The sequence below is a fragment of the Clostridium sp. YIM B02551 genome, from assembly GCF_022324735.1.
Lineage (GTDB): Bacteria > Bacillota > Clostridia > Clostridiales > Clostridiaceae > Clostridium_T > Clostridium_T paridis.
This window is the reverse complement of record NZ_JAKGTF010000002.1, coordinates 288358-329176: the sequence shown is the minus strand read 5'-3', so window position 1 is coordinate 329176 and position 40819 is coordinate 288358. Positions and strand designations below refer to the sequence as shown.

The 40819-nt window shown below is 30.0% G+C and carries 36 protein-coding genes, 1 tRNA gene, 1 rRNA gene and 1 riboswitch (1 of these 39 cut by a window edge); of the genes, 34 read left to right on the top strand and 4 right to left on the bottom strand.

Features of this window, described 5'->3' with window-relative positions; genetic code table 11:
• Positions 1–287 precede the first annotated feature (287 nt).
• From rrf to L1S47_RS04165, 13 genes are all read left to right on the top strand, one after another.
• Positions 288–404 (top strand): 5S ribosomal RNA (rrf, locus tag L1S47_RS04225).
• A gap of 159 nt (positions 405–563) precedes the next feature.
• A tRNA-Glu gene (locus L1S47_RS04220) sits at positions 564–638 on the top strand.
• Positions 639–853: 215 nt separating this feature from the next.
• Positions 854–1549, top strand: coding sequence for a DNA/RNA nuclease SfsA (gene sfsA / locus L1S47_RS04215; RefSeq protein ID WP_238882245.1), 696 nt, complete (start codon positions 854–856; stop codon positions 1547–1549).
• A 21-nt stretch (positions 1550–1570) separates the two neighbouring features.
• Complete coding sequence (locus tag L1S47_RS04210) at positions 1571–2065, top strand: NAD(+) diphosphatase (RefSeq protein WP_202765584.1); 495 nt, start codon at positions 1571–1573, stop codon at positions 2063–2065.
• A 191-nt stretch (positions 2066–2256) separates the two neighbouring features.
• Entirely contained in the window at positions 2257–2931 is a 675-nt protein-coding gene (locus tag L1S47_RS04205) for a hydrolase (protein WP_238882244.1), read from the top strand.
• Positions 2932–2998: 67 nt separating this feature from the next.
• Positions 2999–3165: riboswitch (Lysine riboswitch) on the top strand.
• A gap of 317 nt (positions 3166–3482) precedes the next feature.
• Complete coding sequence (gene lysA / locus L1S47_RS04200; RefSeq protein WP_238882243.1) at positions 3483–4775, top strand: diaminopimelate decarboxylase; 1293 nt, start codon at positions 3483–3485, stop codon at positions 4773–4775.
• Positions 4776–5127: 352 nt separating this feature from the next.
• Positions 5128–5343, top strand: a complete 216-nt coding sequence (locus tag L1S47_RS04195) for a DUF3006 domain-containing protein (RefSeq protein ID WP_238882242.1) — start codon at positions 5128–5130, stop codon at positions 5341–5343.
• Positions 5343–5897 (top strand): signal peptidase I, encoded by a 555-nt coding sequence (gene lepB / locus L1S47_RS04190; RefSeq protein WP_202765588.1) that lies wholly within the window; start codon positions 5343–5345, stop codon positions 5895–5897. Before L1S47_RS04195 ends, lepB begins: the two co-directional genes overlap by 1 nt.
• A gap of 32 nt (positions 5898–5929) precedes the next feature.
• Complete coding sequence (ftsH, locus tag L1S47_RS04185) at positions 5930–7924, top strand: ATP-dependent zinc metalloprotease FtsH (RefSeq protein ID WP_202765589.1); 1995 nt, start codon at positions 5930–5932, stop codon at positions 7922–7924.
• 72 nt (positions 7925–7996) lie between these two features.
• Positions 7997–10105 (top strand): UvrD-helicase domain-containing protein, encoded by a 2109-nt coding sequence (locus L1S47_RS04180; protein WP_238882241.1) that lies wholly within the window; start codon positions 7997–7999, stop codon positions 10103–10105.
• Between the two features lie 205 nt (positions 10106–10310).
• Entirely contained in the window at positions 10311–11114 is an 804-nt protein-coding gene (locus tag L1S47_RS04175) for a transporter substrate-binding domain-containing protein (protein WP_238882240.1), read from the top strand.
• A 113-nt stretch (positions 11115–11227) separates the two neighbouring features.
• The gene (locus tag L1S47_RS04170) at positions 11228–11893 is read left to right on the top strand and encodes an amino acid ABC transporter permease (protein ID WP_202765592.1); all 666 of its coding nucleotides are present in this window, start codon (positions 11228–11230) and stop codon (positions 11891–11893) included.
• On the top strand, positions 11880–12602 hold the full coding sequence (locus tag L1S47_RS04165) for an amino acid ABC transporter ATP-binding protein (RefSeq protein WP_202765593.1): 723 nt from the start codon (positions 11880–11882) through the stop codon (positions 12600–12602). Before L1S47_RS04170 ends, L1S47_RS04165 begins: the two co-directional genes overlap by 14 nt.
• Before the next feature lie 49 nt (positions 12603–12651).
• Here the strand turns inward: L1S47_RS04165 and L1S47_RS04160 are convergent, their stop codons facing one another.
• A complete protein-coding gene (locus L1S47_RS04160) occupies positions 12652–13248 on the bottom strand; it encodes a DUF2628 domain-containing protein (protein WP_238882239.1) in 597 nt (198 codons plus the stop codon).
• Between the two features lie 197 nt (positions 13249–13445).
• Here L1S47_RS04160 and L1S47_RS04155 point away from each other — a divergent pair, with 197 nt between their 5' ends.
• Positions 13446–15263, top strand: coding sequence for an LTA synthase family protein (locus L1S47_RS04155; RefSeq protein WP_238882238.1), 1818 nt, complete (start codon positions 13446–13448; stop codon positions 15261–15263).
• Between the two features lie 84 nt (positions 15264–15347).
• On the opposite strand, the gene L1S47_RS04150 is transcribed toward L1S47_RS04155, so the two are convergent.
• Positions 15348–16523, bottom strand: coding sequence for a cation diffusion facilitator family transporter (locus L1S47_RS04150; RefSeq protein ID WP_238882249.1), 1176 nt, complete (start codon positions 16521–16523; stop codon positions 15348–15350).
• 186 nt (positions 16524–16709) lie between these two features.
• Between L1S47_RS04150 and L1S47_RS04145 the strand changes: the two genes are divergently transcribed.
• Complete coding sequence (locus L1S47_RS04145) at positions 16710–18011, top strand: M18 family aminopeptidase (RefSeq protein ID WP_373689025.1); 1302 nt, start codon at positions 16710–16712, stop codon at positions 18009–18011.
• Positions 18012–18246: 235 nt separating this feature from the next.
• Here the strand turns inward: L1S47_RS04145 and L1S47_RS04140 are convergent, their stop codons facing one another.
• Complete coding sequence (locus L1S47_RS04140) at positions 18247–18483, bottom strand: hypothetical protein (protein ID WP_238882236.1); 237 nt, start codon at positions 18481–18483, stop codon at positions 18247–18249.
• A 157-nt stretch (positions 18484–18640) separates the two neighbouring features.
• Here L1S47_RS04140 and L1S47_RS04135 point away from each other — a divergent pair, with 157 nt between their 5' ends.
• From L1S47_RS04135 to L1S47_RS04045, 19 genes are all read left to right on the top strand, one after another.
• On the top strand, positions 18641–19021 hold the full coding sequence (locus tag L1S47_RS04135) for a desulfoferrodoxin (RefSeq protein WP_238882235.1): 381 nt from the start codon (positions 18641–18643) through the stop codon (positions 19019–19021).
• 230 nt (positions 19022–19251) lie between these two features.
• The gene (locus L1S47_RS04130; protein WP_238882234.1) at positions 19252–20073 is read left to right on the top strand and encodes a Cof-type HAD-IIB family hydrolase; all 822 of its coding nucleotides are present in this window, start codon (positions 19252–19254) and stop codon (positions 20071–20073) included.
• A gap of 265 nt (positions 20074–20338) precedes the next feature.
• Complete coding sequence (locus L1S47_RS04125; RefSeq protein ID WP_238882233.1) at positions 20339–20977, top strand: accessory gene regulator B family protein; 639 nt, start codon at positions 20339–20341, stop codon at positions 20975–20977.
• The gene (locus L1S47_RS04120) at positions 20946–21092 is read left to right on the top strand and encodes an AgrD family cyclic lactone autoinducer peptide (RefSeq protein ID WP_202765601.1); all 147 of its coding nucleotides are present in this window, start codon (positions 20946–20948) and stop codon (positions 21090–21092) included. The genes L1S47_RS04125 and L1S47_RS04120 overlap by 32 nt, the downstream gene beginning before the upstream one ends.
• Before the next feature lie 120 nt (positions 21093–21212).
• On the top strand, positions 21213–22526 hold the full coding sequence (locus L1S47_RS04115) for a sensor histidine kinase (protein WP_238882232.1): 1314 nt from the start codon (positions 21213–21215) through the stop codon (positions 22524–22526).
• A 15-nt stretch (positions 22527–22541) separates the two neighbouring features.
• Entirely contained in the window at positions 22542–23270 is a 729-nt protein-coding gene (locus tag L1S47_RS04110) for a LytTR family DNA-binding domain-containing protein (protein WP_238882231.1), read from the top strand.
• A 143-nt stretch (positions 23271–23413) separates the two neighbouring features.
• Positions 23414–24199, top strand: a complete 786-nt coding sequence (locus L1S47_RS04105) for a hypothetical protein (RefSeq protein WP_238882230.1) — start codon at positions 23414–23416, stop codon at positions 24197–24199.
• Entirely contained in the window at positions 24189–24749 is a 561-nt protein-coding gene (locus L1S47_RS04100) for a sigma-70 family RNA polymerase sigma factor (protein WP_238882229.1), read from the top strand. Before L1S47_RS04105 ends, L1S47_RS04100 begins: the two co-directional genes overlap by 11 nt.
• Entirely contained in the window at positions 24737–25078 is a 342-nt protein-coding gene (locus L1S47_RS04095) for a hypothetical protein (protein WP_238882228.1), read from the top strand. Before L1S47_RS04100 ends, L1S47_RS04095 begins: the two co-directional genes overlap by 13 nt.
• Before the next feature lie 28 nt (positions 25079–25106).
• Positions 25107–25442 carry a DUF6054 family protein gene (locus L1S47_RS04090; protein ID WP_238882227.1) on the top strand — a complete coding sequence of 112 codons (336 nt, stop codon included), beginning with the start codon at positions 25107–25109 and terminating at the stop codon, positions 25440–25442.
• 186 nt (positions 25443–25628) lie between these two features.
• Positions 25629–26504, top strand: a complete 876-nt coding sequence (locus L1S47_RS04085) for a cohesin domain-containing protein (protein ID WP_238882226.1) — start codon at positions 25629–25631, stop codon at positions 26502–26504.
• Between the two features lie 5 nt (positions 26505–26509).
• The gene (locus L1S47_RS04080) at positions 26510–28300 is read left to right on the top strand and encodes a hypothetical protein (RefSeq protein ID WP_238882225.1); all 1791 of its coding nucleotides are present in this window, start codon (positions 26510–26512) and stop codon (positions 28298–28300) included.
• Positions 28301–28466: 166 nt separating this feature from the next.
• Entirely contained in the window at positions 28467–29381 is a 915-nt protein-coding gene (locus L1S47_RS04075; protein ID WP_238882224.1) for an Ig-like domain-containing protein, read from the top strand.
• A gap of 15 nt (positions 29382–29396) precedes the next feature.
• On the top strand, positions 29397–35216 hold the full coding sequence (locus L1S47_RS04070) for a glycoside hydrolase family 38 C-terminal domain-containing protein (protein WP_238882223.1): 5820 nt from the start codon (positions 29397–29399) through the stop codon (positions 35214–35216).
• A 97-nt stretch (positions 35217–35313) separates the two neighbouring features.
• Positions 35314–37287 (top strand): BglG family transcription antiterminator, encoded by a 1974-nt coding sequence (locus L1S47_RS04065; RefSeq protein WP_238882222.1) that lies wholly within the window; start codon positions 35314–35316, stop codon positions 37285–37287.
• A gap of 231 nt (positions 37288–37518) precedes the next feature.
• Complete coding sequence (locus L1S47_RS04060; protein WP_238882221.1) at positions 37519–37974, top strand: PTS sugar transporter subunit IIA; 456 nt, start codon at positions 37519–37521, stop codon at positions 37972–37974.
• 55 nt (positions 37975–38029) lie between these two features.
• Positions 38030–39076 (top strand): PTS fructose transporter subunit IIC, encoded by a 1047-nt coding sequence (locus L1S47_RS04055; RefSeq protein ID WP_238882220.1) that lies wholly within the window; start codon positions 38030–38032, stop codon positions 39074–39076.
• 49 nt (positions 39077–39125) lie between these two features.
• Positions 39126–39437 (top strand): PTS fructose transporter subunit IIB, encoded by a 312-nt coding sequence (locus L1S47_RS04050; RefSeq protein ID WP_238882219.1) that lies wholly within the window; start codon positions 39126–39128, stop codon positions 39435–39437.
• A 174-nt stretch (positions 39438–39611) separates the two neighbouring features.
• A complete protein-coding gene (locus L1S47_RS04045; protein WP_238882218.1) occupies positions 39612–40400 on the top strand; it encodes a site-2 protease family protein in 789 nt (262 codons plus the stop codon).
• A gap of 42 nt (positions 40401–40442) precedes the next feature.
• Here L1S47_RS04045 and L1S47_RS04040 read toward each other — a convergent pair whose 3' ends face one another.
• Positions 40443–40819, bottom strand: the 3' portion of a protein-coding gene (locus L1S47_RS04040; RefSeq protein ID WP_238882217.1) for an ABC transporter ATP-binding protein. The gene runs 1411 nt beyond the window's last position; the window shows 377 of its 1788 coding nt (coding positions 1412–1788); its start codon lies beyond the right edge, outside the window; the stop codon is at positions 40443–40445.

The following is a 40819-nucleotide window of genomic DNA, read 5'->3' as shown; positions in this document are numbered from 1 at the left end:
TTTAGCTGACTCATACTAATAGATCGAGGGCTTGACCAAATAAAAACAACTGGATATTGTGTGCAATTTTGAAAGAACATAAAGTTTTTTCAACAAATAATTAATTCCATAAGAGTTAATTCACGAAAGGATTTATTCACATAAGAGTAAATTCACAATAAATTTGATAGATTCGAGCAGTGCTAGGAGTCAAAGAGCGCGGAGCGGAACGTACTTCAAGTTACGTGAGCACCAAAGCGATGAAGACGACAACGCAATGCGAAGGATATAGCAAATTTAGAAGTAAAATTGGTGATGATGATACAAAGGTAACACCCCTTCCCATTTCGAACAGGACGGTTAAGCTTTGAGATGCCGATGGTACTGCACGGGAGACTGTGTGGGAGAGTAGGGAATCGCCAATAGAATCTTTTTTTGTTATTTAAAAGACTGTGTGGGAGAGGTTAAATGCATGTTATGCATTTAACGGATAATTTAGCAAAACTTGTTTTGCGTTAAAAATTATCCAGTGGCGAAGCGGAATCGCCAATTAAATCTTTTTCGTTATTATTAAAATAAAATATGGCCCCTTGGTCAAGCGGTCAAGACACCACCCTCTCACGGTGGTAACAGGGGTTCGATTCCCCTAGGGGTCACCAAAGACTTCATGTGCATATAGCATATGAAGTTTTTTTACTCTTTAGAAATTTTAAGCATGAGTATAATATTATAAACTTGTATAACAATTAAATAATCAACAAGGAAATACTAATAATCTGTTAATTAATTAAACATAACTGTGGATAAAAAAACAAGAAAGCTATAAAATAAGAACAGATGAAAGACATTCACAAAATGAAATCAAGGTGATAATATGAAATTCAACAATAATATTGAAGTGGGAGTATTTGTAGAAAGGCCGAATAGATTTAATGCTAAAGTAATACTAAATGGAGAAGAGATAGTAGTACATGTTCCTAATACTGGGAGATGCAGAGAAATATTAAAGCCTAATACTAAAATTATTTTACGTGAAGAACTAAACCCAAGTAGAAAGACAAAGTATGATTTAATTGCGGCTTATAAAGATGAAAGTAAATTAATAAATATAGATTCACAAATACCTAATAAGGTAGTGAAAGAGGCTTTACAAAAAAGAATGATTAAAGAGTTGAATGATTATGAGATTATAGAAAGCGAAAAGTTCTATGGAAGTAGTAGGTTTGACTTTAGATTGACAAATTCTTTAGGTGAAGTATATTATTTAGAAGTAAAGGGAGTTACTCTTGAATTCAATGAAAAAGCATCATTTCCAGATGCACCGACTGAGCGAGGAACTAAACATGTTTTAGAATTAATAGAAGCGAAAAAAAATGGTTACGGAGCAGGAATAATGTTTTTGATTCAAATGGAAGAGGTACTGAGCTTTACACCAAACTATATTATGGATCCTAAGTTTGGAGAAGCAGTAAAATTTGCAAAAAAAAATGGCGTTGATATTTATGCATATTCTTGTAAGGTGACAGAAAAATCAATTGAAATATTAAAGGAAATTGAAGTAAATTTATAGGTTGTTTGGGGAGTGGGTAGAATGAAGTTTAAGTATTGTCCATTATGTGGAAGAGAATTAGAACTAAAAGATAGTTGGGATGAAGGGGCAGTACCATTCTGCGAGCACGATGATACGTTGTTTTTTGATTTACCAAAGCCTTGTGCAGTAATAGCAGTTATTAAGGAAAAAGAGATTTTATTATTGAAGCAAAGTTATATATATAAAAATTCTAAAGTGCTTGTATCTGGATATGTTGGAGTAGATGAAACTGTAGAGCAAACAGTAGCAAGAGAAGTCATGGAAGAAACAGGGATACAGATAGAGAATATAGAATACTTAGGTAGTGATTTTGTATATGGCAAAGAACTATTAATGTTGACTTTTATGGCAAAATATAAGAGTGGAGATATAAATAAATCATCTGAGGTTGAAGCCTTAGAATGGATACCTTTAGAAAAGGCATTGGAACAGATGGAAGAAGATGCTATAGGAAAAAAAGTAGTAAAAAAAATACTAGAAAAATATAATTATTAATATTAATTTACATTTATATTAGTGTTTGTAGGTTGAAAAGAGTATCTTGAATAAGTTAGGAACTCTTTTTTTGTTTCATATTTCATATTAAGATAAATATTACAAATTATTTAAGATAATGTGAATATATTTTATACTGAAATTTTTAGTATTATAATATATTTAGAATAATTTTTCATGGAGGTAATTGTATGTCACAAAAAGAGTCTAAGTTTGTACCTGAGATTAAGGGAACCTTAAGGAATCATGTTATTGAGGTGCCTCAAGTTATTAGAAATTGTAGTGGAATTAAGATATTTGGCAAGAGAATAAAATCATTATTATTTACCACAGATGTAGCAATAATAAGAAATACAAATGCAGATGCTATTATTGCAGTGTACCCATTTACACCTCAACCTGTAATTACTGAGGCTCTAGTTATGGCAGCAGATGTACCTGTATTTTGTGGAGTTGGTGGAGGTATAACTCAAGGAAAAAGGGTTATTAACCTAGCATTAGATGCTGAATTTAAGGGAGCTATGGGAGTCGTATTAAATGCTCCAACATCAAATGAGATTATAAGTAAGATAAGAAAAACTATTGATATACCTATTATAGTAACTATTGTATCTGAGAATGAAAACATAGAAGAGAGAATAGAATCAGGTGCAACTATATTAAATGTTTCAGGTGGTAAGGATACTGCTGCAATTGTAAGAAAAATTAGAAGTCAGTTTCCTGAGTTCCCAGTAATTGCAACAGGAGGACCAACAGAAGAAAGTGTTGAAGAAACAATAAAAGCTGGGGCAAATGCAATAACATATACACCACCTCTTGGAGCAGATATAATGAGTAGTTTAATGGATAGATATAGGAATTCTTAATTTTTTATTGACAACTAAAAAGAGTATGTTATCATATTAACATCAAGTTGAATACAATATAATATATACCTAGGGTAGAGGAGCTATTTACTATTAGTACTTAAAAGGAACTGGCAAGTGATGATCTTTAAGGAAAGGAGAAATAGCCGAAGAGATAGCAACGGCAGAAGTTATCTCTGGTCATGAATAGAACATATTCATGATTGTCACTATAAGTGGAGAGCTACAAGGTAGGCTAATTGCAATTAATTATGATGTTTTTATTGTAATAATTGCAATATCCTATACAAAAGAACTCTACCCGTCACAGATTTTTCTGTGACTTTTATTTTTCTTTAGGAATCTATAATATTTTTAGGTTGTGGATAACATTATGAGTTTGAATTATAATCTAAGGATTTACCAGACTTCCCTAAAGAATAAAAATAGAATTAGTCGCCTGCCAAGTTTTCCTCACATGCGTTTGGAAAGGCAGATGCGAGAAAAAAATCGACGGCTCATAATCGCCTTGACGATTTTTTTATGGGGCAAATAAACAAGGGGGAATAAAGATGAAATTATTTGGTACAGCACAAATTGAGAACAATCAGCTTTATATTGGAGGAGTTGAAGCTAGTATTTTAGCTAAAGAATATGGAACACCTGTTTATGTAGTTGATGAGGAGCTAGTAAGAAATAATTGTAGAGATTACTATAAAAGCTTTCAGTGTTCAGAGGGCGGAAATAGGGTTGCTTATGCTGGGAAAGCCTTTTTAACACTAGAAATGTGTAGAATAATTAGAGATGAAGGCTTATATCTAGATGTAGTATCTGGAGGAGAATTATTTACTGCACTTAAGGCTGAATATCCTGCTGAAAAAATTTATTTTCATGGAAACAATAAAACTATAGATGAGATTAAAATGGGTATAAGTAATGGAGTTGGAAGATTTGTAGTAGATAATTTATATGAACTAGAGATATTAGATTCTATTGCTAAAGAATATGGAGTTGTTCAGAAGATATATCTAAGAATAACCCCAGGAATAGAAGCGCATACCCATGAATATATAAAAACTGGCCAAATAGACTCAAAATTTGGATTTGCTCCAGTTGGAGATCTGATTTTTGAAGCTATTAAAGCAGCATCATCTTACAAAAACATTGAATTAAGTGGGCTTCATTGTCATATTGGATCTCAAATATTTGAAATAGAACCATATGAAGATGCAACAGAAATAATGTTGAACTTATTATTTAAGGTTCAAAAAGAACTAGGAATTAAAATACCTGAATTAGATTTAGGTGGAGGATTCGGAGTTTATTATAATGAGGGAGATGAACCTAGAGAAACCAAGGAGTATTGTAAAGCAATACTTGATAAGGCAGAAGTTGTATGCAAGAAACTTGGAATGGAGATACCAACTTTATCTATTGAACCAGGACGATCAATAATAGCAAATGCTGGTACAACTTTATATACTATAGGTTCAATTAAAGATATTCCAGAAGTAAGAAAGTATGTTTCAGTAGATGGGGGTATGACTGACAATATAAGACCTGCATTATATAGAGCTGAATATAATTGTTTAGTTGTAAACAGATTAGGGGAAGAACAATATGAAGAGGTAACCATCGCAGGTAAGTGTTGTGAGTCAGGAGATATACTTATTAATGATATATCAATACCCAAAGTTGAAAGTGGAGATATATTGGCAGTATTTTCTACTGGAGCATATGGTTATTCTATGGCAAACAACTATAATAAGATTCCTAGACCTGCTGTTATTATGGTTAGTGAAGGTAAGGCTAGAGTTATTTGTAAAAGAGAAAGTTATGAAGATATATTAAGAAATGAAATATAATACAAATAGGATTCAGTTATTTTATAGCTGAATCTTATTTATTTTTTTACTCTTTAGGAATTTATAATATTTTTAATTTGTGGATAAAATTATATGCTTGAAGTACAATCTAAAGACTCACTAAAGAGTAAAAAATAGAATTAGTCGCCTGCCAAATTTTCCTCACATGCGTTTGGAAAGGCAGATGCGATAAAAAAATCGACGGCTCATAATCGCCTTGACGATTTTTTTATATTGACTAGTTAGGTTAAATTTTATAAATTCTTTATAGATTTTTTATTTTATTAAGGTTAAAATAAATAATACAAATATGATATACTATTTAATAATATCTTTATAGAAGGAGAATATTTTGAAATATATAATTGATAGAATTGAAGGAGACTTTGCTGTTTGCGAAAATGATGCAGGAGAACTTAAAGATATTGATATTTCTTTAATCCTTGGGGAAGTTGCAAGTGGAAAAGTTATAATTAGTAAGAATGAAACTTACGTTGTTGATGAGATATTAACAAAGCAGAGAGAAGAAGAAATAAATAAATTAGCAGACGGAATATGGGAGGAATAATGGAGGATAATACTAACAACTCAGAAGTTGAACAAAAAAGTATAAGTGGTTTTAAAAGATTTATATATGATTGGATATTTCCAATAGTATTGGCTATTATTGCAACAGTAATAATAAATAAGTTTTTACTATTTAAGATATATATACCTTCGGAGTCAATGAAACCAACATTGCAAGTAAATGATCAGTTATTTGTAACTAGAGTATATAAACCCGAAAATCTAAAACATGGTGATATAATTGTATTTTATTCTAGTGAACTAGGAGATACACTTATAAAAAGGCTAATCGGAATCCCTGGAGATAATGTAAAAATAAAGGGTGGAGAGGTATATATTAATGATGAAAAAATAAATGAGGACTATGTAAAATATCCATCTTCATACGACGGAGAGTTTCAAGTTCCTAAAGGAAAGTTCTTCTTTTTGGGAGATAATAGAGCAAATTCAGAAGATGCAAGATATTGGAACAATCCATTTATAGATGGCAAAGATATAAAAGGTAAAGCTCAATTAAGAGTTTATCCATTTAATAGATTCGGTTTTGTGAAATAACTAACTAGAGAAAAATGGGGTGAAGAACATTTATGTTTAAAGATAATAAGAAGTTAAAATATTTACTTATATATGGATTAATAGCAATATCTATATTAGTTACATTCAATTATTCTAAGTCACTTTTCATGACTAAACAGTTAAAATATAACGAATTCAAGACTATGCTAAAAGATAAGCAGATTGAAGAAGTCGTAATTGATACTAATGTAATAAACATATATCCTATTAAGGAAAATAAAGATTACGGAAAAAGTATATATACTGTAAATCTTAATGATCCATCATTAGTGAAGGAATTAGATGATGCAGGTGTAAAATATGGTGGAAAAAAACCAGATAGTTTCCCAGTTATGGAACTTCTTCTTTCTTGGATCTTACCAATGGTATTTGTGATCTTCGTAGGAAGATTGATGTTTGGTAAGATGGATAAGAAAATGGGTGGAGGAGTAATGTCCTTTGGTAAAAATACTGCCAAACTATATGCAGAGGATCAAACAGGAATAACCTTCGATAATGTGGCAGGACAAGAAGAAGCAAAAGAATCCTTAAAAGAAATTGTGGATTTCTTACATAAACCTGAAAGATATACTGAAATTGGGGCAAAACTACCTAAAGGAGCTCTATTAGTAGGGCCTCCTGGTACAGGTAAGACACTACTTGCAAAAGCTGTTGCTGGGGAAGCTAAAGTACCATTCTTTTCTTTATCAGGATCAGATTTTGTTGAAATGTTTGTGGGAATGGGAGCTTCAAGAGTTAGAGATCTTTTTAGACAAGCAGAAGAAAAAGCTCCTTGTATAGTGTTTATAGATGAAGTAGATGCAATTGGTAAGAGCAGAGAAGGAAATATAAGTGGAAATGATGAAAGAGAACAAACGCTAAATCAACTACTTGCAGAGATGGATGGATTTGATTCTTCAAAAGGGGTTGTTATTTTAGCAGCTACAAATAGACCGGAAATACTGGATAAAGCATTGCTTAGACCAGGAAGATTTGATAGAAGAGTAATTGTAGATAGGCCAGATTTAATTGGTAGACAAGAAATTTTAAAGGTACATGCTAAAGATGTAAAATTAGATTCAGAAGTTAACTTAGAGTCTATAGCAAAAGGAACTCCTGGAGCTGTAGGAGCAGACTTGGCAAACATAGTAAATGAGGCTGCTTTAAGGGCTGTTAAACATAAGAGAACTGAGGTTATTCAAGAAGATTTAGAAGAAGCAGTAGAAGTAATTATAGCAGGAAAAGAGAAGAAGGATAGAATCTTATCACCTCGTGAAAAGAAAATAGTTGCTTTCCACGAAGTTGGGCATGCATTAGTTGCAGCATTATTAAAGAATACTGATCCTGTGCATAAAATAACTATAGTGCCAAGAACTATGGGAGCTTTAGGATATACTATGCAACTTCCTGAGGAAGAAAAGTACTTGGTATCAAAGGATGAATTATTGGATCAAATTACAGTTATGCTTGGAGGAAGAGCAGCTGAAGAAGTAGAATTTAACTTAATTTCAACTGGTGCGTCAAATGATATTGAAAGAGCAACACAATCAGCAAGAAGTATGGTTGCGCTTTATGGAATGACTGAGACCTTTGATATGATGGCTTTAGAAACTGTAAGAAATAGATATTTAGATGGAAGAAACGCAGCCAACTGCTCAGAACAAACATTAACAAGAGTTGATGAAGAAACATTAAATATTATTAAAGATTGTCATAAGAAAGCTATAAAGCTTTTAGATGAAAATAGGGATCTTTTAACTAAGATATCAAATACACTATTGGACAAAGAAACCTTAATGGGGGATGAGTTCTTAGAAATGGTATTTGAAAAGTATCCAGAGCTTAAAGCCCTAAAAGAAGAAAAAGATAAAGAGAGAGAAAGTAGAGAAGAAGCAAGAAAAGCTATTTATGCTAAAAGCAAAGAAGAAGATTTAAGCATAAATAATGAAAAAGTTACAGAAGATACCACTGATGAAAATAATAATCAAAGAATAGAAGAGAAGATAGAAAATATATCACTAGAATAATAAAAGTTTATTTGAGTAAAATAGTTTCCCTAGGGAAACTTTTTTACATCATAGGGAGGATGACGCTTTTACATGGATAATAAAGACGTTGAATTTATAGTTGAGAAAAAAAAGTTAAGTGAAACTTTAGAAATATTGAATAATGAAATTTTAAAAGCACTAGCAAAAAGAAAAGCAATTACAGAATATATATTAGAATACAGAAAGAATTTTATAGATGAATATAAAGATGACGAGGATGCGGTAATTGAATTTTTTGATCATGAAAGATATGCGAAGGAAGAAGCTTTTAAAACAATAGATAGAAGATTAAAAGAAATGACCATATTAAAGGAATCACCTTATTTCGGAAGAGTGACGTTTGTTGAAGATAAAGAGCAGTATCCTGAAAGTCTTTATATAGGAAGATTCGGAGTAACTAATGAAGATAATCTAGAACCAGTTGTAATAGACTGGAGAGCTCCAATAGCTTCTTTGTTTTATCATGGAACTTTAGGAAAAGCAAAATATAAGGCTCCAATGGGAGAAATTGAAACAGAAATACTTGGGAGAAGACAAATAATTGTTAAAAAAGGAGCTTTGGAAGGAATATTCGATTCAGAAATAGATGTTAAGGATGATATACTTCAAAAGGTTTTAAGTGAAAATTCTTCTGAAAAATTAAGAGATATCATAATGACAATTCAACAAGAGCAAGATGATATCATTAGAATGAGTAGAGAAATAAATATGATTGTAGATGGTGTTGCTGGAAGTGGTAAGACCACGATAGCACTACATAGAGTTGCATATTTGTTGTATAACTATAGAAAAGCATTGGAAGGTAGAGTACTTATTTTAGGACCTAATTCTATATTTATGGAGTATATTTCTCAAGTGTTACCTAGTCTAGGTGAAGTTGGTGTTAAGCAAGATACTTTTGTTAATTTTGCACTAAATGAGCTTAAGGATATAGAAGTAATGGAGTTTCAAGAATATATTGAAAAAATATATTCTGGTGAAGAAGAGTTTTTAAATGAAGTAAGATATAAGAATTCCAATAAATTTACTAAGTTTATAGAGGATTTTATAGCTAACTGTGAACATGACTATTTTAAATTAGAAGATGTTTGCTACTATGGTGAAGTTGTTTACTCAAAAGAAGAAATAGAAAAACTATTTATTGAAGATTATAAGTATATGCCTTTATTTAAAAGAAATGAAAAAATTAAACGAGTAATTATTTCAAAAATTAAAAATAAAAGAGATGAAAGAGTTTGGAAATTAAATAAGGAAGTTGAAGAATATAAGAAGACTTTAACATCAGAACAGTTAGCTTTAGAGGAATTAAATTTAGAGTTTAGCAGAAGAATAAAAATAAGAGAAATTGTTAGGGAAGTTATTAATTCAAGAAAAGCATTAGATGAATTTATAAACTGTGAAAAGCCAATTGAATTATATAATAGAATAAATGAATATAGAAGACTAACTCACTTAGATTTAGCACCTATACTATATCTAATGGTAAAACTTTGGGGAGCTAAATATAAAGGAGATATAAAACATATAGTTATTGATGAAGCACAAGATTATTCTAAGATTCAATTTATGGCTATAAAAGAATATATAGGATGTAATAGCTTTACAATACTAGGAGATTCCAATCAACGACTAGTGAAGCTTGATGAAAAACCTGCTATGCTTAATTTAAGTGATATTTTTGATGAAAATATTCATGAATTTAAACTTAATAAGAGTTACCGTTCTACAAAGGAAATTATGGAGTATGCTAATAAATATCTTCAAGAAGAAAAGATAATCCCGTTAGTTAGATCAGGAGATGCAGTTAGGGAATATACTTGTAACAATGAAGATCTTCTAAATCTAATAATAAAAGTAATAAAAGAGATGCAACAAGAAGGCTTGGGAAGTATTGCAGTTATAAAAAAAGACATTAATGGATTAAAAGAATTGGGGAACTTAATTAAAGAAGAAGTAAGTAATGTTGTATTTGACAGAGAAGAAGTTATCTATAATGGGGGAATAGTTCTAATACCTTCATATTTTGCTAAAGGATTAGAATTTGATGGAGTAATAATATTAGACGAAGATGAAGATAATAATAAAGAGAACTTAATAAAGTATATTATGAGTACAAGAGCCCTCCATAGATTGAGTAGTATAAAAATTGAAAAAAGGTAAATTATGCATATTTTTATGCATAATTTACATTCGTCAAAAGAAAGTTTTAAGCTTAAAAAGGTGAAAGTAAGATAAATTTTAATTTTTATACGAAAATATTATAAAAGTATTGCATAAATATAAAATAGTGGTGTATAATTATTCCTATACTAAAAATGATATTATTTTTGATGGATATATAATTATACTAAGGGGGTTATTTATTATGAAAAAAGGAATGTTAAAAAAGGTAATGGCATTATCGTTAGTAAGTGTAATGGCATTAGGATTAATGGCATGTGGTAAGAAAGAAGAATCAAAAACAACTTTGCAAAAAATTAAAGATAGCGGGAAAATAGTTATGGGAACATCACCAGATTTTCCACCTTTTGAGTTTAAAGATACTCAAGGTAATGTAGTTGGTATGGATGTAAGTATTGCACAAGAAGTTGCAAAGGACTTAGGAGTAAAGCTTGAGATAAAAGAGATGGATTTTGATGGATTATTACCAGCTTTACAAGGTAAAAAATTCGATATGATATTATCAGGTATGACTCCAAAAGAAGAAAGAAAGCAAAATGCAGATTTTTCAAACCTATATTATAAAACTGATAATGTATTTGTAGTAAAGGCAGATAATAAGGATAAGTATACTAAACCAGAAGATTTCAATGGAAAGAAAATAGGAGTACAAAAAGGAACTGTTCAAGAAGATACAGTTAAAGAAAAGATAACTAATCCAGAATTAAATTCTTTAGGTAAGACTGGTGATGTAATCATGAACTTAAAGAGTGGTAAGATTGATGGTGTGTTATTAGAACAACCAGTTGCTGAAGCATATGTTGCTAAAAATCCTGATTTAGCTTTATCATCAGCTGTAATTAAGGATCAAGTTGGAGGATATGCAATTGCTATGGCTAAGGGAGATACTGATCTTCAAGCAGCTATAAACAAGACTCTAGATAGATTAGAAAAAGAAGGTAAGCTAAAGAAATTCTTTGATGATGCAAATGCATTAGCTGGAGAATAGAACTTTTAATAAAAATAGTGATCTATGGATTTTCAAAAAATGTTGGATAAATTGATGAATTTATTCAATATTTTTTTGAAAATCCTTAATTGATTTAATTGGAGGGAAGAGATTTGACATTACATTTTGATTTTCTGTCAAAATACAGTAATTATTTTGTAGTAGGAACTAAGAACACAATCATTTTGGCTTTATTTGCAGTTATTATAGGTACAATCCTTGGATTGTTCTTAAGTATGATGAAGCTTTCAAAAGTTAAGATACTAAAGGCATTTTCAATAGCTTATATTGAATTTGTTAGAGGAACTCCTCTTTTAATTCAAATTTGGATAATATACATAGGATTACCTCTACTTATTGGAAGAGATTTGCCAGATATGGCTACAGGTATTATTGCACTATCATTAAATTCTGCTGCATATGTAGCAGAGATAATCAGAGCAGGTATACAAGCTGTCGATAAAGGACAAATGGAAGCAGCAAGAAGTTTAGGAATGAAGCATGGTTTAGCTATGAAGGAAATCATAATCCCTCAAGCGTTTAAAAATATCCTTCCGGCATTAGGAAATGAATTTATTTCAATTATAAAAGAGTCATCTATGGTTTCTGTAATTGGTGTTGCAGAACTTATGTATAACTCTGGTACAGTAAGAGCAGCATCTTTCTTAGGATTAGAACCTTTGATAGTAGCAGCAGCTATTTACTTTGTAATAACCTTTATTCTAACTAGAATTATGGGTGTGGTTGAAAGGAGGTTAAAAGCAAGTGATTCACGTTAATGATCTTCATAAGTATTTTGGTAAAAATGAAGTGCTTAAAGGAATAAATGAGCATATAGAAAAACAAGAGGTTGTAGTTGTTATTGGACCTTCAGGTTCAGGCAAATCTACATTCTTAAGATGTCTTAACCTTCTAGAGGTACCTACTAAAGGGGAAATTATTTTTGAAGGACAAAATATCACAGATAAAAAAGCTGATATAAATAAGATAAGAGAAAAAATGGGTATGGTTTTTCAAAGCTTTAATCTCTTTCCTCATAAAACAGTATTAGATAATATAACATTATCTCCTATTAAGGTTAAAGGATGGAGCAAAGAAAAAGCAATTGCAAAAGCAATGGAATTACTTAAAAAAGTAGGCTTAGAAGACAAAGCAAGTGCATATCCAAGTAGTTTATCAGGCGGACAGAAGCAAAGAATAGCTATTGCAAGAGCATTAGCAATGGAACCAGATGTGATGCTATTTGATGAACCAACTTCAGCACTTGACCCTGAAATGGTTGGAGAGGTATTGGCTGTTATGAAGTCACTAGCTTCAGAAGGTATGACTATGATAGTAGTTACACATGAAATGGGATTTGCAAGAGAAGTAGGAGATAGGATTCTATTTATGGATGGAGGAAATGTAGTTGAACAAGGAACTCCAGAAGAGATATTTGGAAATCCTACACATCCAAGAACAAAGGACTTCTTATCAAAAGTATTATAAAAAATAAGAGATGGTTTGAACCATCTCTTATTTTTTGTATAAATATATTTTAGAAATTATAGGTTGATCTTGCTGAAAATGCTGCTACAGCTAAAAGCACAAGGAATATAATAACAAGGCCATAAAGCACTCCGAAAATTATTGGGACAGCGATATTTACGCCACCAGCCATGGAAATACGTCTTCTTGCAACTTCTTCATCGTTGGACAATCTCTTGATTTCCTTTATTTTCTTTTCAGCAGAGTACTTATAGATCCAATTACCTAATAAACCTCCAGCAACCATTTCTACAACACTTAAAATAAAACTAAATCCTGAGCTCTTAATAAACATTCTTGAAATGATATTAAAGCCTAAAACTGCAAAACCAAATGCATACATTTTTCTATAAAGTAGCCATACCCAGTTGATAAAAAATGCAGGCCAGTTCCAAGATATTTTTGATGCTGTTGCATCCATATCTGACCATTTTGTTAAGAAATAATCAGCTTTCTTTAATCCAACATAGTTTTCTAAATCTTCAGTTGTTACCTCAGATGAAGCGTAATAAGAATTATTAGAATAATTGCTAGTGTTCATTTCTGAAGCACAATAAGGACATTCAGTAGAATTTTCATACTCTCTACCACATTTAGGACAAATCATATATAGCCTCCTTAAAAATATGTTTTTATTATAATGCCTATTTATAATTAAGCATTGAATATATTACTAATTTAACGACCTTATACATAAATATATCAAAAATAAAGAATTATTACAAATTATTAATAATTATAACCATTATATTTTTATATTTATTAGTGTATAATAGCATTTGAATGCTTAGCTGGAGGTAGATTATGAATAATAGAAAATTTATTAAATATATAGATATAGTTGCCATTATAACCTATATACTTTTAGTTATAAAAAGTGATATATATCTAGCGATGATTAGAACTAATGGATCAGCATCTATTGATTTTAAGTTAATGTATTTTGGAAAACCAGATATATTAGCACATTTAGTTTTTCCACTCATAGTAGTTAGTTTTTCTTATTTATTTAAAGGTAAAGGGAAGATAGGATATAATCTGACCATAAATACCTTAATATCAATATTTTTTATTGCCGATATATGGTACTACAGAAGTAATGGAACATTTTTATCTATAAGCAATATATTATATACAAGTACATTTAATCCACTTCATAAAAACTTGTTTAATTTTAAACCAGTTGACTTAATATTTGTTATAGATATTTTTATTTCAATAATTCTTATTATTAAAACAAACGTATTTAAAAAGACATATGAAGTAAGTAGAAGTATAATAGCATTTATTATTATTTTCTTACTAGGAGTAGGATATACTAGTTATGCTCACTATGCAATTGATGTAGCAGATAAAACTAAGGGAGAAAAGATGTTATTTAGAACTTGCTGGGCACCTTTTCAGAGTATGTCTAATATGAGTCCTTTAGGATATCATGCTTATGATATATATGAATACTTAGTTTTGAATAGGACTGAAAAATTAAGTGATAGTGATAAAACTAAAATAGCTAATTGGTTTGAATATAATAATGAAAGTTTACCCGATAATAAATATAAAGGTATGCTTCAAGGAAAAAATCTTATTGCAATTCAAGTAGAATCTCTTGAGAACTTTGTAATAGGACAAAAAGCGTATGGACAAGAAATAACACCAAATTTAAATAGATTATTGTCTAATTCACTATATTTCTCAGGTGTACATGAACAAAATAATAGTGGTACAAGTTCAGATGCAGATTTTATGATAAATACTTCTGTATTCCCAATAAGAGAAGGGGCAACCTTCTTTAGATATCCTCAACGTGAATATACAACCTTAGCAGAGTTGTTAAAAGATAAAGGGTATAATTCCTTATCTACTCATCCAGAGGTAGCTGGTAATTGGAACTGGGCTCCAGTGCATCAAGGAAGCCTTAAGTTTGACAAAACATTGGATATCACAAGTTATAATGTAGATGAGGTTATTGGATTAGGATTATCAGACCAATCCTATTTAAATCAAGTAGCTGATAAGTTAACCGCATTAAAACAGCCATTTTATGGTTATATGGTAACATTAACTAGTCACGGACCTTTTGATATACCAGATAATAAAAAACTTTTAAAACTTCCAGAAGAATTTGATAAAACTATATTGGGTTCATATTTCCAAAGTGTTAGATATACTGATGAGGCTATAGGGAACTTTATTAAGAAACTTGATTCTGAAGGTGTGTTAAAGAATTCTGTTATTATGATATACGGCGACCATACTGGAGTTCATAAGTTCTATCCAGATCAACTTAAAGATGTGAAATTTGAAGGTAACTGGTGGCAACCAAATGATATGAAAATACCGTACATTATATATAATCCAAGTATTAATGGAGAAGAGTTTAAAGTAAATGGAGGAGGAGTTGATATTCTTCCTACTATATCATATCTTCTTGGAGTTGATAGAAAGGAATTTGGATCAACCTCAATGGGAAGAGTACTAGTGAATACAAATAGAGACGCAACTGTTTTAAACTCAGGTGAAATAATAGGAACTCCAAAGGATGCTAAGGAGGAAGAACATTTAAAAGAAACTTTAGATGTGGCTAATAAAGTTGTTTTAGGAAATTATTTTGCAAAGAAATAAAAAGAATTAAGTAGTAAAGTGCACTCCAAATGCTATGTATATAAAACATTTGAGGTGCACTTATTTTTGTTTATAAGAATATATTTAGCTGAAAACATAGTCGATAGTAATTACGCAATTATATTGGGGATGATATTCTTTAATAGATTTAGAAATACTTAATTTTAATTCTGATTCATTAATTGTTTTGTTTAATTCATTAGGATTTATAACTAAATCAAAAATTAAATTCTTAAATTCACCTTCTCCTACAATTCTAAAATCATGATAGGATTTTATTAAAGGATTATTTTTAACTATTCTTTCTAATTCATTTTTGGCAGATAGAACTTCTTCGGTTTCTATACATATAGGATCCATATGTATAACAAGATAAATATTCAACTTTTCAGACAATTCCTTTTCTGCCTTATCAATTACCTCATGAATTTTCATTATATTAATATCTGAAGGTATTTCAGCATGAATTGAGGCCATACATCTTCCAGGTCCATAGTTATGAATTATTAAATCATGTACTCCTGAAATTGGTTTATAGGATAGAATGCCTTCTTCTATTGATTTAACTAGATTAGGGTCAGGAGATTCTCCAAGTAAAGGACTAATAGTTTCTTTGATAAAGGTGAATCCAGCATAAATTATAGCTAAAGCAACGAGTATGCCTACATATCCATCTATATGAAAAGGTAAAAATCTAGATATCAAAAATGAAAATACAACTACTGAAGTTGTTAAAACATCTCCCATATTATCAGCTGCAATAGCTTTTAATGCAGTTGAGTTTATTTTATTGCCTACAGTTCTATTAAAAATAGAAAGAAGAATATTAAAGGATATAGATAGTAATAACAATAAGAAATGAGTTATCTTGAAAGTCACTGGTTCTGGATCAAATATTTTTCCTAAAGACGATTTTACAAATTCGAAACCAACAATTAGTATCATAAATGCTACGATAAGGGCAGAAATATATTCCATACGTCCATGTCCAAAAGGATGTTCTTCATCAGCTGGTTTCGAACCAATTTTAAATCCTATTATCGTAACAATAGAAGAGGCAGAATCAGATAGACTATGAAATGCATCAGCTGTAATGGCAATACTATTTGAAAATAATCCAACGAATATTTTAATTAAAAATAAAATAAAGTTTATAATAATGCCAATTATACCTGCAAAGAGTCCAATCTCATTTCTGGTTTTATCATCAAAGTTCTTTTGATTTTTATCGTAGAGAACTTGAATACTTTTTAAAATCATCATGTCAACACCCCAATCTAAATGTATTATAAATATTCTAACTAATATTTAAATTTATATCAAATACTAGATATATTAAAAACTATGATATAATTGTTTACATGGGATTTTTTATGAAAATAGGGGAGAATAGTTAAAGTAAATATTAATTAACATATAATTTAAAATAATATTATTGAAGAGGTGATTAATTTGGAAAAAAAGATAGCAAAAAATTTAATAGATTTTATATATGAAAGTCCTACTGCATTTCATGCTACTGAAAGAGTAAAGAAAGAGCTTAAAGCAAATGGATTTCAAGAATTAAGAGAAGAAGATAGATGGCAAATTACAAGTAAAGGTAAGTATTTTACTACAAAAAATCATTCTGCAATTATTGCATTTGCAGTTGGAAAAGAATCTCCAGCTAAAAGTGGATTTAAAATTATTGGAGCACATACAGATTCTCCTGGTTTTAGAATAAAACCAAACCCAGAGATGGTTGCAGAGAATGCATATATTAAATTAAATACTGAGGTTTATGGCGGACCTATACTACCGACATGGTTTGATAGACCTTTAGCTTTAGCAGGGAGGGTAACTTTAAGAGCTGAAAATCCTTTATGTCCTAAAGTGCAGTTTATTAATATAAATAAACCTATATTAATCATTCCCAATTTAGCTATACACATGAATAGAGACATAAATGATGGTGTTAAAATAAATAGACAAAAAGATACACTTCCGCTTATATCTATGATTAATGATGAATTAGAAAAAGGTAATTTAATATTAAAACTAATAGCAAAAGAGTTGAAAATAAATATAAGTGAAATTCTTGATTTTGATTTATTTCCGTATGAGTATGAGAAAGGAAGTATTATTGGATTAAATGAGGAATTTATAAGTTCTGCTAGGTTAGATGATTTATCAATGGTACATGCAGGATTGGAAGCTTTATTATCAAGTAAAACTACTGATGGAACCAATGTTTTAGTATGCTATGATAATGAAGAAGTTGGTAGCTTAACAAAACAAGGGGCTGATTCAGAATTCTTGGCTAGTACCTTAGAAAGAATAGTACTTTCACTTAAAGGAGATAGAGAAGATTATTTAAGAAGTTTAGCTAGGAGTTTTATGATTTCAGCTGATTTAGCTCATGCGATACATCCAAACTATAGCGAAAAATCAGATCCTGTAAATAAGCCTATAATAAATGGAGGTCCTGTTATCAAAATAGCAGCATCTCAAAGCTATACAACAGATGCAGATTCATCTGCGGTATATCAAGAAATATGCAAAAAAGCTGGAGTTCCATGCCAAAAATTTGTTAACCGATCAGATATGAGAGGTGGTTCAACTATAGGGCCTATTAGCTCATCACATTTAAATATAAAATCTGTAGATATGGGAAGTCCTATTTTGGGAATGCATTCAATTAGAGAGCTAGGAGGAGTAAAAGATCATTATTATACAATTAAGTCTTTTGAAGAATTCTATAAGCTTTAAATAATATTATAGAGTTTTTTATAGGAAGCTAAAGTTATTCTTGTTTGAATAAGTTATTAGTTGAACTTAGAATCCTATAATAAATTTGTTAGTTTAAAAACTTGGTGAACCCAAGTTTTTAAACTATATAATGCATTAAAGAATTTATATGTCACTTCAACGCTTAGACGTTTCAACTAAGGGTTACTCTATGAGATGTAATATGATTTTTTAATTATATAAATAGACAAAAAAGTTATTCTTTATATAAGCTCTGGTCAGTGTAATCAAATTCTTGATAGGAAATGTTATTACAAACAATAGGATCCTCAGTAGGATCAGGTAATTTTGTGTAATCACCATTTGGAGAATAGCTTCTAAGCTCATGTTCTTCAGGTTTATAAAAATCTCTGTTGTTTGGTAGGTAATCTTTATTTTTATCTACAATATTATGAGCTAGATTATTTTTACTTCTATGTTTATTCTTTTTCATATATAAACCTCCCTTCGTAAGTATATTTTTAACTAAAAATCAAAAAATACTATTGTAAAAGTTAGGAAGATATTATATAATGATATTAGGTAATAATAATTATTGTTTAATAGTGAACATAATTAGTTGAAAATTAAAAAAAGTGGAGGTAGAGTAAATGATAGAAAAAAAGCAAATATACAGATGTGAATTATGTGGTAATATAGTAGAGGTTTTAAATGCAGGTGGAGGGACTTTAGTTTGTTGTGGAAAACCAATGACGCTTTTAGAAGGAAATACAACAGAAGCAGCAACAGAAAAACATATTCCAGTTGTTACTAAAGTAGATGGTGGAGTACATGTAGTAGTTGGAGAAGTTGAGCATCCAATGACAGACGCTCATTCAATTCAATGGATTGAAGTAGTTACTGCAACTAAGGTATTAAGAAAAGATTTAACTCCAGCAGATAAACCGGAAGCTACTTTCCAAATAGATGAGGAAGTTATAGAAGTAAGAGAATACTGTAATCTTCATGGATTATGGAAAACAGTACTATAATTTATATATTTGAGCTTTCAAAGATAAGGATTAATATCCTTATCTTTTTGCATTTTAGTATAAAAATAGAATTATATAAGTGATTAGTTTTTTTATATATTTTAGAGTATAATAAGTAAGGATATTAATGAGTATTTTAAATTTATAAATAGAATAATGTAAATATTAATTAAGTTTCAATCTAGAGAAAATTTGAAGCTTATTTACTTAAGAAGATTAGGAGTGAGGAAATGAGTTATAAACTAGTATGTATCGATATGGATGGTACTTTGCTAAATAGTAAGCATCAAGTAACAGAATTAAATAAAAAAGCTATAAGAGAAGCTGTGGAAAAAGGAGTGAAGATCGCTATTACGACTGGAAGATTATATACTTCGGCTAGTCTTTATGCAGAACTTATAGGTGTAAAGGTAGCAGTAATATCATCAAATGGTACGTATATTAGAGAGAAGGATGAAGATAAAGTTATTTTTAAACATCCATTAAACAGAGATCAGTTTAATAAAATTTGTGATATTATTGATAAATATAATGTAAGAACAAATTTTAATACTTTTAATAGATTCATAACCAGAGAACTTCCAGCAGAAGATAATGCATATATGATTACAAATAAAACTGCACCTAAGCATTTACAAGTAGCATTTGGTGTTCATGAGAATATAAGAGAAGTATATGACATATATGAGGGAGAAGTTCTTAAAGCTATAATGTTTCCTGAAAGTCCTGAACTAATAGAGAAAATAAAAAAGGATTTAATTGAACTTGGAGGCCTTGAAGTAGTAAGTTCTGGTCCAGATAATATAGAGATTATGGCAGAAGGAACCTCAAAGGGAAGTGGCGTAAAAGCTTTTGCTGAAATATTAGGTATAAATAGAGATGAGATTATTTGCATAGGAGATCATGAAAATGATATATCTATGGTAAAATACGCTGGACTTGGAATAGCCATGGGCAATGCAACTGAAAGCCTAAAAGCAGTGGCTGATTATATTACAGATGATAATGAAAATTCCGGTGTTGGAAAGGCTATTAATAAGTTTATATTATAGGGTTTTTATAGGAAACTTAATTTATTCTTATTTGAAAAAGCTGGTTTCTAGACATTTTCAGGCATGAACAAATTATTAGTTGAACTAAAACTCTTTAAATAGGTAGCTTTAAAATCACAGAGTTATTCTGTGATTTTTATTATTTTTTTAAGGATGTTTAATTAAATTATATTTAAAGGTTACGTTTAGTATAAGATTTCATACGTTTAGGACAAATATATAAAATATATGTGATTTTTTGATACAATTTTATAGGGTGATATACATGGAGAGTGGAGCTAAAAGAAATATGAATGTAATGGAGAGATTAGCAGAAATAATTATTTTAAGAATAAATAAAGTAACTAATAAGGAAGGCTTGGAACTACAAAAAATGAAATTAGGTATGGAGATACTATTGATAAATATTTCAAAATTTCTAATAGTATTTTTTGTAGCTTTCGAAACTAATTTAATTATTGAAGCATTTATTATTATGATTGTATTTGCTGCCCTAAGAAGCAATGCCTTTGGAATTCATTCTAAAAGCAGCATTGTTTGCACTATAACAACACTGTTATTGTTTGTAGGGGGAGGATATTTAAGTCACATTTTTTTGCTTAGCAGATACATAGTATTTCTTATCTTTATGATAATTAATGTATTACTATATCAATATGCACCAGCAGATACCGAATATCATCCACTTTTAGGACAAGCATTTAGAAAAAGTCTAAGAAATAAAGCAGTAATAATTGGTGTAACTTTAATGGTAATAGCTTTAATTGTTCCAAGTGAACCCATTAGAAATTTAATTACCTTAGCATCATGTGCTGAAGTTGTTAGTATATTACCAATTACATATAAAGTATTAAATAGGAGGTATAGGAATTATGAAGGATATGAAAAAGCAACTATTAACTAAGATTGGTGAAGCTTCATCAAAAATAAGCGATAAAGCAATGGGTAAATGTATAATGATCGGTTTATATGAACCTAAGATACCAGCTGAAATGCTTAAAAAAAATGAAGATAAGTAAAGACTTTTAAAAGTAATAAGAGATACAATTTTAAATCAAATTGTATCTCTTATTATTTTTTATAGAATAATATTGTGATATAATGTAATAAAATGTAATGTAAGGAGAAAATCGTGCTTTATGCAGATATATATAAAGGTATTGGTAACTGTATTACTTATATACACAGCTATAATTAATATAGCACCATTTAAAATAAAAATAAAAGATATAATATCAATGATAGTCTTATCAGTATTCGTAGCAACAGTTGTTATTAATATTAATGAATTTATAATTATGTTACCAATTATAATGATTAGCATTATATTCTTATATAAAAATAGTAAAAACATGCTAATGGGTATAATAGTATCGCTACTATCTATTATTATTGCTGTGGTTATAGATTATAGTGCAAGTTATATTTTTATGTTTATATTTAAGATTGAACCAAGTAAGATTACTGATATTAGTTTGTTATATGCTGAATTTGCATTGACGGAGTTTATATTAATTTATGTAACTACTAAAATGATACGGTTTGTTATAAAAAAGAGAAATAATATTTTTAATATTGAACTAAAAAATAAGTTCTCAATATTAATAACCTTAAGTTTATTAATAACGCTTATAATATTTTACATAAATATTATATTGGGAAGTAAATTTGGATTTACAAATGAAGTTCTTAAGGTAAATGGATTATTATTTTTTATATACTTTATTCTTTTAGGAGTGGTGATGCTTATATTATTTAAGAGTATTACTAAAGAGATGGAACTAAAAAACAAACAGACTCACTTTGAGAGCTTACAAAAGTATACAGATAATTTAGAAAATCTATATGGTGATATGAGAGCTTTTAAACATGACTACGTGAATATAATTTCTTCAATGATTGGTTACATTGAAGATGATGATATGGAAGGACTAAAGAAGCATTTCAATGAAAATATTTTACCTTTAAGCAATGAAATGGGTAAAAATAATTCTAAAATAGCGCTGCTTAAAAATATAAAGATTCCAGAAATTAAGGGGTTATTATCTTCAAAGCTTATAAGAGCACAGGAAATAGGGATTGAATTATTTATAGATATAGTAGAGCCTATTGAAAATGTAGATATGGATATTATAGATATAAGTAGATCTTTGGGAATATTATTAGACAACGCTATAGAAGCAGGTGAAAAATGCGAAAATCCTACGGTGAAAATTGCATTTGTTAAGAGGGGACAAGCATTGATTATAGCAATATTAAACAAATGTCCAGAAGATACGCCTCCTATATATAAGATATATAAGAAGGGGTATTCTACAAAAGGAGAAAATAGAGGTGTTGGACTTAGTAATTTGAAAGAGATACTTGAAAAGTACAGTAATGTTTCTATAGACACAACTATAGAAAATGAGGAGTTCATACAAAAGATAACTATTGATAGTAATTTTGTATAAGATGGGGGAGTATAGATGCTTAAAGTATTTATATGTGAGGATAATGATGAACAAAGAAATGCCTATAAAAAGGCAGTTAATGATACAATAATCATTGAAAATTTCGATATGAGTATAGCCTTAGTTACTCCTAAGCCCCAAGATGTTATAGAGTATATTAAAAACAATGAGGGAACTGGTTTATATTTTTTAGATGTAGATTTAAAACAAGAGCTTAATGGGATAGCGCTTGCAGCAGAAATACGAAAATATGATCCTAGAGGATTTATTGTATTTATAACAACGCATGGAGAAATGAGTTATTTGACATTTACCTTTAAGGTGGAAGCATTAGATTATATAGTCAAGGATAATCCCAAAGAGGTAAAAGATAGAATAAGAGAATGTATTTTAAATGCTAATGAGAAATATTCTTCAAAAAATTCCGATATGGAAGTGTTTAATGTAAAGATAAATGAGAAGATAATTAATATAGAGTTTAATAAAATACTATTCTTCGAAACATCTACTAGAGCACACAAAGTTGTTGTGCATGCTACTGATAGACATATTGAATTTAATGGTAAGCTTAGTGATATAGAAGGGAAATTAGATGATAGATTTTATAGATGTCATAAATCTTATATAGTCAATAGGCGTAATATTAAGGAAATTGATACCAGAGATAGGATAGCATATATGATAAATGATGAAGAATGCATAATTTCTAACAGACATTTAAAAGGACTTACAAAAGCAAAATAGGTATTATGGAGAAATCATAAAGCGTGCTAAGGATAATTAGTACGCTTTGTTTTTATAATATTTTAATTACCAAGGAAAATTTGTCCAAAAAGTTATGGAGAATTACGAATATAGGATAAAGAATTAAAAGCAGGTGAATTAAAATGGATAAAAACATATTAAGATTACTAAATGAAAGCGCATATGAAGATAGTGAAGTTGAAGAATATATGAGCTTCGCTACAATCGATGATGAAAGCTTAAATAGAATAACAAATGATATTAAACTAAAAATAGCTAAAGATGCTTTAAGAGAGTCAGGAGTATATGTAGAAAGTATTTTATATGAAGGGGAGAAGATTGAGAAAGTAATTAAAGGAATAGATATAGATGTGCTTGAAAGTGGAACGATGGTGAATATGATGATGCCTATTCCATTTATGACAGGCGATGGATTTTCTTTTAATAAATTATTGTTTTGCACAAATGAAAGAATAATTGTTATTTCATCTAATTATTATAATAAACCATTAGCAATCAAGAGTTACATTAAAGAAGAAATAAAAAAGATAAGTATTGGAAAGAAGATAAAAAGAAGGGTCAGATTAAAGAACTTCTTGAAAGAAAATATATCAATAGCTAAGGTTTTTGTATTCCTTGTTTCATTAATGCCAATATTGTTTGGAATTGGTGTGACAGGATATGTTGTTAAAATGTTTATTGAGGAGTTTATTATAAACTCAGAATTTGTATCTATAATGTGTGCAAGGATTATTGTATTGATATTTCTACTCATACTAATTGTTCGGCCTAAGCTTGTAACAGAAGTATTAGTGGAAATAGAAGATGGAACAAGCTACGATTTAATAATTAGAAATTCTGATTATAAAGATATTCATAGCTATTTGTATAAGTCTTGGGTTAAGCGAGGTAATAGCTATGACAGATAGGGATATTGTTTTAGCAATACTGAGTCATAAAGAAATTGCATTAGAAGAACTCAAGATAAAATATGGAAGGTTATTATATGGAGTTATAAATAAGCTAGTAAATCCTTTAAATCATACTATGGACATAGAAGAATGCTTTAATGATGTATTATTAACTATATGGAATAATATAGATTGCTATGATGAAAATAAGGGGCAACTTAGGAACTTTTTAATATCAATAGCTAAATACAGGGCACTTGATTACAAAAGAAAAATATGTAAGGAGAAAATACATTTAGAGCTAAATGAAGAAATTATAAATCAAAGAGAAGGAAAAGAAGATGTTACAGAATTAGATGATGAATCATTTTATCATCTAATAGAAAACTTAAATGAAAAAGATAAAATTATATTTGTTAAGAAATATTTACTTGATGAATCGATAGAAAAAATATCTATAGAATTAGATATGAGTAAGGATTCTATATATAAGCGTTTGATTAGAGGAAGAGAGAAGATAAAAGAAAGTATTTTAAAAGAAGAAGGAGAAGAAAAATGTACTATGTGAAAATTTTCCCGAATGTATATGTAGTTAATTCAACCAATGAAGTTTTAAAAGATATTTGTTTTACCCTTGAAGGTATAAAAGGTACAGATATAAGGATTAAAAAAGTTCCAAAGAATATGATGGAAGCTAAAACAATAGTAACAACAAAAGCAAAGACATATAAAAAATTATTTATGTATCATTTTGATAAGGATAATGTAAAACGTGAGTATTTAATAAGTGATAAAATTATATGGGGGGATAATAAAGACATAAAGGTTGAAATAATAGATATTAATATAGATGGAACATATAAAATTATAGTAGATAAAGAGTTTGTTCTAAATTAATGATATTTAGAAGAGGGGGAAAAGAAAAGTGGCTAAATATGAAAAGATTATAAAGGGAGATTTTGGCTCAGTTGTTAATGCAATTAATGAAAAGGTACTTAATAGCGCTATGAGTATCAACCTAGTTGATGAAAGTAATTATGTCTATGGTGAAACATTAGTAGCAGTACGTGTATATGATAAATATTTCATGCGAAACGGAAATAGGGCGAGTTTGACTCTTACTATAGTGGGGAATGATAGTGAAGTTTTTATTTCTGCAATAGGTGCAGGAGGGGGCTCAGGGGTAATTTTTAATTTTAGTCTTGGAGCAGAAAATGATTTGGTAAAAGTTGTAGAGTCAGCAGTAAATGAATTGAATTAAATAGTTCTTTGTTATAAACACCACTTAACTTTAGTGGTGTTTTTTTTATTTAAATTTAGTATTGTTGTACTTTTGCCACATTATAAAGGCAATAAGTAGATAGCTTCAAACATTGACTGTAAATATATGGAAATATATAATAAAAGCATGGTAAACGTTTACAGAAATAGAAGTTAAGGGGGAAGTATGAGGAGGAGATTTTTAGTTACATTATTTCTAGCATTTACAATAATATTCTTCAGAGCTATCTCTGTTGAAGCACAAGAGAGAACTACAATTATTACAGCAATTGATAAGAATGAGGTTAAAATAGGGGAAGAATTCAAGGTATATATTAAGGCAGAAAATGTTTATGACTTATATGGAGTGCAATTTACTATAAATTATGACACTGAACTTTTAGATTTGGTTTCCAGTACGTTAGATATGAAAAATGGATTTAAAAGTTTTGGAGGAGAGACTGTAGATAAGGCCAAAGGAATAATAACATATCCATTAATAAATTCAAGTTCAAAAAAAGAGTTGCTAAAAGAACAATTGATTGGGGAATTGGTATTTAAAGGAAAGATTAAAGGTGGGAATATATTAAATGTTAGTAACATTAAAGCTGTGGATAGTGATGCAGTAGTAATAAGTAAGAATACCAACTATTCAATTCCAATAAATGTAGTATCAAGTGAAGTAGTTTCTGTTTCTCCAGCAAAACCCCAAACAGAAGATAACAACATTAAGCAAGGGGGCGACGAACAAAGTGCAAGTGATGATAAGGAACCAGCAAAGGAAGAGGCAGATAAAGAAGAAAATATAGCAAGTGATAATGAGCAAGTTGCTAATAAAGAAGGGAAGAGTAATATAGCAGGAAATAAAGAAAATAACGGGACATTAAAGAGTAGTGCAAATGTGAAAGAAGGACAAGCTATAAATGGAGAAAGTAAAGGAATTAAGGAGTATATACCATTAATATTAGCTAGCGGTGTTACAATTTTTATAGTAATTGGCTATAAAACTAAAGGAATTAAAAAGATAAAAGATAAGTTGAAAACCAATAAAGATAGGGGATGAATGATATGGTGAAAAAGCCAAAGAAGTTCAATATTTTAAGGTGGGTTAAGAGAAATAGGGTAATATCAGCTATTGTTTTAGCAATTATACTAATATCTGGCTCAATAGCTATATTAAAGTCCATACCTAGAAAATTTCAGATAGAATATACCATTGGCCCTAAAGATATAGATAGTAAAACACTTAATGTCAATGTAAGAATAAAAGCTAAAGGATTATTTAAGCCAAAACAATTTGTTTTAGTTAATGGAAATATGAGTGTAGCTAATGAAAGTTGTATAGATGATCAGAAAAATCAAGTTAATTTTAAAGGTGAGAATGGAATTGTAGTAATAGATGGATTGAAGAGTAAATCAGAATATATTGATTATAACTATAATGTTGAAATAGCTAAGTTAGGTAAACATGGCTATAATAGTGAAGTCTATGGCAAAATGTTATCTTATGAGGGGGAGTCAGTACTTGCAATGCCGCTAGCTGCCATTGATGAGAAAAATAAAAAAGCAGATAGGGTTGAAGATATTAAAATTCAGAATATAGTTCCTGATAAGTGGGATAGTATTGTTCCGTTTCAAAGTAAAGAATCTAAGTCAACTTCTGAAATAAATAATCCTTCATGGTTTGATTTATATGAGATAAGAAAATCTACATTTACATTTGGTAGTTTTAAAAAAGATGAACACATTACTGGGGATGGAGGATATACAGTTTATATTGATCCAGAAGCTGAAGGTTCTTATACAGAAGATGCAAAGAAAGGCTTAGAAGCTTTATATAACTACTATTCAAAAGTATTTAAGAAGAAGATAAATAACTATTCAATAGTAATCTTAAGAACTGAAGGAGAAAACAAGGGATATATAATTGGAGGAGCCAGTTCAACGAATATGGCAAGTACATTCAACCCAGAAAATGCAAGAGACTGGCAGCTTATGGGACATAGACTTTTTCATGCATTTTTTGAATCAAATGTAGCATTAGAGAAATTTAACGAAGCTCCTATGTTAAATTTCTACGAAGGATTGGCAACTTATTATGAAAATATGTCAATGATGAGCTTGCCTAAGGATTTAAGAGATAGATTAAACATTTTTCCAGAAAAAGAATTTGGAAATTTATTTGAGAGATATACCTACATGAAATTAAAGTCACCAGAAAATTTAAATTTTGCGCCATCAGATGAGGAAAGTATAACATCTTCACCAGGAAAAATAGAATTTTTACACTATACACAATCACCTCTAGTAGTTAAATATATGGAAGATACAATAGGTAAAAAAACATCTAAAGAAGATAACATACTTAATTATATACTTTCAAATAAAGATGAAAAAACCTTCAATATTTATAGTATGGTTAAAGAATTAATGAAGGAAGATGGGGGTGATTTTATAAATAAATATATTAAAGGATATGAAATTGTTCCGTTATGGAATTTAGCCAAATCTAGTGAAGGTGAGAATAAAGAGGTTGTAAATAGACTAAATGACTTTGAATATCTATTATATACATGGTTTGCTCAAGAAAATGATCTTTATCTAAAAGATAATTTGAGCTCAGAGAATCTAGTAAAGATTGCAGAAGAAGCAGATAAAGAAGATGTTAGATTTGCAAGTAAGGATTTAGAAGCAAAAATAAAGGAGACATCACCAACCATGTACAACCTTTTGAAAGAATACGCTCTAAGAGCTAAGATATGTTCTTTAGAAATAGGTTCACCTTATTTAAGAGAACAACTTCTTTCTAATAGAGAAAATGTTGAGAAATGGGAAGCATTTCTTAAGACTATAAAGTAGAGGGGGGATGTGTAAAAAATAGAATTAGTCGCCTGCCAAATTATCCTCACATGCGTTTGGAAAGGCAGATGCGAGAAAAAATAGACGGCTCATAATCGCCTTGACAATTTTTTTAGGAGGTGATAAGGCAAAGATTAGATAAATCTCATGAAATGGGGGAGTTTAAGTGAAGAAGGTCATAACTATTTTGTGTACTTTTCTTATGTTATTTACTTTTAGAACAATAACATATGCTGAAGAGAATACAATTCAAATTACTACTGATTCTAAAGAGTACCAAAAAGGCGATACGGTTAAGGTTATAGTAAAGACATCAAATGCAGAGGATCTATATAGTGTAGATTTATCAATGAACTATAGTATAGAATACTTACAGCTAATTAGTGCTAAGTTTGATGTGTTTAATGAGATGGGAAGTAATGTAGGTAATGGAACAGACAGATATCTTCTCTCTATCCTTGGAAAAGATAAAGGAGTAAATGGAGAAGTGAAAATAGGTGAGTTTGAGTTTAAGGCTTTAAAAACAGGAAATGCAGGAGTAACATTACCATCCACAATATTTGTAAATAGTAAGGAAGAGAAAGTAGAAGGAATTAAAGCTAACTCATTAAGTTTAAATATTATTGAGAAGCCACAAGTAGTGAATGTAGAAAGCATAACATTAAACACTAATAAATACAGGTTAAAGGTAGGAGAAGAATATAAACTAATACAAACCATTTTACCTAAAAATGCTTCAAATAAGAATGTTAGTTGGACATCAAGTAATGACAGTACAGTTGAGGTTAAGGATGGATATATAAAAGGAATAAAGGAAGGAAAGGCATTAATAACAGTAACAGCAGAGGATGGTAATAAGACAGCGGTATGTAGTGTGGAAGTATATAAAGAGAATTCAAATAATAATGGTAATGGCGGTAATAATAATGGTGGAAATGGTTCTAATGATCAACCAGGAGAACAAGAGCCAAGTGAAAATACAAATATAGGTAAACTACCACAGACTGGAAGATATAATTACTTTCCAATAATAGGATTAGGCATGATAGTTTTAGGAGTTATTATAAAGAAACACAATTAATGAAGGGGGAGAAACATGAACAGGTTATCTAAAAAGCTCGTTGGAATTGTCACAATGGCTTCTATGATAGTAACAGCTTTACCAGCAACAAGTGTATTTGCTTATGATAAAAGTCAAACAGTTCATGCACTAGGAAATTCGCATATAGATGCTGCATGGAACTGGAGATATGAAGAAACTATAAGAGAAGTTAATACAACATTTAAAAGAGCACTTGATTTAATGGATGCTAATCCAGATTATAAATTTACGCAATCTTCTTCTAAATTTTATCAATGGGCAGATGAATATTACCCAGAGTTAGCAAAGAGAATTAAGGAGAAAGTGAAGTCAGGAAATTGGGAAGTTGTAGGTGGACAAGTAATTGAACCAGATTTGAATACTACAAGCGGAGAATCTTTAGTTAGACAATCATTATATGCTCAGCAATATTTTAGAGATAACTATGGACAGACTGCAAAAGTTGGATGGGTTCCAGATGTATTTGGTTTTAACTATAATATGCCACAGATACTTAAGAAAAGCGGAATGGATTATTTTATAACAACAAAATTAAATTGGAATGACACTAATAAATTTCCATATGAATCTTTCAATTGGAAAGCTCCAGATGGAAGTGAAGTTCTTACCTATAAGCCAACTTTTGATTACTCATTTAGTGGAAGCGCTATAACTCAATCGAATGTATCAAGTACAATGAATTATCCAAGTTCTAAGGGACTTTCTGATAGTATACTTTTATATGGATCAGGAGATCATGGTGGTGGACCTAATAATACAGATTTAACCAACTTCAAAAATATAAATAGTAAGGCTGATGCTCCAAATGTTGTATTTGATACAGCTTTGAATTCTTTTAGTAAAATTGAAGCTAAGGCTGATACTTTACCAACTGTAGATGATGAGCTATATTTAGAAAAGCATAGAGGAACCTTAACCTCTGCAGCATATATGAAAAAATATAATCGTGAAAGCGAGATAAAGGCAGAAGAATCAGAAAAACTTAGTTCTATCGCAACGTTGTTAGGATCAGAAAGCTATCCTCAAAGCAAGATTAATAAGGCTTGGGATAAAACAAATTTAAATCAATTCCATGATGTTTTACCAGGATCAGCAATAACTGCAGTATATAATGATGCCTTTAATGATGCAGAAATAGCATTAAATCAATTAGGTGGAACAATGAAGAATGCCATGAGTGGAATAGCAAGTAGAGTAAATACTGATGGAGAAGGAAAAGCATTAGTATTATACAACCCACTTTCTTGGGATAGGGAAGATTCTGTTGAATCAGATGTTATACTTTCAGCTGCTGATAAAGATATAACTATTTTAGATGAAAACGGAAAAGAGGTACCAAGCCAAATAGTAAACAAGAACGGCGCAAAAGTTACTGTTTCCTATAAAGCAAAAGTACCTGCAATGGGATATACAGTTTATCGAGCAGTAGAAAAAACTTCTACAGCTAAAAATAATACTATTACTGTAGATAATACCAATAAAATAATAGAAAATCAATTCTTTAAACTAAAATTAGATACAAAAACAGGAAATATTTCTAGTCTTTATGATAAGGTTAATGGAAGAGAAGTATTTGAATCAGGGAAACAAGGTAATGAACTACATGTCCTAGAAGACACTCCAAGAGAATGGGATGCTTGGGATGTTGATGGAGATGATATGAGAAGTACTCCATATGTTATAAATGACCTTGTATCTATTGATCTTGTTAATAATGGACCTAATAAAGCTACATTCAGAGTCACCAAGAAATGGTCAAGTTCTACATTTGTACAAGACATATCTCTTTACTCTGATACAAATAGAGTAGATGTAGGAATGAATGTTGACTGGAATGAATATCAAAAACTATTAAAAGTTGCATTCCCAATGAATATAGCAAATCCAGAAAAAGCAACTTATGAAATAGCATATTCATCAATAGATAGAAGTACAGATAAGAGTAGTTCAAAATTCGAAGTTTCAGGGCATAAATGGGCAGATATCTCAAAGGATGGATATGGTGTATCAATATTAAATGATAGCAAATATGGATGGAATACCTTTGGAAATGTTATGCGTTTAACATTATTAAAGGCTGCAAATGATAGAGGTGGAGTAGAGGATAGAGGACATCAAGTAATTAATTATTCTATATATCCACATGCAGACGATTGGAAAGCAGCTAATACAGTTAAAAAAGGATATGAGTTTAACTATCCAATAATTTCTCAAGAAGTTGATAGTCATACAGGAGATTTAGCTAAAACTCAATCATTTGGTAAGGTTGATAAAGACAATGTTATATTAACCGTATTAAAGAAAGCTGAAAAATCTGATGATTATATCATAAGATTATACGAATCAAAGGGTGAGGCATCTACAAATGTTAAAATAAATCTTCCAGCAGGAATTGAAAGTGCTGTAGAGACTAATTTAATTGAAGACAATTTAGAGGGGGCACCAGCACCAGGAATAAGTGGAAATACCCTCTCAACAACCCTTGGAAAATATGAAATAAAGACCTTTAAGGTGAAGTTTAATAATTCATCATTATTTAAAGATGAAAAGCCAATAGTTAAGCCATTAGATTTAAGTAAGGACTTTAATATAGATGCAATAACTTATGATGCAAATAGAAAAGATGGTGACTTTAATGGTAAAGGTGAAACCTTCTCGGCTGAGTTAATACCAGATAAGGTTGTAAGTGAAGACATTAGCTTTAATATTGGTTCAAAAGATGATGGAGCTAAGAACTTCATTCAAGCAAAAGGGCAAAGTATACAAGTTCCTCAAGGAGAAAAACATGGCTTCCTATATCTTTTAGGTGCATCTGCAGGTGGAAGAAATGATGGAGAATTTAAGGTGAATTATAAAGATGGTTCATCTACCATCAAAGATATGAGTTTTACTGATTGGCAAGCAACCATAGGGAATGATCAAAAGACATATGTTAGGGATAATATTGCAATAAACCTAACACATACTCATGTTCCTACTGGAAACACTTATGATATAGACAATAATCTTTTTGTTTACAAGATAGCACTAGATGGAAATAAAGAAATAAAAGATATACAATTGCCAGATGCACAAGGAATTAAGATCGCAGCAATGAGTTTTGTTGATGGAGATATACTAGCAAATTCTGATACAGAAGCGCCATCAAAAGTTCAAAATCTTAAAGTTACTGGTCCAAAAGAGTATTATTCTCCATATTTAGATTTATCTTGGGATGCTGCAAGTGATAATATTGGTGTAGCTAATTACATGGTGTACAGAGCATCAAAAGAAGATTTGTCAGATTTGAGATTGGTTGGAGTAGCTGATAATACAAATTATAGAGATGAAAATGTTGAACAGTTAGGCAAATACACTTATATTATTAAAGCTGTGGATTTTGAAGGTAATACAGGAGAAGCTTCAGAGAAAGTAAGTCACTATGCGTGTGGAAATATCGCATTAGGATCTACTGCAACAGCTGATGGATCCATGAATGAGAGTGAGAGTCCTCAAAAAGCTGTAGACGGAGACCTTACAACAAAATGGTGTATAAATACAGGTAAGATTGAACCACACTGGATAACTATTGATCTAAAACAAGAGCGTACAATTGATGGATTAAAACTTTTCCATGCGGGTGCAGGTGGAGAATCAGCAACTTGGAATACTAGTGATTACACTGTATTAGTTGGAAATGATTTAAACAATTTAACAGAAGTAGACAAAGTAACAAATAATGTTAAAAATACTACTGAACATCAATTTACAACTCCTGCAAAGGGAAGATATATAAAGATAAATATAACTAAACCAACAGCAGATGGCAATGCTGCAGTAAGATTATATGAGATAAAAGTATTAGGAGACGATAAGGATTTCGTTGCATCAGTTCCTGAAGAAGCACCAGCTATTAAGGATGTGAAACAGGAAAACACTTCTGTTATAGTAAACTTTAATGAAGTAGCTAAAGCTGATAGCTATATATTGGAGTATGGTACAGAAAAAGGAAAGTATACTAATAAAATTGAAAATATAAATACAAATACTATTTCATTAAGCGGATTAACAATAGGAGCAACTTACTACTTTAGAGTAACTCCAGTTAATATTATTGGACAAGGTAAGCCTTCTGAGGAAGTTAGTTATACTGTTAGAAAACCAGTAATAACAACTGTAGATTTAAGCAGTTCATTTAATTTAGATGGAATAGCAACAATAGAAAATAAAGCAGATGGTAGTTTTGACGGACAAGGATGGGCATATGATGGTGCTACTATTCCAGAATCAATAACTTATGAAAACTTGCTATTTAAATTAGGTTCAAAGAAAGATGGAGATAAAAATGTAATTAAATCGCTTGGACAAGAAATTACATTACCATCAACTAATGCAAATAAGATATACTTCTTAGCAGCATCAAATAAGAGTAATCCACAAACAGCAAATGTAGTAGTAACTTATGATGATGGAACTACTGACAATAGACAATTTATTGTTAGTGATTGGTGTAAGAGTGCAGCAACAAGTAGTGGTGAGGTTTCTGTACTATATAGTGAACAAAGAATTCAGAATTCTTCTGGTTATACTGGTCCTGCAACAAATATATATATGAATAGTATAAGTGTAGATCAATCTAAGAAACTTAAGAGTGTAACATTACCTAACAATGATGGCATTAAGATATTTGCTATGACATTAACAGGTTTAGATGCTGAGACTCCTAAATCAGATAATGCCTACTTGAGTGGAATTAAGATTGGAGATCAAGACTTAGCTAATTTCAACAAAGAAACTTATGAGTATAATGTTATACTTCCATGGAATGAAGCTAGTGCACCAAAAGTTTCAGGAATTGCAGAAGATTCGAAGGCAACTGTAGATGTAACTCAAGCAGAAAAGGTCCCAGGAACAGCAGTAATTAAGGTTAAGGCAGAAGACGGAACAGAGAAAGACTACAAAATTAATTTTGTAAATGAAGTATCATTAAATAAGGTTGAATTAAGTGCAGATACTTTAGCTCTTGAAACTGAAAAAACAACAAATCTTAAGATAAAAGCAACTTTAAGTGACGGAAGTGAAGCTGATAATAGTAAACTTAAGGTTCAATATACAGTCGGAGATTCACAAGTTTTAACTGTTAAAGATGGGGTTGTTACTGCATTAAAGGCAGGAGAAACTACTGTTAAAGCATCAGTTACCTTAAATGAAAAAGTAGTAGAATCTAATACAATTACTATAAAGGTTACTGAAAGCGCAATGGAACCTGTAGTTGCATCACTTACGCCAAATAAGAAAGTTGTTAATGTAGGGGATGAAGTAGAATTTAAGGTTTCAGCTGATAAGGCAAAGGATTTAGCAGGATTTGATTTCACACTTTTATATAATAAAGAGTTATTTGAGTTAACTAAAGTTTCAGCAAATGAAAAGTTTGGATTTAGTGATTACAATGTGACTTCAAATGGAGTTAGAGTATTAGGCACTATTGTAGGAAATAATCCAGGAATAAGTGAAAAGACAGACTTGGTGACATTTACCTTTAAGGTTAAAAAGACAGATAAAAATATGGAATTTGTTTTGAATAAGGGAGCAAATTACACTGATGTTAACGGTAAGATTTTCACTTCTACTGAAGATGTAAAAACTTCACTTAATACTATGCGTAGTGCAGATACTAATAATGATGGTAAGGTTATGATAGATGATTTGACAAAAGTAGCTAGAAGATTTGGTCAACCAGTAACAGGAGAAAATGAAAAGTATGATTTAAATTATGATGGAGCAATTGACATTCAAGATATAGCTATAATTGCAAAGACAATTTTAGGCAAATAATGTGGAGGGAGGAGCTGTTTCAAAAGAAAAATATACTACTTTTGGGCAGCTCTTTTCCTAAAAATAATTTTATGAATTAATTATAAGGGTGATAGTTATGGAAAGAGCAAATGAAATAATAAATATGTTACTTTCTGAAAATGATTATTTAACGACAAATGCAATTGCTGATAGACTAAAAGTTTCTAATAAAACTATTAGAAATGAATTTAATAAAATTGAGGAAATAATAACTAAATACAATTTAGAACTAGATAGAAAACCAGGAAGTGGAGTTTCAATTATAGGGAATGAGTTAGATATTATTAGTTTAAAGGAAGTAGTAAAACATATTAAAAACATAGTACCTTATTCATCAGAGGAGAGAAGGAATTATATACTAAATAGACTTTTTAAAGACAACACTAATTTAACAATAAGACAATTAGCCACAGAATTATATGTAAGTAAGTCTACAATTCATAAGGATTTAATTCTAGTTTCAGAGTGGCTTTCAGACTTTGATCTTACGCTTATTAAGAAACCAAACTTAGGAATTGAAATAGAAGGAAAAGAACAAGATTGGAGAAGTGCATTTATTACGTTATTGTCTACGTTAAATAATAGTGAAAGCAACGATTATGTATTTAAAGATAATTTAAATATTAATAGCAGGTTGGATGGGACTGTTTTAAATAAATTAAATTCTATAAGTCAATTAGATTATTATATAATTGAAAAAATTCTTTCAGAAGCAGAAGAAGAGTTACAGTATGATTTTTCAGATGAGGCGTTTATAAATTTAATGATTCATATAGCATTGAGTATAAAAAGAAAAGAGACAAAAGGAAGTTCTAATATAGCCAAAGGTTTAATTAATCCAATTGAAGGCAAAAAGGAATATGAAGCAGCTAAAAGTATAATAAGAAAAATAAATGTATATTTTAAAGTTAAACTGCCAGAATATGAAATTTACTATATAACTGTCCACATATTAGGATCTAAAAGATATGAACAAATTGATTCACCTATAGTCACAAATATAGAAAATAAAAAAGAGGATTTGTCAGTTACAATTGCTAATGAAATTATAGGTATTATTGAAAATTATTTAGGAATTTATTTGCAAGAAGACAAGCAATTCAAGAATGCACTTATAATGCATCTTAGTCCAACAATAAATAGAATTAAATACGGATTAACTTTAAGAAATCCAATAACAGATGATATAGAGGAAAATTATCCAGAAGCATATGGGATAGCGTGGCTTAGTAATACAATATTTAAAAAGTATTTTGGAAAAATTATTTCAAGAGAAGAGTTAGGATATTTGGCACTCCATATAGCAGCGGCTATTGAAAGAAATAGAAAGCCATTAAAAGTAGTAGTTGTGTGTTCGAGTGGAATAGGAACCTCGCAGTTATTAGCTCTTAAGATAAAGAGACATTTTAGTGACATACAAGTGTTGGATGTAATTTCAGCATTATCAATTAAAAAGATGGATTTGAATGGAGTTGATCTTATAATATCAACAGTTGCAACAAATGTGAAAATTCCACAGATACTTATAAGTCCTCTGCTTTCTGAAAAAGATATAAGAAAATTAGAGATTGTAATAAACTCAATAAAAAACAAAACTCCTAACTTAGACAAGAAATCTGTAATTAATGAGGATTTCATATATATTAATGAACAATATAATAGCAAGGAAGAACTAATAAAAGATATATGTGAAAAATTAAGAAATCGAAGTTATATAAATGATGGATTTCTACAAAGCATTTTGGAAAGAGAGGAAAAATACACTACAGAAGTGGGAAATGGAGTTGCAATACCCCATGGAAACTTTAAATATGTTAATGCACCTATAGTTGTATACATTAAGCTTAAAGAACCGATTAAATGGAAGGAAGCTCAGGTTCAAATAGTATTATTAGTATGCACTAGGGAAAAAGATACTACACAGTTCATAAAATTCTTTAGAAATTTTTATCAGGTTCTTGAATCTGAAGAAGAAATTAGAAAGTTAGCAAGTTATATTGATAGAGGGATGGTTAAAGAATATTTAGATAATGTCTTTTATGAAATTTAAAAGAGTATAATTTGAAAATCACTAGGAACATATGTTTTTAGTGATTTTTTTTACTGTTTAATTGTATGGAATTTACCACATCATTCTGTGAATAATAGTAAACGGTTAAACCGTTGAAATCAGTGGGGTTTGGAGTATAATTAAGATATGGAAATAAGTGGTAATTACTAAATATATAGAAGTTAAAATAGATAGCTATAACTATTTAATAGAGAAGGAAAGGATGTTTTTATGATAGTAGATGAAAGACTAATTGAACTTGAACTTAACGTAAAGGATAAAAATGAAGCAATAAATAAATTGGCAGAAATGGCAGCTAAGGCCAATAAGATATCTTCAGTAGATGAATTTGTGAAATCGGTATTAATGAGGGAGGAGGAATTTTCAACAGGGGTAGGAAATGGTATTGCCATACCTCATGGCAAAAGTAAGGCAGTAAATGAAGCAATGATAGTACTTGGAATATGTAAGAATTTTATAGAATGGGATTCTTTAGATGGAGATCCGGTCAAGATAATTTTTATGCTAGGGGTACCAGAAGAAAATGCTAATAACATACACCTAAAGATATTATCGAATTTATCAAGAAAGCTTATGGATGAGGATTTTGTAAGGCGATTAAAAGAAAGTAAAACAATAAAATCAGTACTAGAAATATTAAATGAAATTGAAATAAAGAATATCTAGAATATCTTTATCTTGTGAGGATAATTGATATAAATAAATGAAGGGAGAAATGAAAATGAAAGAGGAATTAAAGCGACTAAGGGAGTATCTAATGACAGGGGTATCGTACATGATACCAATAGTAGTAATCGGAGGAGTTTTTATAGCGTTATCTATTGCTCTTAGCGGAGTTCAAGAAGGTCAAGGAGCAGTTGTAACTAATCCATTTTTGACAAAGTTAATGGATATTGGTAGTGCATCATTCTCTTTAATGGTTCCAGTGCTTGCAGGATTTATTGCTTATGCAATTGCTGATAGACCAGGTTTAGCACCAGGATTAGTTGGTGGTGTTTTATCTAATAATATCAAGGCTGGTTTTTTAGGTGGAATTATAGCAGGTTTGCTCGCAGGATATATAGCTAGATGGATTAAAGGATGGAAGGTAAATAAAAATTTAAGACCAATAATGCCTATATTTGTAATACCATTATTAACTTCTTTGGCAGTAGGATTGTTAATGTTATTTGTAATTGGTAACCCAATAGCATCATTAATGGCATCTATGACTGAAGGCTTAAAATCAATGAGTTCTGGAAATTCAGTTTTATTAGCAATTGTAATGGGTGCTATGATAGCATTTGATATGGGTGGCCCAGTAAACAAGGTTGCGTTTATGTTTGGTTCAGCTATGATTGCTGAAGGCATATATACTGTAATGGGTCCAGTAGCAGTAGCAATTTGTATTCCTCCACTAGCTATGGGAGTTGCAACATTATTAGCACCTAAAAAATATACTAGAGCAGAGAAAGAGGCTGGTAAAGGTGCACTTGCAATGGGGCTGATAGGAATAACAGAGGGAGCTATACCATTTGCAGCTGGTGATCCTTTAAAAGTTATACCATCAATAGTAACTGGTTCAGCTGTAGGAGCTGCAATAGCAGCAATAGGAAAGGTTGGAGATCATGCACCACATGGTGGACCAATAGTTCTTCCTGTAGTTGACAACAGAGTAATGTTCATAATTGCAGTTTTAGTTGGAATAGCAGTAGCTGCAATAATGGTTAATTTATTGAAGAAGGAAGTTCCTGAAGAGGAATTGGATGATTTGGAAGTAGAAGACTAGAAATAGTTAAAATATTATTTGGTAAGTGAAAAGAAAAGGGGAATTATTTATGAATATTGTTGCTATAACAGCATGTCCAACTGGAATTGCACATACTTATATGGCTGCTGAAGCCTTAGAAAAAGCTGCAAAAAAGTTAGGACACAAGATTAAAGTTGAAACTCAAGGATCAATAGGAATTGAAAATAGAATTACAGAAAAGGAAGCTAAAGCTGCTGACTTAGTGATTTTTGCAGCAGACGTTGCAGTAAAGGAAGAGAAAAGATTTAATGGCAAAGTGATTTATAGAGTTGAAGCTCAAAAAGCTATTAAAAATCCAAAGGATGTAGTTCAGAAGGCAGTAGAGCTTATAAAGGAATAATTTCAAGTTTTAATTATAGTTAAGTTAGTTAAATGTTGTAATAGTTTATAGACACAGTGTAGAAAATACAAACTTTTTGGTTATAAACACCTCCAAACTAGTATAGATATACTTAAGGAGGTGTTTATTTTATGGACTCCTCAATATAAGTAAGATAACGTTAAAGGAGCTCAAGTGAATGAAGTAATATTTATTGTAATACTATACATTTCAATTGCAATTCATGAATTTGGACATCTTATAGCATTAAATATATTTAAAATTAGAGTGAAAAAATATCAGGTTGGAATAGGGGCCAGTATATTAAATTTTTATATAAAAGGAATAGAGTTTAATTTAAAGCTTATACCTATAGGTGGAATGATAATGCCTCAAGAGGAAGACTATGAAGAAATGAAATTAAGTAATAAATTAATTGTATGTTTAAGTGGAATCTTAGCAAATTTAGCTATATCAATTTTAGGATTATTTATATATGCTAAAGGTGATATCAATATAGTTATTACAATAATAAGTGATACATTTATACTTGTTAAAAACTATCTAAGTTTTGATAAATTAACCTTCTACGATAATAGTTTTTCATTATTATTAACTGATGAGGTAAATAGCGTAAGTTCAATAATATTAAATCAAACAGTTTTAATTAATTTTGGGCTTTTTTTATTGAACTTAATTCCTATACCTCCTCTAGATGGAAGCAAACTTATAACTGAACCACTCTCTCTTTTTTTTATTAAATTAGGTATTAGTAAAGCTAAGATTATTAGTGCTATAAATGTCATTTCAGTTTTAGGGATTGTATTAATGTTTATACCTACAACCTCAAATATAATTTTGAGATTTATTAGAGATAGTATCAGAATATCAACTATATTTTATATAATAATAGTAATTTTAATTTGTTTGATTATTTTAGAAATTAAAACAGAATACTTATCTAAAAAATTTTTTAAAAAATAAAGGGAAACAACTTATAATTGTTTCCCTTTCACTTTTTATAGGTTAAGCTCCTTCATTCATTAGTTTATATTGAGACATGTAAAGTGAATAATAGGAACCTTTTAATTCGATTAATTCATCGTGAGTTCCACTTTCAATAATCTGGCCATCATCAATAACCATGATTCTATCACAATCTCTAATGGTAGAAAGTCTATGAGCTATAACAAAAGATGTTCTTCCAGTAAGAAGTTTCTCAATTCCTTGCTGAACAAGTTTTTCAGTATGAGTATCAATATTTGAGGTAGCTTCATCTAGAATTAATATCCTTGGATTTGCAAGGAGTGCTCTAGCAAAGGAAAGTAGTTGTCTTTGACCAACTGACAATTTTGAACCTCTCTCACTTACCTCAGTATCATATCCCTTTTCAAGCTTCATTA

What these genes read in the sequence shown, in the direction of transcription:
- sfsA (WP_238882245.1), top strand. Translation starts at nt 854, where the DNA reads ATGAAATTCAACAATAATATTGAAGTGGGAGTATTTGTAGAAAGGCCG.
- L1S47_RS04210 (WP_202765584.1), top strand. Translation starts at nt 1,571, where the DNA reads ATGAAGTTTAAGTATTGTCCATTATGTGGAAGAGAATTAGAACTAAAA.
- L1S47_RS04205 (WP_238882244.1), top strand. Translation starts at nt 2,257, where the DNA reads ATGTCACAAAAAGAGTCTAAGTTTGTACCTGAGATTAAGGGAACCTTA.
- lysA (WP_238882243.1), top strand. Translation starts at nt 3,483, where the DNA reads ATGAAATTATTTGGTACAGCACAAATTGAGAACAATCAGCTTTATATT.
- lepB (WP_202765588.1), top strand. Translation starts at nt 5,343, where the DNA reads ATGGAGGATAATACTAACAACTCAGAAGTTGAACAAAAAAGTATAAGT.
- ftsH (WP_202765589.1), top strand. Translation starts at nt 5,930, where the DNA reads ATGTTTAAAGATAATAAGAAGTTAAAATATTTACTTATATATGGATTA.
- L1S47_RS04180 (WP_238882241.1), top strand. Translation starts at nt 7,997, where the DNA reads ATGGATAATAAAGACGTTGAATTTATAGTTGAGAAAAAAAAGTTAAGT.
- L1S47_RS04175 (WP_238882240.1), top strand. Translation starts at nt 10,311, where the DNA reads ATGAAAAAAGGAATGTTAAAAAAGGTAATGGCATTATCGTTAGTAAGT.
- L1S47_RS04160 (WP_238882239.1), bottom strand. Translation starts at nt 13,248, where the DNA reads ATGATTTGTCCTAAATGTGGTAGAGAGTATGAAAATTCTACTGAATGT.
- L1S47_RS04155 (WP_238882238.1), top strand. Translation starts at nt 13,446, where the DNA reads ATGAATAATAGAAAATTTATTAAATATATAGATATAGTTGCCATTATA.
- L1S47_RS04150 (WP_238882249.1), bottom strand. Translation starts at nt 16,523, where the DNA reads ATGATTTTAAAAAGTATTCAAGTTCTCTACGATAAAAATCAAAAGAAC.
- L1S47_RS04140 (WP_238882236.1), bottom strand. Translation starts at nt 18,483, where the DNA reads ATGAAAAAGAATAAACATAGAAGTAAAAATAATCTAGCTCATAATATT.
- L1S47_RS04135 (WP_238882235.1), top strand. Translation starts at nt 18,641, where the DNA reads ATGATAGAAAAAAAGCAAATATACAGATGTGAATTATGTGGTAATATA.
- L1S47_RS04130 (WP_238882234.1), top strand. Translation starts at nt 19,252, where the DNA reads ATGAGTTATAAACTAGTATGTATCGATATGGATGGTACTTTGCTAAAT.
- L1S47_RS04125 (WP_238882233.1), top strand. Translation starts at nt 20,339, where the DNA reads ATGGAGAGTGGAGCTAAAAGAAATATGAATGTAATGGAGAGATTAGCA.
- L1S47_RS04120 (WP_202765601.1), top strand. Translation starts at nt 20,946, where the DNA reads ATGAAGGATATGAAAAAGCAACTATTAACTAAGATTGGTGAAGCTTCA.
- L1S47_RS04115 (WP_238882232.1), top strand. Translation starts at nt 21,213, where the DNA reads ATGCAGATATATATAAAGGTATTGGTAACTGTATTACTTATATACACA.
- L1S47_RS04110 (WP_238882231.1), top strand. Translation starts at nt 22,542, where the DNA reads ATGCTTAAAGTATTTATATGTGAGGATAATGATGAACAAAGAAATGCC.
- L1S47_RS04105 (WP_238882230.1), top strand. Translation starts at nt 23,414, where the DNA reads ATGGATAAAAACATATTAAGATTACTAAATGAAAGCGCATATGAAGAT.
- L1S47_RS04100 (WP_238882229.1), top strand. Translation starts at nt 24,189, where the DNA reads ATGACAGATAGGGATATTGTTTTAGCAATACTGAGTCATAAAGAAATT.
- L1S47_RS04095 (WP_238882228.1), top strand. Translation starts at nt 24,737, where the DNA reads ATGTACTATGTGAAAATTTTCCCGAATGTATATGTAGTTAATTCAACC.
- L1S47_RS04085 (WP_238882226.1), top strand. Translation starts at nt 25,629, where the DNA reads ATGAGGAGGAGATTTTTAGTTACATTATTTCTAGCATTTACAATAATA.
- L1S47_RS04080 (WP_238882225.1), top strand. Translation starts at nt 26,510, where the DNA reads ATGGTGAAAAAGCCAAAGAAGTTCAATATTTTAAGGTGGGTTAAGAGA.
- L1S47_RS04070 (WP_238882223.1), top strand. Translation starts at nt 29,397, where the DNA reads ATGAACAGGTTATCTAAAAAGCTCGTTGGAATTGTCACAATGGCTTCT.
- L1S47_RS04065 (WP_238882222.1), top strand. Translation starts at nt 35,314, where the DNA reads ATGGAAAGAGCAAATGAAATAATAAATATGTTACTTTCTGAAAATGAT.
- L1S47_RS04060 (WP_238882221.1), top strand. Translation starts at nt 37,519, where the DNA reads ATGATAGTAGATGAAAGACTAATTGAACTTGAACTTAACGTAAAGGAT.
- L1S47_RS04055 (WP_238882220.1), top strand. Translation starts at nt 38,030, where the DNA reads ATGAAAGAGGAATTAAAGCGACTAAGGGAGTATCTAATGACAGGGGTA.
- L1S47_RS04050 (WP_238882219.1), top strand. Translation starts at nt 39,126, where the DNA reads ATGAATATTGTTGCTATAACAGCATGTCCAACTGGAATTGCACATACT.